This window comes from Sphaerisporangium sp. NPDC004334 (genome assembly GCF_053602655.1).
The window spans coordinates 1-54,800 of sequence record NZ_JBSGDZ010000044.1; the positions used below are offsets into that span (position 1 = coordinate 1).

Annotated in this window: 43 protein-coding genes; 21 read left to right on the forward strand and 22 right to left on the reverse strand. The window is 70.0% G+C overall.

Features of this window, described 5'->3' with window-relative positions:
• Nucleotides 1-934 precede the first annotated feature (934 nt).
• The 3 genes from ACWEN6_RS37530 to ACWEN6_RS37540 all read left to right on the forward strand — a co-directional run bounded on the left by ACWEN6_RS37530 (nt 935) and on the right by ACWEN6_RS37540 (nt 4,351).
• Entirely contained in the window at nt 935-1,069 is a 135-nt protein-coding gene (locus ACWEN6_RS37530) for a hypothetical protein (protein WP_452576735.1), read from the forward strand.
• Between the two features lie 114 nt (nt 1,070-1,183).
• Nucleotides 1,184-2,539 (forward strand): cellulose binding domain-containing protein, encoded by a 1,356-nt coding sequence (locus ACWEN6_RS37535; RefSeq protein WP_452576736.1) that lies wholly within the window; start codon nt 1,184-1,186, stop codon nt 2,537-2,539.
• Between the two features lie 177 nt (nt 2,540-2,716).
• Nucleotides 2,717-4,351, forward strand: a complete 1,635-nt coding sequence (locus ACWEN6_RS37540; RefSeq protein WP_452576737.1) for a cellulose binding domain-containing protein — start codon at nt 2,717-2,719, stop codon at nt 4,349-4,351.
• 219 nt (nt 4,352-4,570) lie between these two features.
• On the opposite strand, the gene ACWEN6_RS37545 is transcribed toward ACWEN6_RS37540, so the two are convergent.
• The 10 genes from ACWEN6_RS37545 to ACWEN6_RS37590 form a co-directional block, all read right to left on the reverse strand.
• Nucleotides 4,571-6,040, reverse strand: a complete 1,470-nt coding sequence (locus tag ACWEN6_RS37545) for an arabinofuranosidase catalytic domain-containing protein (protein ID WP_452576738.1) — start codon at nt 6,038-6,040, stop codon at nt 4,571-4,573.
• A 1,005-nt stretch (nt 6,041-7,045) separates the two neighbouring features.
• Nucleotides 7,046-8,731: an amylo-alpha-1,6-glucosidase gene (locus ACWEN6_RS37550; RefSeq protein ID WP_452576739.1), complete on the reverse strand. Its 1,686-nt coding sequence runs from the start codon at nt 8,729-8,731 to the stop codon at nt 7,046-7,048.
• 25 nt (nt 8,732-8,756) lie between these two features.
• Complete coding sequence (locus tag ACWEN6_RS37555) at nt 8,757-9,563, reverse strand: carbohydrate ABC transporter permease (RefSeq protein ID WP_452576740.1); 807 nt, start codon at nt 9,561-9,563, stop codon at nt 8,757-8,759.
• Nucleotides 9,560-10,522, reverse strand: a complete 963-nt coding sequence (locus ACWEN6_RS37560; protein ID WP_452576741.1) for a carbohydrate ABC transporter permease — start codon at nt 10,520-10,522, stop codon at nt 9,560-9,562. The genes ACWEN6_RS37555 and ACWEN6_RS37560 overlap by 4 nt, the downstream gene beginning before the upstream one ends.
• A gap of 3 nt (nt 10,523-10,525) precedes the next feature.
• Nucleotides 10,526-11,797, reverse strand: a complete 1,272-nt coding sequence (locus tag ACWEN6_RS37565; protein WP_354929634.1) for a sugar ABC transporter substrate-binding protein — start codon at nt 11,795-11,797, stop codon at nt 10,526-10,528.
• 360 nt (nt 11,798-12,157) lie between these two features.
• On the reverse strand, nt 12,158-13,294 hold the full coding sequence (locus ACWEN6_RS37570; RefSeq protein ID WP_452576742.1) for a glycoside hydrolase family 68 protein: 1,137 nt from the start codon (nt 13,292-13,294) through the stop codon (nt 12,158-12,160).
• Between the two features lie 160 nt (nt 13,295-13,454).
• Nucleotides 13,455-14,351, reverse strand: coding sequence for an ROK family protein (locus ACWEN6_RS37575; protein WP_452576743.1), 897 nt, complete (start codon nt 14,349-14,351; stop codon nt 13,455-13,457).
• 5 nt (nt 14,352-14,356) lie between these two features.
• Nucleotides 14,357-15,181: a carbohydrate ABC transporter permease gene (locus tag ACWEN6_RS37580; protein ID WP_452576744.1), complete on the reverse strand. Its 825-nt coding sequence runs from the start codon at nt 15,179-15,181 to the stop codon at nt 14,357-14,359.
• Nucleotides 15,178-16,107, reverse strand: coding sequence for a carbohydrate ABC transporter permease (locus ACWEN6_RS37585; RefSeq protein ID WP_354853267.1), 930 nt, complete (start codon nt 16,105-16,107; stop codon nt 15,178-15,180). Before ACWEN6_RS37585 ends, ACWEN6_RS37580 begins: the two co-directional genes overlap by 4 nt.
• Before the next feature lie 5 nt (nt 16,108-16,112).
• A complete protein-coding gene (locus ACWEN6_RS37590; RefSeq protein WP_452576745.1) occupies nt 16,113-17,474 on the reverse strand; it encodes an ABC transporter substrate-binding protein in 1,362 nt (453 codons plus the stop codon).
• 147 nt (nt 17,475-17,621) lie between these two features.
• Between ACWEN6_RS37590 and ACWEN6_RS37595 the strand changes: the two genes are divergently transcribed.
• Entirely contained in the window at nt 17,622-18,695 is a 1,074-nt protein-coding gene (locus ACWEN6_RS37595; protein ID WP_452576746.1) for a LacI family DNA-binding transcriptional regulator, read from the forward strand.
• A 109-nt stretch (nt 18,696-18,804) separates the two neighbouring features.
• Here the strand turns inward: ACWEN6_RS37595 and ACWEN6_RS37600 are convergent, their stop codons facing one another.
• Nucleotides 18,805-20,790 carry an alpha-L-fucosidase gene (locus ACWEN6_RS37600; RefSeq protein ID WP_452576747.1) on the reverse strand — a complete coding sequence of 662 codons (1,986 nt, stop codon included), beginning with the start codon at nt 20,788-20,790 and terminating at the stop codon, nt 18,805-18,807.
• Nucleotides 20,791-21,198: 408 nt separating this feature from the next.
• The gene (locus tag ACWEN6_RS37605; protein WP_452576748.1) at nt 21,199-21,921 is read right to left on the reverse strand and encodes a FadR/GntR family transcriptional regulator; all 723 of its coding nucleotides are present in this window, start codon (nt 21,919-21,921) and stop codon (nt 21,199-21,201) included.
• A 364-nt stretch (nt 21,922-22,285) separates the two neighbouring features.
• Between ACWEN6_RS37605 and ACWEN6_RS37610 the strand changes: the two genes are divergently transcribed.
• The 3 genes from ACWEN6_RS37610 to ACWEN6_RS37620 are packed head-to-tail and all read left to right on the forward strand — an operon-like array spanning nt 22,286 to nt 25,989.
• Nucleotides 22,286-23,365 carry a sugar ABC transporter substrate-binding protein gene (locus ACWEN6_RS37610; RefSeq protein WP_452576749.1) on the forward strand — a complete coding sequence of 360 codons (1,080 nt, stop codon included), beginning with the start codon at nt 22,286-22,288 and terminating at the stop codon, nt 23,363-23,365.
• A 13-nt stretch (nt 23,366-23,378) separates the two neighbouring features.
• Nucleotides 23,379-24,944, forward strand: a complete 1,566-nt coding sequence (locus tag ACWEN6_RS37615; RefSeq protein ID WP_452576750.1) for a sugar ABC transporter ATP-binding protein — start codon at nt 23,379-23,381, stop codon at nt 24,942-24,944.
• Nucleotides 24,937-25,989 (forward strand): ABC transporter permease, encoded by a 1,053-nt coding sequence (locus ACWEN6_RS37620; RefSeq protein WP_452576751.1) that lies wholly within the window; start codon nt 24,937-24,939, stop codon nt 25,987-25,989. Before ACWEN6_RS37615 ends, ACWEN6_RS37620 begins: the two co-directional genes overlap by 8 nt.
• A 167-nt stretch (nt 25,990-26,156) precedes the next feature.
• Here the strand turns inward: ACWEN6_RS37620 and ACWEN6_RS37625 are convergent, their stop codons facing one another.
• Nucleotides 26,157-27,449, reverse strand: coding sequence for an L-fuconate dehydratase (locus tag ACWEN6_RS37625; protein ID WP_452576752.1), 1,293 nt, complete (start codon nt 27,447-27,449; stop codon nt 26,157-26,159).
• Nucleotides 27,450-27,784: 335 nt separating this feature from the next.
• On the opposite strand from ACWEN6_RS37625, the gene ACWEN6_RS37630 reads away from it, so the two are divergent.
• The gene (locus ACWEN6_RS37630; RefSeq protein WP_452576753.1) at nt 27,785-29,143 is read left to right on the forward strand and encodes a sensor histidine kinase; all 1,359 of its coding nucleotides are present in this window, start codon (nt 27,785-27,787) and stop codon (nt 29,141-29,143) included.
• Between the two features lie 128 nt (nt 29,144-29,271).
• Nucleotides 29,272-30,276 (forward strand): hypothetical protein, encoded by a 1,005-nt coding sequence (locus tag ACWEN6_RS37635; RefSeq protein WP_452576754.1) that lies wholly within the window; start codon nt 29,272-29,274, stop codon nt 30,274-30,276.
• Nucleotides 30,277-30,338: 62 nt separating this feature from the next.
• Here ACWEN6_RS37635 and ACWEN6_RS37640 read toward each other — a convergent pair whose 3' ends face one another.
• Nucleotides 30,339-31,010, reverse strand: a complete 672-nt coding sequence (locus ACWEN6_RS37640) for a response regulator (RefSeq protein ID WP_452576755.1) — start codon at nt 31,008-31,010, stop codon at nt 30,339-30,341.
• 181 nt (nt 31,011-31,191) lie between these two features.
• On the opposite strand from ACWEN6_RS37640, the gene ACWEN6_RS37645 reads away from it, so the two are divergent.
• Nucleotides 31,192-32,127 carry a LysR family transcriptional regulator gene (locus ACWEN6_RS37645; protein ID WP_452576756.1) on the forward strand — a complete coding sequence of 312 codons (936 nt, stop codon included), beginning with the start codon at nt 31,192-31,194 and terminating at the stop codon, nt 32,125-32,127.
• A gap of 27 nt (nt 32,128-32,154) precedes the next feature.
• On the opposite strand, the gene ACWEN6_RS37650 is transcribed toward ACWEN6_RS37645, so the two are convergent.
• Entirely contained in the window at nt 32,155-33,237 is a 1,083-nt protein-coding gene (locus ACWEN6_RS37650; protein ID WP_452576757.1) for a hypothetical protein, read from the reverse strand.
• A gap of 201 nt (nt 33,238-33,438) precedes the next feature.
• On the reverse strand, nt 33,439-33,630 hold the full coding sequence (locus ACWEN6_RS37655; RefSeq protein WP_452576758.1) for a hypothetical protein: 192 nt from the start codon (nt 33,628-33,630) through the stop codon (nt 33,439-33,441).
• 555 nt (nt 33,631-34,185) lie between these two features.
• Between ACWEN6_RS37655 and ACWEN6_RS37660 the strand changes: the two genes are divergently transcribed.
• The 10 genes from ACWEN6_RS37660 (at nt 34,186) to ACWEN6_RS37705 (ending at nt 47,119) form a co-directional block, all read left to right on the forward strand.
• Nucleotides 34,186-34,503, forward strand: a complete 318-nt coding sequence (locus ACWEN6_RS37660) for a hypothetical protein (protein WP_452576759.1) — start codon at nt 34,186-34,188, stop codon at nt 34,501-34,503.
• A 105-nt stretch (nt 34,504-34,608) separates the two neighbouring features.
• A complete protein-coding gene (locus ACWEN6_RS37665; RefSeq protein ID WP_452576760.1) occupies nt 34,609-34,926 on the forward strand; it encodes a hypothetical protein in 318 nt (105 codons plus the stop codon).
• Complete coding sequence (locus ACWEN6_RS37670) at nt 34,920-35,690, forward strand: AAA family ATPase (protein WP_452576761.1); 771 nt, start codon at nt 34,920-34,922, stop codon at nt 35,688-35,690. The genes ACWEN6_RS37665 and ACWEN6_RS37670 overlap by 7 nt, the downstream gene beginning before the upstream one ends.
• On the forward strand, nt 35,680-36,999 hold the full coding sequence (locus ACWEN6_RS37675) for a hypothetical protein (protein WP_452576762.1): 1,320 nt from the start codon (nt 35,680-35,682) through the stop codon (nt 36,997-36,999). Before ACWEN6_RS37670 ends, ACWEN6_RS37675 begins: the two co-directional genes overlap by 11 nt.
• Nucleotides 36,990-37,775, forward strand: coding sequence for a hypothetical protein (locus ACWEN6_RS37680; protein ID WP_452576763.1), 786 nt, complete (start codon nt 36,990-36,992; stop codon nt 37,773-37,775). The genes ACWEN6_RS37675 and ACWEN6_RS37680 overlap by 10 nt, the downstream gene beginning before the upstream one ends.
• Nucleotides 37,776-38,278: 503 nt before the next feature.
• Nucleotides 38,279-40,960, forward strand: a complete 2,682-nt coding sequence (locus ACWEN6_RS37685; protein ID WP_452576764.1) for a hypothetical protein — start codon at nt 38,279-38,281, stop codon at nt 40,958-40,960.
• A gap of 153 nt (nt 40,961-41,113) precedes the next feature.
• Nucleotides 41,114-42,457, forward strand: a complete 1,344-nt coding sequence (pdxR, locus tag ACWEN6_RS37690; RefSeq protein WP_452576765.1) for a MocR-like pyridoxine biosynthesis transcription factor PdxR — start codon at nt 41,114-41,116, stop codon at nt 42,455-42,457.
• Nucleotides 42,458-42,830: 373 nt separating this feature from the next.
• Nucleotides 42,831-43,322: a cupin domain-containing protein gene (locus ACWEN6_RS37695; RefSeq protein WP_452576766.1), complete on the forward strand. Its 492-nt coding sequence runs from the start codon at nt 42,831-42,833 to the stop codon at nt 43,320-43,322.
• Nucleotides 43,323-43,528: 206 nt separating this feature from the next.
• Entirely contained in the window at nt 43,529-45,037 is a 1,509-nt protein-coding gene (locus tag ACWEN6_RS37700) for a S8 family serine peptidase (RefSeq protein WP_452576767.1), read from the forward strand.
• A 699-nt stretch (nt 45,038-45,736) separates the two neighbouring features.
• The gene (locus ACWEN6_RS37705; RefSeq protein WP_452576768.1) at nt 45,737-47,119 is read left to right on the forward strand and encodes a ricin-type beta-trefoil lectin domain protein; all 1,383 of its coding nucleotides are present in this window, start codon (nt 45,737-45,739) and stop codon (nt 47,117-47,119) included.
• Nucleotides 47,120-47,126: 7 nt separating this feature from the next.
• Here the strand turns inward: ACWEN6_RS37705 and ACWEN6_RS37710 are convergent, their stop codons facing one another.
• From ACWEN6_RS37710 to ACWEN6_RS37735, 6 genes are all read right to left on the reverse strand, one after another.
• Complete coding sequence (locus tag ACWEN6_RS37710) at nt 47,127-47,477, reverse strand: hypothetical protein (RefSeq protein ID WP_452576769.1); 351 nt, start codon at nt 47,475-47,477, stop codon at nt 47,127-47,129.
• A 53-nt stretch (nt 47,478-47,530) separates the two neighbouring features.
• Complete coding sequence (locus tag ACWEN6_RS37715) at nt 47,531-48,742, reverse strand: fumarylacetoacetate hydrolase family protein (protein WP_452576770.1); 1,212 nt, start codon at nt 48,740-48,742, stop codon at nt 47,531-47,533.
• Nucleotides 48,739-49,920 (reverse strand): mandelate racemase/muconate lactonizing enzyme family protein, encoded by a 1,182-nt coding sequence (locus ACWEN6_RS37720; protein WP_452576771.1) that lies wholly within the window; start codon nt 49,918-49,920, stop codon nt 48,739-48,741. The genes ACWEN6_RS37715 and ACWEN6_RS37720 overlap by 4 nt, the downstream gene beginning before the upstream one ends.
• A 7-nt stretch (nt 49,921-49,927) precedes the next feature.
• Nucleotides 49,928-50,758 carry a carbohydrate ABC transporter permease gene (locus tag ACWEN6_RS37725; protein ID WP_452576772.1) on the reverse strand — a complete coding sequence of 277 codons (831 nt, stop codon included), beginning with the start codon at nt 50,756-50,758 and terminating at the stop codon, nt 49,928-49,930.
• Entirely contained in the window at nt 50,758-51,702 is a 945-nt protein-coding gene (locus ACWEN6_RS37730) for a carbohydrate ABC transporter permease (protein WP_452576773.1), read from the reverse strand. The genes ACWEN6_RS37725 and ACWEN6_RS37730 overlap by 1 nt, the downstream gene beginning before the upstream one ends.
• 64 nt (nt 51,703-51,766) lie before the next feature.
• The gene (locus ACWEN6_RS37735) at nt 51,767-53,014 is read right to left on the reverse strand and encodes an ABC transporter substrate-binding protein (RefSeq protein ID WP_452576774.1); all 1,248 of its coding nucleotides are present in this window, start codon (nt 53,012-53,014) and stop codon (nt 51,767-51,769) included.
• Between the two features lie 146 nt (nt 53,015-53,160).
• Here ACWEN6_RS37735 and ACWEN6_RS37740 point away from each other — a divergent pair, with 146 nt between their 5' ends.
• Entirely contained in the window at nt 53,161-53,937 is a 777-nt protein-coding gene (locus tag ACWEN6_RS37740; RefSeq protein WP_452576775.1) for an IclR family transcriptional regulator, read from the forward strand.
• Nucleotides 53,938-54,800: the final 863 nt, after the last annotated feature.

Below are 54,800 nucleotides of genomic sequence, written 5' to 3' on the forward strand. Positions count from 1 at the left end.
CGCCGCCGCGGCGCCCAGCGTGCTGGCCGCCGCGCCCGCCGGGGTGCTCGCCGCCAACGCCGAGACCACCCCGAGCACACCGACCACACCGGCCACCGCCAAGCGGCGGGTACCGCCGAGACGTCGCCGCGCTCCCGCGGCGGATGACAACTTCTCGCCCATGCCTGAGCCTCCAGTACTGAAAATGGGTGAAATCAACACGGGAACGTCCCGAAACGAACGCCCGAGCCTGATCGGTCTTCGCGCGAGAACAGTGGCGCCGGCGCCCGGCGATCGATCGCGTCAGCGAGTCACGCCACCATCGGACCGCACCATGAACCGCGACCTCTGCCGCTCACCACCGAACCGGCAGGAGGCCATATCGGGACTCAGTTTGGAAATCTCCACGAAACGTGTCAAGGCCATGCGCCGATCGTTTCGGCCGTTCCGGCGGGCCCGCACCCGGCTTCGCCTGGGAGAACCGCCGATGCCGGACGTCGAAGTTTCCGCCGTCCCGCGTCGAGGCGCCTTCGCCGTCGAAACCTCCTTGTCAGAGGGCAGATCACCGTCGGCGGAGACCTGAAAGTTTCATCTCGCCCACCTCGGCGGGAATCGGCTCCGCGCCTGGTAGACGCGGTCGGGGAACGCCGGGCGATGGGAGGCCGGCGCGCGGTGGAGTCCTCACCTTGACGGGACTCCGCCGCGTCGTATTTGCTCCGCCGCACCACCACCAATCGGAAACAAGGCCGGCGAGCCCTGCATGTTGCCGACAACCAGTACGCGCCTACCGGCGGCCGGTCGACCTGCCGCCATCCCACCTGGCGAAAGGGCCGACGCGACGCGATGTTAGCGCTAACAAGACCACCGGACGGGGAGTGCTGCCGAGAATCGCTCGTTCCCGGCGCCCAGTCGTCGTAACGACGCGACTCGGCTCGGCGCGACGAAAGGACATGTCGTGAAACGACGGCTCAGAGCCGTGCCGGCGGCCGCCACCCTGCCATTGGTGGTCGCGGGCATGCTGCCGGCGGTCCGGCCCGCGGCGGCGGCCTCGTTGACCCGGGTGACCGGCTTCGGCACCAATCCGACGTAAGCCCACCGGGTTCACGCTCAGCGGCGCGACCTGCGGTGCTGGCTAGCGCGCCCCCTGGCCGCCCTGCGATCGAACAAAGCACGGCTCAAGGAGAACGGCGGAAGGAGTTACACGATGTCAAGACATAGATCGTTCTTAGGGGCCGTCGCGGTCGCGGCGCTCCTCGTCCTGGCCACAGGTCGCGCGGCGCTCAGCGACAACCTCGGCTCCAGCACGCCCAGCACGTCGAACGCGGGTGCGAGCGCCCTGGCGGCGACCGCGGGATGCGGCAAGGCCCCGACGCTGACCAGCGGGACAAGGTCGATCACGACCAGCGGCAAGAATCGCAGCTACATCCTGCGGATTCCCGACAACTACGACAGGAACCACCCCTACCGGCTGATCTTCGGCCTGCACTGGCTGGGCGGCACCGCCACCGACGTCGCCACGGGCCAGACCGTGCAGAGGGACGTCTGGTCCTACTACGGCCTGCAGCGCCTGTCGAACAACAGCACCATCTTCGTCGCGCCCCAGGGCTTCAACAACGGCTGGGCCAACTCCGGCGGCGAGGACGTCACCTTCATCGACGACATCGTCCGGCAGATCGAGGGAGACCTCTGCGTCGACACCACACAGCTCTTCGCCACGGGGTGGAGCTATGGCGGCGCCATGTCGTTCTCGCTCGCGTGCAGCCGTCCGACGGTCTTCCGTGCGGTGGCGGTCCTGTCCGGCGCCCAGCTCAGCGGATGCAGCGGAGGCACGCAGCCCGTCGCCTACTACGGCATCCACGGCATCAGGGACAGCGTCCTCAACATCTCCAACGGACGGACGCTGCGCGACAAGTTCGTCAAGAACAACGGCTGCACCGCGCAGAACCCGCCCGAGCCGACGCAGGGCAGCCTGACCCACCGGATCACCGCCTACTCCGGATGCCGGGCCGGATATCCGGTCGTGTGGGCGGCCTTCGACGACGACCACAACCCTGCCCCGCATGACGGTGGCACCGGCACCAGCGGATCCAGTTGGGTGCCGGGAGAGGTGTGGAAGTTCTTCACCCAGTTCGCGGGCACCGACCCGAACCCCACCCCGACCCCCACTCCGACGCCGACGCCGACCGTGACGCCGACCGTGACGCCGACGCCGACCCCCACCCCGACCCCCACGCCGGGCACCGGAGCCTGCCGGGTCACCGACACCCTCAACGCGTGGAACTCCGGTCTGACCTCGGACATCTCCATCACCAACACCGGCACCGCCGCGATCAACGGCTGGTCGCTGGTCTTCACCCTGCCCGGTGGCCAGACCATCACCTCCGGCTGGAACGCCACCTACAGCCCCACCAGCGGCCAGGTGACGGCGAAGAACGTCTCCTACAACGGCGCCATCGCCCCCAACGCCTCGGTCAGCATCGGCTTCCAGGCCACCCACACCGGCAACACCGGTAAACCCACGTCGTTCACCCTCAACGGCGCGGCATGCACCATCGCCTGACCGAGGACGAACCGTCAGGGGTGGAGCCCGGCCGGGCTCCACCCCTGAGTTCTGACGTGGCCCCTCACGGGAGCGGTCGAGTCGATGCCGCCCGCGCCGTTCGCCCCGCGCCGGTGCGCGAGGGTCCCCTTTTCCGTAAGTGCTCTTCGTAGGTCCGCAGGAGGAACAGTGCGCAAAGTGAGAACTAGGCTCGGCTCGGCGGCGCTCGCCACCGGGGTGCTCCTGGGCGGCCTGGTCGCCGTCCAAGGGGAGGCCGGCGCCCTGGAGAACGGCGTGGCGCGCACGCCGCCCATGGGATGGAACAGCTGGAATACCTTCGGGTGCAACATCAGCGAGTCACTGATCAAGCAGATGGCCGACGCGATCGTCAACTCCGGCCTGCGCGACCTCGGTTACCAGTACGTGGTCGTCGACGACTGCTGGTTCAACTCCAACCGCGACTCCTCGGGCAACCTCCAGGGCAATCCGTCGCGGTTCCCCAGCGGGATGAAGGCCCTCGGGGACTACCTGCACGGCAAGGGGCTGAAGTTCGGCATCTACCAGGTCCCGGTGGACAAGACCTGCGCGCAGTACTTCGGCAGCTACCCCGGCGCGACCGGAAGCCAGGGACACGAGGCCCAGGACGCCCGGCAGTTCGCCGCCTGGGGCGTGGACTACCTGAAGTACGACTGGTGCTCGCCCAACGGCACCATCAACGACCAGATCACGACGTTCGCGAAGATGCGTGACGCGCTCGCCGCGACGGGGCGGCCGATCCTCTACAGCATCAACTCCAACAGCATCCACGACAAGACCGGGCCGCGCCGCAACTGGGGCGACATCGCCAACATCTGGCGGACCACCGAGGACATCACCAACAAGTGGGACACCGGTCAGACCAACGGGTACCCCATGGGCATCCAGAACATCGTCAACGTCACCATCCCGCTCGCCTCGTACGCCAAGCCCGGGCAGTTCAACGACCCCGACATGATGGAGGTCGGCCGGGGCGGCATGACCGACACCGAGATGCGCAGCCACTTCGCCCTCTGGGCGATGATGGCCTCGCCGCTCATCGCCGGGAACGACCTGCGCAGCATGGACTCGGCGACCTCGACGATCCTGAAGAACCCCCGCCTCATCGCCATCAACCAGGACACCCTCGGCCTGCAGGCGACCCAGATCAGCAACGACGGCACCCGTCGCGTGCTGGCCAAGAAGCTGAGCAACGGCGACGTCGCGGTCGCCCTGTTCAACCAGGGCGGCAGCACCACCACGATCAGCACCACCGCCTCGGCGATCGGCAAGTCGGGTAGCTCCTTCACCCTGCGAGACGCCTGGACCAACGCCACGACCAGCAGCACCGGGACGATCTCGGCCAGCGTTCCCTCACACGGCACCGTCGTGTACCGGGTCAGCGGCGACATCTCGCCGACGCCCACCCCGACGCCCACTCCCACTCCGACCCCGACCCCGACGCCCAGTCCCACTCCGACGCCCAGCCCGACGCCGACGCCCACTCCCGTGCCGGGCGGTTGCACGGCGACCTACCGGCTGGTCAACGACTGGGGCAGCGGCTTCCAGGGTGAGGTGACCGTCTCCAACGGCGGAACCTCCGCGCTCAACGGCTGGACCGTCGGCATGACGCTGGCCGGCGGGCAGACCGTCTCGAGCGTGTGGAACGGCGTGAACACCGGCACCTCCGGCGCGATCACCGTCAAGAACGCCGCCTACAACGGCACCGTTCCCGGCAACGGGTCGACGACGTTCGGATTCACCGCCAACGGAAGCGGTTCGACGGCGCCGACCGGGCTGAGCTGCACCAGCCCATGACGACCGGGTAGCACCGTCTCATGACCGCACCCTCCCGCCGCCGGCCCTGACGGCGACGGGAGGGCATGTCCGGTCGATGCGACAGGGCCGCCGGTCTACGGTCCCCGGCAGGAAAGGCCGGGTGAGAGTCCTTCCCCCGGCCGGCGGACGGACGAGGCGAGCCGCCCCTGGATGTCGCAGGGGCGGCTCGGCGGTCCGGTGCGGCCCGCGGTCGCTCGCCTACCGGTAGCCGGCGGCGACGATGTTGGCCTGGACGGCGTCCTCGGTGGCGGCGGTCGGATAGCCGGAGGTCATGACGCCTTCGTAGAAGGTGCCCACGGCGCCGTGGCTGTTGTCGCCGCCGATGCCCAGGATGATGGCCCCTTCCTTCTTCATCGGGTTGTAGCCCGAGACGTTCGGCCGCTTGCCGTCGTAGAAGGTGCCAAGGCCGCCGGACTGGGCGTTGCCGCCGCGGATGGCCCAGTGGTTGGGCTCGCCCTTGATGATGGCGGTCAGGTACCGGTGGCTGATGGTCGGGTCGCCGGCGTTGTTCTTCTGGTTGACCCCGGAGAACAGGCCGTTCTCCAGGTCGGCCATGATCCAGGGACCGTTGCCCGCGCCGGTGCCCCAGACCTTGATGTTGCCGAAGTAGATGGCCTCCATCGTGCCGTTGCCGTTGTCGCGGCTGTTGGTCTCGGCGTTGCCGTAGTCGAAGCAGCAACCCCCGTTGTAGTGCGTGCCGTCGAAGATGGCGTACATCCCCTCGGGCTGGTCGCCCTTGGCGATGCCGTTGGTGGCGTTGTTGCGGTAGCCGACACCGGCGTCCACGTAGACGCCGTAGGCCTTGTGGCCGCCCACCGTGGTCGGCGCCTTGGTCGCGGTCGCGAGGTTGTCGTAGCCGCCCGCCGCCGGGCCGGAGAACCCGCCGGGAGGCGCCTGGGTCAGCCGGTTGTTACGCCCTGACTGGTCGTAGATGACGCTGATCAGGCAGGTGGTGTTCGCGCAGAAGGTGTCCTGGGTCGCGGCGTTGGCCACTCCGCCCGGGCTGAGCACGCCGATGTCCCGGGTGGTGTTGTCCGAGGAGCGCTTGACCTGGTACAGCGGGCCGTTGTAGGAGGCGTACAGCGCGCGCGTGGTGCTGTGCGCCGCCACGCAAGGCGTGCCGCCGTCGGCGTAGATGTCACACGGCTGCTTGCCCGACGGTGTGGGCGTGACCGTCGGGGTCGGCGTGGGCGTCGGCGTGACGGTCGGGGTGACGGTGGGAGTGGGCGAGGGGGAAGAGACGCCGCCGGTGCAGGCCGTGCCGTTGAGGGCGAAGCTCGACGGCACCGGGTTGGAGCCGCTCCAGCTTCCGTTGAACCCGAAACTGGTGCTTCCCCCCGTGGGGATGGCGCCGTTGTAGGAGGCGTTGGTCACCGTGACCGACGACCCCGACTGGGTGTAGGACCCGTTCCACAGCTGCGTGATGGACTGCCCGGCGGGGAACGACCAGGTCAGCCTCCAGCCGTTGACCGGGTCGCCGAGGTTGTCGACGATGACGTTGGCGCCGAAGCCGTCCTGCCATTGGGCGCTGACGGTGTAGGTGACCCGGCATCCCGCCGCGGCCGCCGAGGCGAGATGGGTCCCGGCCACGCCGACCATGGCCGTCAGGAGGGCCAGGACGCCGGCGATCAGCGTCCACCTCCCACGATGTGCGGTGCTCTGTCGCATGGGTGCTCTTCCGTTCTCTGTAACCGGTGTTCCGCTGTCACGACCCGGATTGTTAGCGCTAACAACGACGCGCGCGGGTATGTCGACGTGTCAGCGACAACAGATGCAGGATTGCGTCACCGGGGTCGGTGACGTCGGACTTCGTGGCGGACGCCACGGTGGAGCGGCCTCTCTCCGGCGGGCTCCACGGTGACGATTCCGCCGCACACCACCTGACGTCCGAGGAGAGCAGGCCGCTCGGGGAGTCAGTGTGGAAACCGGTACGGAACCTGTCAAGACCATGACCCGGCCGTGCGGAGCCCTCTCGCCGGAGCGCGGCGGCCCGTCACGGAGGCCAGGACCTGGTACGGCGAGCGGTTACGGCGATTACCCGGCGCTCGCGCGACCGCCTTCCACGAGGGCCGCACACCACTGAAACTTTCAGTCGGCGCGGCCGAACGATGTCACCGCGGCCGGGGCGGAATCGCGGAGCCGCATGCGGCGGCCGCACGCGGGCGAGCGAGCTCGGCGACGGCTCGGCGCGTCGTCTTCGCCCCGCCGCGCCACTCTTGCGCCACACCAGTGTCGACCTAGTCGAGCAGGCGTTATCGCGAGCATCGTCGGCGCGGTACGTGCCTCGCGGGGCCCGGCGAGCCCACCGCCGGCGCCGCCGGGCCGTCGCCCGGCCCGGCGGTGGCGTCGCCCGGCGCCCTCGCCGAAAGCAGGCCCGCCGCCGTCCGCAGCGTTGACTTCGGCGTACCGATCGCTCAGGATCGGCCGTAACTTAACCCCCTGAGAGCGGAAACTTAACCCCCGATGGAGTGCCGCCCGTCCGCACGAGGATGACCCGGCCGCGCGCCGACCGGCCGCCGCCGGATCGGCGCCGGGCCAGGCCACGCCGCGGGCGGTCGGCGCCGATCACCACCCAAGCGGAATCGAGCTGAGATGTTATCGCTAACAACCCGTCGTGGCCCTTCGGCGCTCCGACCGTGCGAATAGGGCTCACCACGGCGACGATGCCACGGATCAGGCCCGACGCCGTTCGTGGTCGCCGGCGAGGATGAGGTACGCGCTCGCCGTCCAGGTGTAGGCGCGGTCGCGCAGCCCCTCACCGGTCCGTGCGTCGAAGTTCTCCGCGAAGCCGGATTTCTCGCACAACGTACGGAACCGTGCGCTGATCTCGTCGGCCAGCTCGACGTGGCCGGCCCGCCGCAGGCCGTCCTCGATGAGGACGGTCGAGGGCGCCCAGATGGGTCCGCGCCAGTAGCCGTCGTCCCGGTAGTGCGGCGATGTGGGCAGCTCGGTCGCCGGGCCGAAGGCGGTGAGATGGTCCTCGATGCGGGCGGCGAGCGCGTCCCGCACCGGTTCGGGCAGTTCTTCCCCGAGGACGATCGGCATGAGGTCGAGCAGGCTGGAGCTGGACCAGGTCCGGCCGGAGTGCGCGCCGCGCGCGAGGAACCTCGACCCGTCCCACAGCTCGGTGAGCAGTGCCTCGCGCATCCGGTCCGCGGCGCTGGACCAGCGCTCGGCCGCGTCCGGTTCGCCGAGTCCCGTGGCCAGACGGGCGAGTTCGCGCATCTGGAGCACCAGGAAGGCGGCCAGGTCGGCGCTCTCGATGACGCGTTCGGGGTCGAAGGTGGTGGCGTTGTCCCAGCCGCTGTCGTTGCCGTGCTGGTAGTGCGGCAGTTCCCGGCCGGGGGCGCGCCGGGCGTCCAGCCAGAAGCGGGTCCAGCGTTCCAGCAGCCGGTAGGTCTCGGACGGCTCGAGGTCGCAGGACGGGCGCAGCCGCCGCAGGGCCCAGCCGTGGATGGGCGGTTTGACGAAGTTGTAGAGGATCTCCGAGTGGGTGACGGAGTCGGGCAGCGCACCCGAGGCGTCCTGGTGGTCGAAGGGCAGCCGGAACTGGTCCTCCGCGAGATCGGGCAGCCCGCCCGCCAGGGCGATGGCGTTGAAGCAGTGGTCCCAGCTCCAGACCTTGTCCATCCAGTGCTTGGACATCAGCACCGCGGGGCGGGTGACGAACCCCGCGGGGCGCACGGTGGCCGACCACAGGACGTAGGCGGCCAGCTCGGCGGCGGGCGTCCGGTCGCCGCGCCAGGGTGCGACGGCCGCGGTGAAGGCGTCGAACTCGGCGCGCGCCGTCTTGGCCACCTGCTCGAAGGAGGTGTCACTGGCGAACGGGGCGCGGGCGGTCTCGTACTCCTCCAAGGCGATCTCCCATGGCTCGTCCGCCGGGAGCAGGACGCCGCGTTCGGCCGTGCCGAGCGCCTGGGCGCCGACGGACTCGGCCCGCCCGTCCAGCAGGGTGACGCGGTAGCGGCGCCCGGTCTGGTAGACGGTGAAGACGTAGGAGCCGTCCGCGGGGTCCTGGTAGAAGTACGGGCCGCTGAACGGGGTCAGGACGGGGTCGGCGGCCAGCAGGCGGAGCCCGAGGCCGCGGCCGCGCACCCGGACGGTGTCGGTGGTCTCGTAGGCCAGCTCGATCCGGCCGTCGTCGCCCCTCCAGGTGAGCTGGTGCGGAGCGGCGTCGAGCGCGGTCTCGGCCGTGGGCGCCAGCCGCAGGATCGGGTGCATGCCGGTCTGGTGCGAGACCAGGTGCACGTCCTCGGCGTAGACCTTCTCGGCCACCACCGGTGAGAAGGCGAACCACGATCCGCTGAAGCTGAACGGGATTTCCCGCAGGGAGAACACCGGGCCCGAGGCGGCGGTCATGAAATGAGAATCCCTTCTCCGAAGGTCAGTCTTTGACGGCGCCGGCGGTGACGCCGGCGGCGACGTAACGCTGGGCGATGATGAGCAGCACCGTGGCGGGGATGGAGGCGATCACGGCGGTGGCCATGATGGCGTTCCATTCCTGGTTGTTGTTGCCGATGTAGTGGTAGATGCCGAGGGTGATGGGCTGGTGGTCGCCGCCCTGGTCCAGGGTGCTGGCGAAGATGAAGTCCGACCACGCCCACAGGAAGGTGAACAGCGACACCGTGATGAGGGAGTTGCGGCTGACGGGCAGCACGATGGACCAGAACGTGCGCATCACGCCGGCTCCGTCGACGCGGGCGGCCTGCAGCAGCTCCTCGGGGATGCCCGACATGAACGCGGTCAGGATCAGGGCCGCGAACGGCACCGCGAGGGTGGAGTCGGCCACGATCAGCCCCGAGACGGTGTTGAGCATGCCGGTGTTGAGGAAGATGGCGTAGAAGCCCATCGCCATGATGATGCCCGGGATCATCTGGGCCACCAGCAGCACGAAACTCAGCGCTCCGCCGCCGCGGGGCCGCAGCTTGGCCAGCGAGTAGCCCGCCGGGGCCGCGACGAGCAGGGTCAGGGCGACGGTGCCGAGCCCGACGACCAGGCTGATGCCGAGGTAAGGGAGCTGCTGGTCCAGCACCGCGCGGTACCCGTCCAGCGTGCCGTTGATGGGCAGCCAGTTCGGCGGGCTCTTGCGCATGTCCTGTTCCCTGGTGAAGGACACATTGATCATCCAGTAGACGGGGAACAGCATCACCGCGGTGAGCAGGAGACCGGCAGCGGTCCTCCAGTGCCTCATGTGAGGTCCAGCTTGCGTTGCGCGCGGATGTAGACCAGCCCGAAGACGAGGGCCATCACGATCAGCAGGTTGCCCACGGCCGCCCCGGGGCCGAAGGAGGGCACCAGGTTGCCGAACCCGAGCCGGTAGGACCAGGTGGCGAAGGTGGTGGAGGAGCCGCTGGGCCCGCCCTTGGTCATGATCCAGATGATGTCGAACACCTTCAGCGTGTACACCAGTCCGAGGAGCAGCGTGACCGCCGACACCGGGCGCAGCAGGGGGAAGGTGACCCTCCAGAACCGCTGCCGGCCGTTCGCCCCGTCCAGCGCGGCGGCCTCGTACACGGTGGGGTTGATGGCCTGCAGGCCGGAGTACAGCACCACGAGGTTGAACGGGACGCCGATCCAGATGTTGGCGATGGTCACCGACCACAGGGACCAGTCGGGGGAGGTCAGCCAGTTCACCGGTCCGAGGCCGGCCGTCCTCAGCACGGCGTTGACGACGCCGGAGTCGCTGTTGAGCATCCACGACCAGGTGGAGGCCGACACGATCAGCGGGAGCAGCCACGGGACCAGGAACAGCGCCCGCAAGGTGGCCGACAGGCGGAAGTGCCTGGCGAAGAACACCGCCAGGGCCAGCCCGATCGCGAACTGGAAGGCCAGCGACACCACGGTGAACACCGCCGTGTGCCACAGCGCCGGCCCGAAGGCCGGGTCGCCGACGACCTTGGCGTAGTTGGTCAGGCCGGTGAAGGGGGCATCGCCCTGCACGAAAGAGCGCACGGTGTAGTTGCGCAGGCTCAACTCGACGTTGCGGAACAGCGGGTAGGCGTAGAAGACCGTCAGGTAGACCACGATCGGGGCGAGGAACGCCCACGCCGCCCACTGCCCTGACGCAAGGCGTGCCGCCCGGCGCCCCCTCCTCGCCGCGGGGAGGGGGTCACGGGCGGCACGCGCCGGCTTCTCTATGACTCGGCTCATGTCTTACTGGGTGGCGCTCGCCGCGGCCGTCTGCGCGTCCGCCATCGCCTGCTGGGGGTTCTTCGACCCGCTCAGCGCCGCCTGCACCGCGCCCCACATCGGCTCGGAGATCTTCGGATACTTGGTGCCCAGGTCGTCGCTGGTGCGGCCCTTCGCGGCCTTGACCGCCTCCACCCAGACCTCGAGCTTCGGGTTCTGCTCGACCTGCTTGGCCTGCACCGCTTCGGTGGGGGCGACGTAGGACAGGGTGGTGGTCGTGGTGAGGGAGTTGGCGGTGTCGGTCAGGCACGCCACGAGCTTCTGGGAGGTGGCGTAGCGGGCGGTGTCCTTCTGCACGGGAATGCTCACGAACTCGCCGCCGGTCGGCGCCGGCGCCGTCCCGCCGGCCTTGGCCGGGATCGGGATGATGCCGTAGTCGAAGCCGGCCTTCTCGGCGTTGGCCAGTTGCCAGGTGCCGTTCTCGGCGAAGGCGTAGTCGCCGGTGGCGAACTCCTGCCAGCTGGTGGTCTGGGTGTTGTTGATGACGGAGTTCGGGGCGTACCCCTTCTTCAGCCAGTCGGTCCACAGCGCCGCCGCCGAGACCCCCTCGGGGGAGTCGAGCTTGGTCAGCTGGGCCCCGGACCCCCAGTACCAGGGCAGGAACTGGAAGCTGCCCTCCTCGGTGCCGATGGCGGAGAAGGTGATGCCCTTCTTGCCCGCCGCCTTCACCTTCGCGAGCGCCGCGGTGAGCGAGGCCCAGTCCTTGACCGAGGCGACGTCCACCCCGGCCTTCTTGAGCACCGCCTTGTTGTAGTACAGGGCGAGGGTGTTGGCGCCGATCGGGACGCCGTAGGTCTTGCCGCCGCTCTGCCCGGCGGCCAGCAGGTTCGGCGCGATGGCGGAGGTGTCGAGCTTGTTCTCCTCCGTGGTCGTCAGGACCCCGGCCTCGGCCATCGTGGAGACCACCGGGTTGTCCACGATCAGCACGTCCGGCGCGTTGCCCTGCTGGGCGGCCAGCAGCGCCTTGTTGGTCAGGTCACTGGTGTCGTAGCCGGTGCGCTCGATCTTCACCCCGGCCTGCGTGCCGCACGTCTCGAGCAGCTTCACCCACTCGGAGCTCTTGTCGTACTGGGGGTAGGGATCCCAGATGGTGTAGGTGCCGCCGCCGGCGGCCGGGCTCGCGCTGGCCGCGTCGCCGCCACCGGACGACGACGAGCACGCGACCGTACCGCCGGCGACCAGCAGGACCGTGAGACCCAGGCCGGCCGCGTGGCGGCTCGTTGCTGCTGACCCCATGATTATGACCTCCGCTGACAGGCGTTGAGCGGCTATTTTCGATGGCCGGTCGAACCGGTTCGCCGAACCGGTTCGATGAACATAAGCGCGCTCACAAGAGGAGTCAATGGGAGAGACCCAATGTATGCCGTCCTGTTGCACGGCGCCGCGCCCGTGCCTCGCCGCCGGATGGCCGCCGCGTCACCGGCGGATGTCGCGGGTGTTCCGCCGGCGATCGACCCGAGACGTCTGCCGTACCGGACATCGAATCGATTCGAGCGACGGCCGGACCCGGCCCCCGAGACGCTGCCCCCGAGACGCTGCCCTCGTGGCCGCGTCCCTGGGCGGGCGCGCGGCCACGAGGGCCGTCCATGCGTCCGGTCAGCGGGCGGACGGCACGACGGTGGTCGTCAACCCGTCCACGGTGAGCCTCAGCGCCGGAGCGATGGTGCCGCCGAAAGCGGCCCGTGCCCGCTCGGCTCCCGCGAACCGGAGGTCCATGCCCGGCTCGGACCCATAGTTGGCGAAGCCGACCACCTGGAGGTCGGGCAGCACCAGCCAGGCGTAGGTCTGGTCGGGCCGGGCGGAGGGATTGCCGAGCACGAGCCCGGACCCGTTGAGCGGCTCGTACGGTCCGGTCAGGCTGGGTGCGGCGAAGCCGTACAACCCGGTGGGCGCGCTGCCGGCCGGGTGGAAGCCGTGGCGCTGGGTGGAGAAGAACAGGAAGTAGCGCGACTCGTGCACGATGACGTGCGGTCGTTCGAGCTCGTGGTTGACGCCTTCGGCGACGAGCAGGGGCGGCAGCAGGGACCAGGCGCCGGCCCGCCGCCCGGCCAGGGCGATCGCGCCGGTGAAGCCGTCCTCCCAGGCGGTGGACGCGGCGACGAGCAGGTGGTCGCGCCCGTCGGCCGGGTCGCGGAACCAGCCGGGATCGCGGAAGGCCCTGATGCGGCCCGGCGCCCCGTCGGACTCGTCGGCCGGCAGGTACATCCGGCCGTCGGAGCGCAGCACCTCGCGATGGGCGGCGTCCCGTCCGAGCGCGATCCGGCCGCCGTCGGCGATCAGGGCGGGACGGGTCTCGATGACGCTCTGCGCGAATGTCGGGCGTGCCTCGCCCCGCCGTCCGGCGGCCGTGTAGAACACCGAGACGGTGCCGTCGGGCCGGCGGACCGCCGATCCCGACCATTCGCGGCTGCCGGGCGAGGCGCCGTCGGCGAAGGCGTTCCCGAGGTCCGTCCACTCCTCGCCGTACCTGGCGAGCAGGCGGATGCGCGCCTGGTCGTGGCGCTCCTCCGGATGGCCGAGGGCGGGAGCCGACAGGGCCATCCAAAGCTCACGCCCGCCGATCACGCTCGTCGAGCCGTCCTCCTCCTGGATCGGCCACAGGTCCCACAGATAGTGGCCGGGCAGGATGCGCGGCAGGGACGGCGGATCGATGACGGGCACGGTGACCGCGCCGGTCTGGGCGAGCAGGTCGAGATGCCGGCGGGTCCAGCGCGCCGGCCGGCCGTCGCTCACGCGGCGCCCTGCCGGCGGCGGTGACCACCGATGCGTTCGTGGAGCGCGCCGGGTCCGTCCGCCGTTCGCCGTGCGGCGCGTGACCGTCCTTGGCGGAGCATGGTGAACCTCTTCTCTGAGAGTGATGGATGTGGTCTCGCCTGACCGGCGGACCCGCCGGTCAGGCGAGGCCGCTCATGGCGAGCTCGACGGCGCCGGCGATTCCGGAGTGGTCGCCGAGCGAAGGGCCGGCCACGTACTCCTCCATGGCGGACCGGTCGGTGAGCGCGGGTATCGCCGGATAGCCGGCGGCCAGGTCGAAGGCGCGTGCCCGGATCCGGGGCAGCAGCCCCGGACGCTTCGCGACGCCGCCGCCGATGACGATCCGCTCGGGAGACAGCGCGTAGGTGAGGGTGGTGACGGCGTGGGCGAGGTACTCGGCCTCCAGCTCCCACGCCGCCGGGTCGTCCAGGTCCTCGGCACGCCGCCCCCAGCGCCGGCGCATCGCCTCCCCGGAGGCGAGCCCTTCCAGGCAGTCGCCGTGAAAGGGGCAACTGCCTGAGAACCGGTCTCGGGTGCGGTCGTGCGGGATGCGGATGTGGCCGAATTCCGGGTGCAGGAGACCGTGCGCCGGCCGGCCGTTCAGCACGGCTCCCACGCCGATGCCCGTGCCCACGGTCATGTAGGCGAGCGTCTCCAGCCCTCGCCCGGCGCCGCGCCGCCACTCCCCCAGCGCGGCGGCGTTCACGTCGGTGTCCAGGCCGACGGGAACGCGCAGCGCGGTGCGCAACGGGGAGACGATGTCGGTGTGGGTCCAGCCGGGCTTGGGCGTGACCGTGATGTGGCCGTACGTCGGTGAGCCCGGCCGCAGGTCGACGGGGCCGAAGGTGCCCACGCCGATCGCGGCGAGCGTCCAGTGCTCCTGGAAGAACCGCACGGCGCCGGTGATGGTCTCCTCCGGCGTGGTGGTCGCCAGCACGTGCGTCGCGAGGATCTCCCCGCCGGCGTCGGCGACCGCGCACACCCACTTCGTGCCGCCCGCCTCGATCCCGCCGAAGAGCGGCGGCGGTGCGCTCATCGCCGTCATCCCTTCAGCGAGCCCTGGAGCAGGGCCTTGACGAAGTGCCGCTGGAAGATCAGGAAGATCGCGAGCGTGGGGGCCAGGATCAGCAGCGACCCGGCGCACAGCAGCGGGATGTCGGTGCCCCACTGGCCCTGGAAGGCGCCCAGCGCACCGGACATCGTGCGCTTGGCGGGGTCGTCGACCAGGACGATGGCCAGCAGGAACTGGTTCCAGGTCCACAGGAACAGCAGGATGCCCAGCGAGGAGATCGCCGGCATGGCCAGGGGGAGGTGGATGCGGCGGAACAGCTGCCACACGTTGGCGCCGTCCATCCGCGCGCTCTCGGACAGCTCCCCGGGCATGTTGACGAAGTGGGCGCGCATCCAGAAGACGCTGAACGGCATGAACAGGCCGATGAGCGGCAGGATGATCGCCCACCGGGTGTTGAGGAGCCCCATGTCGCGGATCTGGTAGTACAGCGGCGTGATGATGCCCTCGAACGGCAGGGTCAGGCCGAGCACGAACAGCAGGAAGACCACCCGTCCGCCGATCACGCGCAGGTGGCCGATGGCGAAGCCGGCCATCGTGCCCAGCAGGATCGACAGCGGGACCACGCCCAGCACGATGAGGACGCTCGACTTCAGCAGCTCCAGCATGTTCGCGGCCTGGAAGGCCCGCGGGAAGTTGCCCCACTGCGGGTGCTCCGGCCAGGCCAGCCCGGCCGGGTAGGTGCCCGAGGGGTGCAGGGCGGTGACGAACAGGCTGATGAACGGCAGGAGCGTGACCGCCATCATCAGGACGAGCAGCAACCGGCCGGTCCAGGCCTCCCCCCGTGCGGTGATCATCGGTTGCCGTCCTTCGCGAACCACTGGATGGGAAGGGCGCAGGCCATCACCAGGACCATGAGCACCACGGCGAGGGCCGAGGCCATGCCCACCTCGCGTTCGGAGAAGGCCAGGTAGAAGATCTGCAGGCCGGGCACCATGGTCGTGTTGCCGGGGCCGCCCTGGGTGGAGATGTAGATGATGTCGAAGCTCGCCAGCGCCGCGATCACGGTCACGGTGACGCAGACCGCGATCTCCTGGCGCAGGCTGGGGACGGTGATCGAGATGAACTCCCGCCACGGCCCGGCGCCGTCGAGCCGGGCGGCCTCGTACAGCGCCGGGTCGATCTTGCTCATGCCCGCCAGGAGCAGCAGCGTGCACAGGCCGAGCAGCACCCACGCGCCGATCATGCCCACCGCCGGCAGGGCGGTGCCGAAATCGCCCAGCCAGGCCCGGGTCACCCCGCCCAGGCCGACCAGCGTGAGCAACTGGTTGACCACTCCGGTGGAGGCCAGCAGCCAGCTCCACGCGATGCCGGCGGCCACCAGCGGGATGACCTGCGGCAGGAAGATCACGGTGCGCGCCACCAGGGCGAGCCTGGTCGCGGCGATGCGCCTGATCGTCGCGGCGATCGCCAGCCCCAGCACGACCGGGATGGCGCTGAAGAACACGATCAGCTTGACGGCGTTGACCAGCGACTCGAACAGGTCGGGGTCGGTGAAGACCTTGCCGTAGTTGGCCGGCCCCACCCAGGTGGAGGCGCCGATGCCGTCCCAGTCGTACAGCGAGTACTGGAACGTCACAGCGATCGGGCGCAGGACGAACACCGCGTAGAAGGCGAGCGCCGGGGCGATGAACAGCCAGCCGGCCAAGCCGCGCGAGCCGCGCAGCTTGGCCGTGACCGGCCGCCGGGACGCCGATCGGGCGCCGGCGGGGCGGGGCACCACCTGTCTCAGTTCCCTTCGAGCTGGCCGGTGTAGTCCGCCTGGACGCTCTTCAGCAGCTCCTGCGGCGTCTGCTGCCCGGCCACCAGCTTCTGCAACTGCGGCGTCCAGCTCTTGGCGTAGATGGCGCCGGTGGCGTTGGCGATGAAGTCCATCGCGCCGTTGTCCTTGGCGATGTCGGCGCCGGCGGACAGCGTGCTCGCGGTGACCTTGTCGGCGGGCACCTCGGGCATGTACGCGTCGGCCGGTCCCATCGGGTGCGATCCGCCGACCTCGACGCCGATCTCGCGGGCCCGCTTGTCGGTGGCCACCCAGTTGAGGAAGAAGGCGGCGCAGTCGGCGTTCTTCGCGCGGGCGGCGATGCCGAAGGTCAGGGGGGCCGACATCGCGGCCCGCTTGCCACCCTGCTGCGCGGGCGGCATCAGGGTGAAGCCGACGTTGCCCGGCATCTGCTTGTCGAGGTTGCCCGACTCCCAGTCTCCGTCGAACATGAACAGGCCCTTGCCGCCGATGAAGCGGCTCATCATCGTGGCGTAGTCGACCGCGTTGACGTCCTTCTGGAAGTATCCTGCCTTGACCCATCGCTCCAGGTGCTGGGCGGCCTGCAGGTTCGACGGGGTGTCGATGGTCGCGCCGGGCTTCTGGAAGATCCAGTCGTTGATGGGCCCGGGCGGCCCGTAGGAGGCCATGAGGTTTTGCAGCGGGAACGCCAGGCCGCCGGTGGCGCCGCCGTTGAACTGCAGGATGGGGGTGAGGCCCGCCTTCTTGGCCTTGTCCAGCGCCTGGTCCAGCTCCGCCAGCGTGGTGGGCGGCGCCGACATCCCGATCTGGGCGGCCAGCTTCTTGTTGTAGAACAGACCGGTCAGGCTGAAGTTGAGTCCCAGGGCGTACAGCGAGCCCTCGCCGCGCGGGCGCCCGCCCGGGCCCATGCGCAGCTGCTCGAGCTGCGAGGCCGGCCACTGGTCCCAGCCGAACGCCTTGGCGTAGCCGTCCAGGTTCTTCAGCAGGTTGTCCTTGACCAGCTCCGACACCTGGGGAAGGCGCATCAGGTCGGGTGGGTTGTCCGCCAGCACGCGCGGAGCGTTCTGCGTGATCACCGCGAACTGGTCCTCACGGATGTTCCAGGTGACGTTCGGGTGCTGCTTGGTGAACTCGGTGGTCAGCTCCTTCGGCAGCGGGAATCCGGTCTCGAAGTAGCCGCTGAGCTTGACCGGAGCCGTGCCGCAGGTGGGCGCCGCGGACGTCGACGACGTGCTGGTGGCCTGGGGTGGCGGGTTGTCGCTGCCGGGAGCCGCGCAGGCGGCGGCCAGCGTTCCCATGGCGATCACAAGCGCGGCCCCGGACCTGCCGGGGCGACCTCGACGAGCCATGCGCATCTCCTCTGCTGCCTGGGACCATCGGCACCGGGCTGACGTCCCATCTTCGTTGCTAAATCGGGTTAGCGCCCGTTAGTCTCACCGTGCACGTCGCACGATGTCAACCCTCCGTAACACACTCTTGACGATCGGAGGCTCCGGGTGAGCCCACGCCGGGTCACGCTGGCCGATGTCGCCAAGGCCGCGGGCGTCTCCCGCCCGACCGCCTCTCTGGTGCTGTCCGGCCGCGGCCGTGAGCTGCGCATCTCTCAGGACGTCGAGCAGCGGGTGCTGAAAGCGGCCGACGAGCTGCAGTACCGGCCCAACATCGTCTCCGTGGGCCTGCGCACGGGCACCTCCCGGACGATCGGCTTCGTCTCCGACACCGTCGCCACCTCGCGGCTGGCCGGCGACATGATCAAGGGAGCGCTCGAGGCCGCCCGCGACCGCGGCTTCATGCTGTTCATCGGTGAGACCGAAGGCGACGCCGAGCTCGAACGCCTGCTCCTGCAGGCCATGCACGACCGTCAGGTGGACGGGCTCATCCTGGCCTCGATGTTCACCAGGACCATCAAGGTGCCAAAAGGCATCACGGCCTCACCCGTCGTGCTGCTCAACGCGGTGCCCAAGGGGCCGGCCGTCCTGCCCGCCGTCCTGCCCCACGAGGTCGAGGCCGGTCGTCTCGCCGCCCGCGTCCTGCTGGACGCCGGCCACCGCGACGGCATCTACCTGATCGGCGTCGGTCCGGGCCTGCGCAACGTGCCCTCCGAGAGCGTCGCGGCGCTGGAACGGCTCGTCGGCATCCGCGAGGCCCTCGGCGAGGCGGGGGTGAAGGTGGCGGGCGCGCGCACGTGTTTCGACTGGCAGCCGGAGTACGGCCTCGCCGCGACGCGCGACCTGCTGGAGACGGTCAGGCCGCGCGCGCTGATCTGCTTCAACGACCGCATCGCCATGGGCGCCTACCAGGCGCTCGACGACTTCGGGCTCAAGGTGCCCGCGGACGTCTCCGTCGTCTCCTTCGACGACCACCCCATCGCCTCGTGGATGCGGCCCGGCCTGACCACCGTCGCGCTGCCCCACTACGAGCTGGGCCGCAAGGCCGTCGACGTGCTGTTCACCGAGATGGGCCGCGACCCCGCCGAGCCCGGCGCGGCGGGCGAGGTACACCGTGTGCCGATGCCGGTCCGCTCCCGCGATTCCGTCGCGCCGCCTTCTGGCGCGCACTCCCCCGGCTGAGCGCCGCCCGCCGGCACGCGGGGTGAGGTGGTGAGGAGGGTGCGCATGGCCGCGGGCGGCCGCGTCTCGGCGCGACCGCCGCGGCGGGTGAGAGTGGTGGTGGTACCGCTCAGAGCGCGGTGATGGTCCACTGGTTGTTGGTGCTGGAGTTCGGGGCCCACATCTGCACGGCCGAGCCGGCCGTGGTGAGGCCGGCGCCGTCCAGCGCGGTGCCGGTGCCCCGGTTGATGATCTGGTAGCGGCCGTTGCCGACGTTGTTGAGCCGCCACTGCTGGTTGTTGCCGCCGTTCCAGGCCGACTGCAGGCAGTTGGCGCCGTTGGCGGTGTTGCCCCAGCTGTCGGCGACCATGCCGTTGGTGCGGTTGACGATGCGGTACCAGCCGCTGCCGAGGTCCACGAGCTGCCACTGCAGGTTGTTGCTGCCGTCGTAGTTCCACTGCTTGAGCGCCGAGCCGGAGGCGACGCTGCCGCCGCTGTCCAGGGCGAGGTTGGTGCTCGCGTTGTTGATCCGCACCCAGCCGGTCGGGGTGGGGCCCGAGCCCGGAGTGGGGATGGAGCCGTTGAAGGTCAGCTTGACCACGTAGGCGGGGGCGCTGAACGGGGCGCTGGAGGAGGGCATCGTGATGTGCAGGCCCGAACCGTCCTGGGTGCGCGTCGGCAGGTTGGTGTACTGGCCGGCCGTGGAGCCCAGCAGCTGCACCGACGCCAGGGTGCTCAGGTTGATCCGGTTGGAGCTCAGCGTACCGATGTTCAGCGTGCCGCCCGGCCAGCCCAGCACCGTGGCGTACAGCACGGTGTTGTCCTTGCTGCGGGTGAAGCGGATGTCGGTGTTGGTGCCGGCCCGCGGCGTGGTGAAGGACCCGCCGCCCATCTGCGTCGGCCCCTCGCCGTAGACCGACCAGGCCCGGGTGGCGTAGATGGACTCGCCGAAGCGCTTGAGGTAGTCGCCGATGCCGAGCAGGACCGACCGCTGCCCGGAGGGGATGGTGCCGTCGGCCATCGGCGCGATGTTGAGCAGCATGTTGCCGTTCTTGCTGACCCGGTCGATCAGCGAGTGGAGCATGGCGTTCAGCGAGTAGTAGCCGATACCGACGGTGTAGCACCAGCTGGAGCTGGAGATGCTGTCGTCGGTCAGCCAGTAGGGGGTCTGGATGCCGGCCGGGCCGCCGCGCTCGTAGTCGAACACCTCGCCCCGGTTGTTGAACCCGTCCTTGTAGGTGGCGACGACGTCCTTGTTCCAGGAGACCGCCCGGTTGTAGTAGTACGACAGGAAGTCCAGCCGCCGGGACTCGGGGAGCTGGGTCAGGTTGAAGTCCTGCCAGATGACGTCGGGCTGGTAGCCGTCGATCACCTCGCGCAGCTTGTCGTACCACAGTTGCTGGTGGGTGGACGCGCCGAGCTGGCCGTACAGCTTCTTCAGCGAGTTGGTGGACTGCGTCGGCACCCACTGGTAGAAGCCGGTGAAGTTGTAGGCGTGGTGCAGCGACACGATCAGCTTGAGGCCCTTGGCGCGGATGGCGTCGGCGTGCAGGCGCAGCAGGTCCAGCCGGGGCCCGGTGGCCACGGAGTTCCACTCGTTGACCTGGCTGTTCCACATGGAGTAGCCGTCGTGGTGCTCGGCCACCGGCCCGGCGAACCTGGCCCCGGCGTCGGCGAACAACTGCGCCCACTCGTTGGGGTCGAAGCTGCCGCCCGCGGACTTCAGCTTGGGCGCGAACTGCACGAAGTTCCCGGCCTTGTCCCGGGCGCCGTTGATGAAGTTGTGGTACGGCCACGCGGAGGGATCGCCGTAGACGCTCTTGTGGTGGTTGTTCTCGCTCGACCCGTTGTTGTACATGTTGCGCGGGTACCACTCGTTGGCGAAGGCGGGGACGCTGAACACGCCCCAGTGGTAGTAGATGCCGAACTTGGCGTCCTGGAACCACTCGGGGGCCGGCGGGTGCTGGTCGACCGAGGACCACGACGCGGTGTAGCTCTGCGGGCCGTCGGTCGCGAACGCCGGGCGGAACCCCAGCAGGCCCGAGGCCGCGACACCCCCGGCCCCGGCGAGGAGCGCGCGACGACTGAACTGGTACGAGGACGAAGACGAGGACATGAGCGGGGACCTCTCAGGACCAAGGAGCTCTACTGGGTCACGTGCGTTGTTTCGCCGAGATGACTGGAGTGTCACACCTGAGACATTGGATGTCTTTGTAGACCTACCAGGGACATCTGTCTAGCCCCCACCGATCGCCGGAACCGCCGACCGGAAGGGGCCGCGCGCGGAACGCCGCGGATCACGAGGTCCGGGGGACGGGCGGCGGGTACGGAGCAGGTCTCCGCGATGCCGCTGACGGGTGCGCATACCGCGGCCGCGGGTCTCCCCCGCCATGGCCTTCCGCCCCCAGACAACCCATGTCTGACGACACACCCCGCGCGACCGCCGAGAGCCGAGATGGCTGTAACTTTCAGCGCGCGACGGCGCGTCGATCTTCCGGACGGCCGATCCTCGGACGGCCCGCCCTCAGGATGACCGCCGCAGTGGCGCGAGGGCGGGCTCCGGCAGCGACGGGCCGAGGTTCTTCCGCAACCAGGTCTCAGTGGTGTTCACATGCATGAGCGCGGCCGCCTGGGCGAGGGGCGCGTCGCCGTCGGCGAGCGCGCGGTAGATGGCGGCGTGCTCGGCGATGGTGCGGTCGGCCGCGTTCCCCTCCACCAGGCCCCGCCAGACACGGGCGCGCAACGTCTGGCTGGCGATGCCGGCGAGCAGTGCGCACAGGGACCTGTTGCCCGTCGCCTCGAACACCGCCCGGTGGAAGGCGTCGTCGTGGTGGTTGAGCCTCTCCACGTCATCGTGCGCGGCGATCATGGCATCGAGATGGCGTGCGACCTCCGCGAGCTGGTCCGCGGTGATGCGCAGCGCGGCCACCCCCGTGGCCACCGGCTCGAACAGGCGCCGCACCTCGGTGATCTCCAGCAGGTCGTCGCCCCGCATCATCTCGACGGCGAGGCCGACCCCTTCGAGCAGCAGCTCCGGCTTCAGGCTCGTGACGAAGGTGCCGTCTCCCCTGCGCACCTCCAGCACGCGGGTCGTGACCAGGGAGCGGACGGCCTCTCTGAGCAGATTGCGGGAAAGGCCCAGCTCGGCGGCCAGGTCCTGCTCTGGAGGCAGCCGTGCACCGGGGTGGAGGGTCCCGTCCTTGATGAGTTGCCTGATGCGTTCGATCGCCTGCTCGGTCAACGACATAGACGAATCTTCGTACCTCAGGACGGAGCGGAGCCACCCCACCCCCGTCCGAGAACGCCATCGAGGGGCACAGACATGTGATGAATCGGCTGATTCGGCACGACCCATCGATCATCGGACGCGTCGGGCCGTCCGCCGGGGAAGATGCCATCTCCGGCCCTCGTGGGGTCCCGGCGAATCCGTCCCCTGAGGTCTGGACACCGGCCAGGTTTGGCCATAGAAAGACATCCCATGTTCTTGTCGATGATGAGCGCTTGTGCGGCTCCTCGCCGGAGTCCCGCGTCCCGCGGCGCGGACCCCGCCCGAGCCCGCGGCGCGGCCCGCCACGGCGATCCCCCATCGTGGTGATCCTTGAGGAGAGACGATGAAACACAGAAGGTTCGCGCTGGCCGCGGCCCTCGCCATGTCGGGGTGCCTCGCCGCGGCATGCGGCGGCGGTGGCACCGGCGGCGGTGGCGGTGGCGGTGAGAAGGGCGCGCCGGCGAAACCGCTCATCGGCGTCGACTACCCGCGGTCGGACACCGACTTCTGGAACTCCTACATCAGGTACGTGCCCCGGTTCGGCGGCGAGCTCGGAGCCGATCTGAAGACCACCAACTCCCAGAACGACATCTCCACGCTCACCGCCAACGTCCAGAGTCTGGTGGGCCAAGGTGTGCGCGGCATCGTCATGGCCCCCCAGGACACCGCCGCGGTGGCGCCCACGCTGCAGCAGCTCGAGAGCAAGAAGATCCCCGCCGTTCTCGTGGACACCCGGCCCGACCAGGGGAACGCCTTCATGGTCGTGCGCGCCGACAACCGCGCCTACGGCGAGAAGGCCTGCCGGTTCCTGGGCGAGAAGCTCAAGGGCAACGGCAAGGTGGTCATGCTCCAGGGCGACCTGGCGTCCATCAACGGCCGAGACCGCACCGAGGCCTTCAACGAGTGCATGAAGCAGAACTACCCGCAGATCAAGGTGTTCGGCGAGGCCGCGAACTGGGACGGCGCGGTGGCCGCGCAGAAGCTCTCCACGGTCCTCACCGCCAACCCGGACGTCAAGGGCGTCTACATGCAGTCGAGCTTCGCCCTGGCCGGCACGCTGCAGGTGCTCAAGCAGCGCGGCCTGCTGGTCAAGCCGGAGGACCCCAAGCACGTCTTCGTCGTCTCCAACGACGGCATCCCCCAGGAGCTCAAGGACATCGCCTCCGGCGACATCGACGCGACCGTCTCCCAACCGGCCGACCTGTACGCCAAGTGGGCCCTGTCGTACGCCAAGGCCGCGATCGACGGCAAGACCTTCCAGCCGGGCAAGACCGACCACGACAGCACGATCGTGCAGGTCCGCGCGGGGCTGCTCGAAGACCAGCTGTCCGCGCCCCTGGTCACCGCCGACGGCGGCACCTACGGAGGCGTCCCCAGCGTCAAGCACGACGACAAGTCGCTATGGGGCAACAACCTGAACTGAGAGGGCGAGGGTCATGGGCGACCACGCGGGAGCGACCGCGAAACCCGCGCCCGCACGCGACGGCGAGCCGGCCCCCGCCGACGGGCCGGTCGCCGAGGCGGAGCGCGTCACCAAGAGATACGGCGAGACCGTCGCGCTGGACGGCGCGCACATCACGATCATGCCGGGACGGACGCACGCTCTGGTCGGACGCAACGGCGCGGGCAAGTCGACCCTGGTCTCCATCCTGACCGGGCTGCAGCCGCCGGACGAGGGGGAGATCCGCTTCGCCGGGGCCCCCGCTCCGCGGCTCGCCGACCGGGACGCCTGGCGTGAGCGGGTCGCCTGCGTCTACCAGAAGTCCACCATCATCCCCGAGCTGACCGTGGCCGAGAACCTCTACCTGAACCGGCACAAGCGCAACCGGCTCGGGCTGGTCGACTGGAAGAGCGTGTGGCGCAAGGCGTCGGAGCTGCTGGAGACGTGGTCGGTGGACGTCGACGTCCGGCGGCCGGCGCGGGAGCTCGGGGTGGAGCAGCGGCAGTTCGTGGAGATCGCCCGGGCGCTGTCGTTCGGCGCGCGGTTCATCATCCTGGACGAGCCCACCGCCCAGCTCGACGGCGCGGCGATCTCCCGGCTGTTCGAACGCATGCGCGCCATGCGCGAGCAGGGCGTCACGTTCCTGTTCATCAGCCACCACCTGCAGGAGATCTATGAGATCTGCGACACCGTCACGGTGTTCCGCGACGCCCGGCACATCCTCACCGCGCCGGTGGCCGAGGTTCCGCAGGGTGACCTGGTGGGGGCGATGACCGGCGAGGCGGCGGGCCTGCGGGAGCGGCGGGTCCGTCCGGCCGTGCCCTCGGACGCGCCGGTCGTCCTGGAGGCCAGAGGACTGGGCGACGGCGAGCTCTACCACGACGTGGACCTGCGGGTCCGCGCCGGGGAGATCGTCGGGCTGGCCGGGCTGGGCGGCAGCGGGAAGACCGAGCTCGCCGAGGCCGTCGTGGGGCTGCGAGCGCCCCGGTCGGGGACGGTGGAGGTGGCCGGGAACCGCCCGCGCCCCGGCAGCGTCCCGGCGTCGCTGACCATGGGCGTGGGGTTCGTCCCCCGGGACCGCCATCACCAGGGCCTGGTCCCGCTGATGTCGATCGCCGACAACACCACGCTGACCATCCCCGAGCGGCTCGGTCCTGCGGGCTTCGTCAGCGGCCGGCGCAAGGACCGGCTGGCCCGCGAGATGATCGACAATCTGGCGATCAAGACCCCCGGCCCCGAACTGCCCGTCACAGGGCTGTCCGGGGGGAACCAGCAGAAGGTCGTGATGGCCCGCGCACTGGCGAACGGCCCCCGCCTGCTCGTGCTCATCACTCCGACCGCCGGGGTCGACGTCCGCTCCAAGGAGTTCCTGCTCGGCAAGGTCGAGGAGATCGCCGGGACCGGGACCGGCATCGTGATCGCGTCGGACGAACTCGACGACCTGCGGCTGTGCGACCGGGTGCTGGTGATGTTCCATGGCCGCGCCGTCGCGGAACTGCCCGCCGGCTGGCACGACCACGAGATGGTGGCCGCCATGGAAGGAGTCGACCTCGATGCCTGAGACCACCACCGCGCCGTCCGGCACCGGACGCCCGCCGGACTCCCCGTCCTCGGAGGGCACCGGCCCGGGAAGGCGGCGCGCCGGGCCGCGCCTGGCGCGGCTGCGCGACCTGGCCCTGGTCCCCGCGATCATCGTGATCGCCATCGTCGGGCAGGTCGTCCACCCGATCTTCCTGCAGGCCGACAACCTGATCAACATTCTGCAGACCATGTCGGAGATCTCGCTGCTGGTGCTCGCGCAGACGCTCGTCCTGGTCGCCGGCAGGATGGACCTGTCACTGGAGTCGACGTTCGGGCTGGCGCCCGGCGTGGCCGCCTGGGTGACGGTCGCGGCGGGGACGGGACACGGGCTCGGCCTGCTGTCGGGCGCCTGGGCCATCCCGGTCACCCTCGCGGTCGGGGTGCTGGCGGGGGTGGTGAACGCGCTGTTCATCGTCCGCTTCGGCCTGAACGGGTTCATCGTCACCCTCGGCATGCTGATCGTGCTGCGCGGCCTTCTCACCGGCATCTCGGGCGGGCAGACCTTCTTCAACCTCCCCTCGTCCATGACCTACCTGGGCTCGGCGTTGTGGCTCGGCATCCCCGCGTCCATCTGGGTCTGCCTGCTGCTGTTCGCGGCAGGCGTGGTGCTGCTGGGGTTCACCGGCTTCGGCCGCTCGCTGTACGCGATCGGCGGCAACGTCGACGCGGCCAAGGCCGCGGGAATCCGCACCGACCGGGTGCTGTGGATCACGCTGATCACCGCGAGCGTGCTCGCGGCGCTCGGCGGCCTGATGCTCGCGGGCCGGCTCGCCTCCGTCGCCGCCGGCCAGGGAAACGGGGCGATCTTCACCGTGTTCGCCGCCGCCGTCATCGGCGGGGTCAGCCTCAACGGCGGCAAGGGGACGGTGTTCGGCGCGTTCACCGGCATCCTGCTGCTCTACATGATCCAGAATGTGCTGACCCTCGCGGGCGTCCCGGCCCAGTGGATCGGCGCGCTCAACGGCGCGATCATCCTCACCGCGCTGGGGATCTCGCGGCTCACCGGCGGCAGGACACAGGAGTGAACCAGGGACGGCGGTGGCCGGGCTCGGGCCGATCAGATGGTCCTCCCGGCCCCCGCCGGCTCGGACCTGGGCGCCTGAGGCGGTGACGGCGGAGCCCGTCCGCCGCGCGCCCCGCGTCGATGGTCAGCCGCTCGACCGGGTCGACCGCGGTCTCGGCGACGCCCGCGTCAGCCTCCCCAGCGGCGCCCATCGGGATAGCGGTAGTCGGCGACGGAGCCGGGGTGCATGCGGGCGCTGTAGCCGGGGGCCTCGGGCAGCCGGTAACGGCCGCCCTCGACCCGCACCGGGTCGGTGAAGTGCTCGTGCAGATGGTCGACGTACTCCAGCACCCGCCCTTCGAGACGGCCGCTCACGCAGACGTAGTCGATCACGGAGATGTGCTGGACCAGCTCGCACAGGCCGACGCCGCCGGCGTGCGGGCAGACGGGCACGCCGAACTTGGCGGCCATCAGCAGCACAGGGACGATCTCGTTGACCGAGGCCAGGCGGCAGGAGTCGATCTGGCAGAAGTCGATCGCCCCGGCCTGGAGGAGCTGCTTGAACATGACGCGGTTGTGGCAGTGCTCCCCGGTGGCCACTCCCACGGGAGCGACCGCCTTGCGGATGGCGGCGTGGCCGAGGATGTCGTCGGGGCTGGTCGGCTCCTCGATCCACATCGGCTCGAACGACGCCAGCCGGTTCACCCACTCGATGGCCTGCGGCACGTCCCACACCTGGTTGGCGTCGATGAGCAGCGTGCGGCCGCCGAGCTCCTCCCGGGCGATCGACAGGCGGCGCACGTCGTCCTCGACGTCCGCGCCCACCTTGAGCTTGACGTGGGTCCAGCCCTCGGCGACGGCCTCACGGCACAGGCCGCGCAGCTTGTCGTCGTGGTAACCGAGCCATCCGGGGGAGCTGGTGTAGGCCGGGTACCCCCGCTCGGCGAGCTCGGCGACGCGCTGCTCGCGCGTGGGAGCGAGCGCGGCCAGCATCTCGACGGCCTCGGCGGCCGTGAGCACGTCGGACAGATAGCGCAGGTCGCAGGCCGCGACCAGCTCTTCGGGCGACATGTCCGCGACCAGCCGCCACAGCGGCTTCCCGGCCCGCCGGGCGGCCAGGTCCCACGCGGCGTTCAGCACGGCCGCCGCCGACAGGTGCACCACGCCCTTCTCCGGGCCGAGCCAGCGCAGCTGGCTGTCGCCCATGATCTCCCGGTAGAGGCCGCCGAGGTCGCGGGCCAGCTCGTCCACGTCGCGGCCGGTCAGCCGTGCCCCGATCTGCCGGGCCGCCGCCACGCACAGGTCGTTGCCGCGCCCGATGGTGAACGTCAGACCGTAGCCCGCCAGCTCGGCGTCGTCGGTCACCAGGACGACGTAGGCGGCCGAGTAGTCGCCGTCGGGGTTCATCGCATCGGACCCGTCGAGGGTGGCCGAGGTGGGGAACCGGACGTCGATCACGTTCACCGAGGTGATTGTCGGCATGAACCAGCTCCCATTGATCCGATGAATACGCCCTGGACAGTAGAATCGCATCCGGCTCGGGACAAGTAAATCCACGTTGCGCGACTCCCCCGTCTTCCCGCAAACCCGATGAATCCCCTACCCTCGCCCCGCGACGTCCACCTCGCCGTCACAGAGCGGGACCGTGGGGCAAGCGGTCACCGGATGGGCATGGCGGGCGAGAACGACCTCGCATACCCGGAGCCCAGAACGAGGGGGAAGACGCGACCGGGTGGCGCCCTCGGGCGGGGACGACCTCGCGTCTCCGGGGCCGGGACGAGCGCCCGGCGGCGTCCCGGGAGGCTAACGTGGTCCGCGTGCCCGACCTCGCCGCAGTTCCTCCTCGCACCCCGGCGGACCGGCGGGGAAGCCGGCGGGACACGGCCACGCTGGTGGGTTTCGCGCTGGCCTTCGGCCTGCTCGACGTCGTGATCTGCCTCAGCAGCCGGCCCACCACGGGGTGGGCGGGCCCGCGCGCCGATCTGCTGCTGCAGCTGGCGGTGGACGCCTCGCTGGTGTTCCTCGGCCGGTTCCCGCGCCAGGTCAGCGGGGTGGTGCTGGTGGTCGTCGTGCTCACGCTGCTCTCGGACACCTTCTCCCCCGGCCTGTTCTCCCCCGTCGAGCCGGCCAGCCCACTCGCGTTGCCCCGGGCCACCCCGGTGGTGGTCATCTACCTGGTCAGGCGGCAGCCGCAGCGGGTCGCGCTGCCGCTCGTCGCGCTGTTCGCGCTGGCCGGCAGCCGGCTGTGGGAACCGAGCTGGACCGTCACGCCGGTCGGGCTGCTCAGCACGACGGGCCCGGCCGTGGTCGTGCTCTACCTCGACGCGCGCAGGCAGCTGCTGCGGTCGCTGCGTGACCGCGCCGAGCGGGCCGAGCGCGAGAAGCACCTGCTGGCCGCGCAGGCACGCTCCGAGGAGCGGCGCCGGCTCGCCGCGGAGATGCACGACGTGCTCAGCCACGGCGTGAGCCTCATGGTGCTGCACGCCGGGTCCTTGGGCGTGACCTCCTCCGACCCCGCCGTACGCGAGGCCGCCGAGGACATCAGGGCGGCCGGCGCGATGGCCCTCGACGAGCTGCGCGACCTCATCGGCGTGCTCAACGGCGAAGCGGACGACACCCGCGGCCGCCGGGCGAACGGCGAACCGGACGAGACCCTCGGCCGCCGGGCGGAAGGCGAAGCGGACGAGGCCGGCGCCCACCTGCCGGGCCCGAGCCGCCGCCCCGCCGGCGCGCGGCGGCAGGCACCTCCGGTGCCCGACCCGGCCGCCCCGGCCGAGGAGTCGGCGGCCGCCGGATTCCCGGTCGAGCTGGACGTCGAGGGCGAGCGGTCGCTGATGTCGCCCACGATCGCGCGCACGGTGCACCGCATCGTGCGGGAGGCGCTGACCAACACCCGCAAGCACGCGCCGGGCGCCCGCGTCCGGGTCGGGCTGCGCTATCGGCCGGACGGCGTCACCGTCCGCGTGGTCAACGGCGCCGCCGCGCGTCCGGCCGACGCGGTGCTGGCCGGCAGCGGGTCCGGGCTCGGCCTGTCCGCCCTGGGGCACCGTGTCGACGTGGTCGGCGGCACTCTGCGCGCGGGCCCCACCGGCGACGGCGGCTTCCTGGTCGCCGCGGAGCTGCCGGCGCAGGTCCCGGCCACGGAGGTCCGCGAGAAGCCCGCGTCCACCCGCTGACAGTGACGTCCGGCCACTGCCGGCAACCTTCGTTGTCGCCGGAGACCACCTTCTGCCGTAGCCCCCGCCCGGCGTACCCGGGTTGCATGGAGCACGGAACAAGGACTCACGATGCGGAGTGAACACCCATGAAGAACCGGACTCGGGGCGAGCGCAACCGGCTCGCCGCGCTCACCCTGGTGGTCCTCGGGCCGTTGGTCGCCGAACTTGCCCTGGGCTCCACGCCGGTGCGGATGGCATGGCTGCTGTTGCTGTGGCTGCCGATCTACGGCGCGGGGGTCCTGCTCATCCGCGAGCTGGTACGCCGCTTCCGCGGCGGGTGGCTCAGCGTCATCCTGCTCGGGGTGGCCTATGAGCTGGTCGAGGACGGCATCGCCCTGCAGGCCCTGTCCAGCCCTCACCTGTACGGCGCGGCCGGCTGGGCCCCCCGGGTGTTCGGCCTCAACAGCGCCTATCTGGAGGCCAATCTGCCCTACCACGTGGTGTTCAGCGTGACCGTCCCGATCCTGCTGACCGATCTGCTCTTCCCGCGCCACCGCCACGTGCCCTACCTGGGCCGGACCGGGCTGGCCGTCACCGGCCTGTGCGCCCTGGCCGGGGTGGCTCTGCTGAGGGTCAGCGTGCCCCCGAACCAGGATCCGGGGTACATGGCGCCGCCCGGGGTGCTGCTGGGGTGCCTGGTGGCCGTCGCCGTTCTCGCCGTGATCGCCCTCGGTGTGCTGCCGAGGCGCGCCGCGCGTCCGCGCACCGACGCGCGGGTGCCCTCCGCCCGGGCGCTGGCGGGGGGCGGCTTCCTCGCCACCCTCGCCTTCATGGGCCTGCTGTTCCCCTTCTGGGGGGCCGCGCAGCCGGCCTTCACCCATGGCCTGTGGGTTCTGCTCCCGATGGCGGCCGCCGCCGTCGTCGCGGTGGGCACGGGACTGCTCGTCCACCGCTGGTCGGCCTCGTCGCGATGGGACGATCGGCGGTGCCTGGCCCTGGCGGGCGGCGCGCTGATCGCGCACACGGTCTTCGGGGTCGTGGGCGTGGCCGACACGGCCCTGGACAGGGCGGGCCTGGTCGTCCTCGGCCTGCTCACCGCCTGGCTCCTGCTCGTGCTGGCTCGCCGTCCACCGGCGGCGGCGACGGGCTGAGCCGGGCGGTCGCGCAGGTGCCGGTGGCACCACCACCGGCGTACCCAGGTGAGCGGCGGGTCTCAGCCGGTGAGCCCGGCCTCGTGGGCCAGCAGGCCGGCCTGCGTACGGTTCGCGCAGCCCAGCTTCGTCAGCATGCGGGAGACATAGCTCTTCACCGTCGCCTCGGACAGGTGGAGCCTGGCCGCGATCGCGGCGTTCGACATCCCTTCGCCGAGGCAGACCAGCAGGTCGATCTCGCGTTCGGTGAGCTCGTCCAACCGAATCCTGGCCTGCTGGACGCGCCGGTGCCGGCCGGCCGAGGCGGCGACCACGCGGCGCGTGGCCTCCTTGGACATCACGGTGTGCCCCTCGGCCGCGACGCGGACCAGGCCGATCAGGTCCTCCGGCGGCGTCGTCTTCAGCAGGAACCCCGACGCGCCCGCGCTGAGGGCCTTCATCACATGAGCGTCGGTGTCGAACGTCGTGAGCGCCACCAGCGCCGGAGCGGCCGGCATCGCGGCGATCTTCTCGATCGCGGTCAGCCCGTCCACCTCGGGCATCCGCAGGTCCATCAGCATCACGTCGGGCCGGAAGCGCACGGCGGCCTCGATCGCCTCGGCGCCGTCCTGCGCCACGCCGACGACCTCGATGTCGCCGGCCGAGCTCAGCACGGTCCGCAGGTGCGCCAGCACCATGGGCTCGTCGTCGACGAGGACCACGCGGATCGCGGCGCGGGCGCTGTCGGCGGACACCCCTGCAGTATCGCATCACGACCGGCCGGATGAGGTTCCCCCGAGCACGGCGGTCCCACCACGCCTTTCGCCCACACAACCGATTCGCGATCGCAAGCATGGAGCACGCGGCATATCAGGACTTCACGCGCCCGATGAGCCGCCTGGACACAACCACGGGTTGTGGCCATAGGGTACCCGGATGGACCTCGACACCGTCCGGACCTTCGTCGCCGCCGCGGACGCGGGACGGTTCCAGGAGGCCGCCGCCGAGCTGGCGGTCACCCAGCAGGCCGTGTCCAAGCGCATCGCCGCGCTGGAGCGCGACCTCGGCGTGCGGTTGTTCACCCGCACCGCGCGCGGCGCCGAGCTCACCATCGACGGGCAGGCGTTCCTGCCCCACGCGCGCGAGCTGCTGCGCGTCGCCGAGCGCGCGGTCGGGTCCGTGCGCCCCGGCAGCCGTCCACTGCGCGTCGACGTGATCGCCTCACGCGGCGCGGCGTCGGGCCTGATGCGCGGCTTCCACCGCGCGCACCCCGAGATCGAGCTCGACGTGGTGATGCTGCTCGAGATCGAGACGGCCGTCGCGGCCATCCGGTCCGGTGCGATCGACGCGTCCTTCCGCGCCGTCGCCGTGCCCGGCCGGCCTCTTCCCGAGGACTTCGCGTCGGTCCGGGTGCTGGACGAGCGGCTCCAGCTCCTCACCGGCCCCGCCCACGCGCTGGCGGGCGCTCGGTCGGTGACCGTCGCACAGCTCGCCGGGCACCGCATCTGGATGCCCGGCCTGATCCCCGGAACCGAGTGGACCGCCTACTACGACGACCTGGTCGCCGAGTTCGGCCTCACCATCGAGGCGACCGGCCCCAATTTCGGCTCCGACGCGCTCCTCGACACCATCGCCGACACCCCGGCGCTGGCCACCTTCATGGGCGAGCGGACCCGGCTGGTCTGGCCCGCCGACTACGGCCTGCGCCGCATCCCGGTGACCGGCCCGACGCCCGTCTACCCGCATTCGCTCCTGTGGCACCGCGACAACCCGCACCCCGCGCTGGCCACGCTCCGCGCCCACCTCGCCGCAACGGCGGCCGGCCACGACGCCGCCGGCACCTGGGCGCCGCACTGGGTGATCCCACGCTGAGCGCCGCGTCCGGCCGTCAGGGCGGCGTCAGCGGACGGAGGACACCGCGATGCCCATTCCGTCGCGCATGCCGGTGCCGCCGTCGGTGAAGGTGCGCCGCGGCGGGGTATTGCCGTCGGCCAGCCGGTCGAAGGCCAGGACGCTGCCGGGGCCGCCGAACGCCGCCGTTTTGGCGAGCACGTAGATGGTGCCGTCGACCTGGCTGCCGACGATGCCCGTGATCATCGTCCCGGCCAGACCGGTCGCCGGGCCGGAGATCACGCGCACCGGGGCGGCGTCTCCGCTCGCGGTGCCGGCGTAGACGTTGATGTGGGTCTGCTGGCCCTGGCTGACGGCGACGTAGAGCCGGCCGGTGAAGGGCGAGTAGGCGACGGCGAGCTGGTCACAGGTGCTGGAGCAGGTGCCCAGGCCGGTGTGCGGCCCGGCGATGACCCGCACCGGTGTGGCGCCGCCGGACGGGCCGCCGTTGAAGAACTCCACCGCGTTGCCGTTCCCGCGCGCCACCCCGGCGATGACATGTCCGGACGTGTCGGTGGTCAGGACGCCCGGCCACGGGTGGAACGACTCGTCGATCGGGATCTGGCGTATCGCGGGCACCGTGTAGAGGTTCGCGGGGGTGCCGCTCGCGTTCGGCGCGGCCACCGCGATCACCGTCTCGGCCTGACCGGTCTCCACGTACGCGAACCCCGCGGGGTCGACCGCCACCGCCCGGGAGTCCGGACCGGCGACGCGGAAGATCCGGTTCGGCGTCGTGGCGCCCGGCGGGTAGACGAAGGTGGTCGCGTCCGACAGGAAGCTCTGCGCGTAGGCGTTCCCCCGGGTGTCGAAGGCGATTCCCCACGGCCCCCAGTAGGTGTTGGGGTCGCCCGGGTCGGCCAGTTGCCGCACCGGCGACACCGCGCCCGAACTCCCGGTGGGGTAAGCCGTCACCGGTCCGCGGGTGTTGGCGACGTACAGCAGTTCCGGGCCGGTGGGGAACGGCGTCGGACTGACGGAGGGCACGCCGGAGGCCAGGGCGGACGCCCCGCCGGCCGTGGCCCCGTCCGCGGGGAACCCGCCCAGCCACCCGGTACCCGCCAAGAGCGTGAGCCCCGCCACGACGCCGGCCACACCCAACCGCCCTGATCCACCATGCCGCATGCGCACAAGGTCCCACCGCGCCGACCGCGAGGCAACGGCGCGTGGCACCGAGAGGCCACCCCCGGCCGCGGAGTCACCTGCTTTCGTCCCCACGATCCGTAATCGCCTACGGTAGCGGCTTGATCACCCTTGTCCCGGTCCACTCGCCGCCGGTCGCGGCAGATGAACCTTTCAGGTGCCGCGGCCGAGCAGCCGGCCTGTCCGGTCGGCGACCAGGCGCGGCTGCTCGGCCTGGATGAGGTGTCCTGAGGCGACGTCCTCGTGACAGCCGTCGGGCAGGCTGCCGGCGTAGCGGCGCTGGTGTTCGCGGATGGAGGCGTGCTGACGCTCTCGTCCTCTGGCCGCATGGGCGACCGACAGCACGATCGTCGGGCATTTCGGCAGGGGGGCGGCTGGGCGCGGAACCGCGGGATGGCGGCAGCCACCGCGTGCATCTCCTTGCGGGTCTGGAAGGTCCCGGCGGGGGTGATGTCCTCGGCGAGGATGGTCTGGTAGGTGCCGGCGGGGAACGCGCGCCGGAGGTTGCCGCTGAACAGCCGCGCCAGGGGACGGAAACGACTGAGTGGCTGCATCACCGCCAGCATGCGGTCGACCTTCTCGGTGGTCTGATCCCAGGTGTCGTACACCGGCGAGGTCTCCGGCAGGGTGTCGGCCAGCAGCAGCCCTCGCAGCCGGGGTCCAAGGCGCTCGGCGGCACGGCGGGCGACCAGTCCGCCCATGCTGTGCGCGACGAGCACGAACACTGCCACGAGAGTGTCAGTGGGTTTTGCCGCAAGATGTCAGCGGCCTGGCCACGAGAGTTTCAGTGGATTTGCCATGAGAGTGTCAGTGCGCGAGCCCTACTCGTCGACGGGGATGCGGCCGATGGCGCGCTCTTTGTCGGCTTGGGTGGGCAGGCTGTAGCGGCGGGTGGTCTCGATGCTGTGGCCCAGCAGCTCGGCGACGGTTCGTGAGGCCTACGGCCAGGCGGCCGCCGCCGGGGTGGACACGACGTTGCCGCTGGGCCTGGAGACCTTCGCCCGCCGCTTTCGTGACTGGGTGATCTCCTACAACAGCGAGCACGTCCACAGCGAGCTGGGCCGCACCCCCGCCCAGGCCTGGGCCGAGGACCCCACGCCACTGGTCGACGTCCCGGCCGAACAGCTACGGCATCTGCTGCTGGCCGGTGACCGCGCACCATCGGCCCGCACGGGATCCGTTTTCGCAACCTCACCTGGGTCGATCCGGGCGGGCTGATTCGCGAGCGGCGCGGGCAACGGGTCCTGATCCGCTACATGCCCTACGACGACCGGGAGATCCACGTATACCTGAACGGGGAGTTCCTGGCGACCTGCCAGCCGCGTGACGCGCTCACCCCGCAGCAGGAAGAGGAGTTCTACGCCGCCGCCCGCGCCCAGGAGAAAGCAGGCCGCCGCCCAGCGCAGCGCGGCCCCCAAACGCGGCCGCCGCCGGCTGGCGACGCTGTCGGCCGACCAGGAGGATGCCGAGGCGGTCCGGCGCATCTCCCCGGCCGAAGCCGAGCGCGCCCAGCGAGGGCAACCGCAACCGGACCTGCGGCGCGAGGCCAGCGCCAGCCTGCTGGGGCTGGCGCCGATCGGCCCCATCGAGCTGGTCGACCTGGCCCACCTCGACGTTCGTGAACAGGGACGGCAATGGTAAGAATCCCCCAGGCCGGCCCGCCCGGCGCCCAGATCATCTCCACCGCCCAGCTGCAGCTGGCCCGGCACGTGGTCACCGACGTCACCGCCCACCAGGCGGTCGGAGTGATCCACGGCAACGCCGGGCTGGGTAAGACCTTCGCGGTGCGCACCTGCGGGCAGGCGATGGCCACCCGGACGGGGCGGCTGGAGGCGCCGAGCGTGTGCACGGTGTCCTTCAGCCCCCAGTCCACGCTGCGCCAAATCGCCGATGGGCTGTATCTGGGGCTCACCGGCAGCGAGGGATCCAAGAGCCGTTTCCACATCACCCGGGATCTGATCAGCGAGCTGGCGCGCACCCCGCGCCTGGTCGTGGTGGATGAGGCCCAGCGGCTGACTGGCCACGGGATCGAGTTGCTGCGCCACCTGCACGATGACGAAGACACCCGGTTCGGGTTGCTGTATGTCGGCGGGGACGGCTGCTGGGAGGTGCACTCGCGCGAGCCGATGCTGGCCTCGCGGATCTGGCGCCGCCTGGCGATCACCCCGCTGGAGCGTGAGGTCATCCCCCAGGCGATCCGCGACTACCACCCGATCCATGCCCACGCCGACGATGACCTGCTGCTGCACATCGACGACCGGTTCGCCCACGGCATCTGGCGCAACTGGGCGTCCTTTTCCTCCACCGCCCACCTGCTCGCCCAGCGCGCCGGACGCCACCACATCGACGAGGAGATCGTCACCAACGCGTTCGCGCTGCACTGCGGAGGACCACGTGCCCGCTGAGCAGGCCGGGCCGTTGCGGGTCAGCGTGGTACGCGACCCCGATGACCTGCCCGCCACCACCGAACGGGTCCGGCTGCTCAACGATCCCGACCGCGCCATCTTGGTGATCCGGCCCCTGCCTTACACCACCTCGATGAACGACTTCGCCTTCTGCGTGCTGGACGGGCTCGGCAAGCACCTGCCCGCCGCGCCGCCTCCGGGCCTGTGGAACCAGACTCTCGCCTGGGTCCATGGGTATCGGCTGCGCCACCTCGTGATCGATCGCGCCCACACACTGAAGCCCGACTTCCGGGGCCCCTTGCGAGAGCTGCTGGGCCCGCCCCGGCCGGAGCAGCCCCGGCTATGGCTGATCGACGCGGGCCAGGCCAAGAGGCGCTCCGTCGTGCAGGCGTTCGGGGACCTGGATGGTCTTGAGGCCGTCGTGAAGGTCACCGGCGCCGAAGGGCTGGACCGGGTGCGCCCCGAGGCGGCCCCGTCACCGGCGGCTACCCCGATCCCTGACCGGCTGCCCGCCGACACCTTCATGACCTTCCGGGCCGCCTGCGCCCGCACCCTGGAGCCCCGCATCATGGCCCGGGTCGACGAGCTGTGGATGCGAACCTTCACCGAGGTCCGCGAATGGGTACGGCACTATCGCTGCGATGACGCCTTCTCCCCGGCGGCCTCCGTGCTCGTCGGGCCCTTGAGCTTGAGACTGGCCGCCCGCACCTACACCGCGGCCGGCGATGGCGAGATCTTGGTCCGGCTGCGCGCTACCCAGGCCGGGCTTCTGCGCGAAGGACTGCTGCTGCACCACCAGGCATGGCCGGGCAACAGCGGCCTGGGCAGCCACCTGACTCCCGTCACGATCGGTGCGCTCAACCGGACCTTGTCCACCCAAGACGCCGCCGCGGCCATCGTCTACCTGCTGTTCCCCTTCGGCCCACGCGGCGCCGAGACGTTCTGGCACCCCGATGATCTGAGGCTGGAGCATCTCGCCGCCGACGCGAGCGCTCTGACGATCAGCGACGTGCGCCTGGGCGTTCCCGCCCACGCCCGGCCCGCCCTGCTGGCCCACCTGACCTTCCGACGCAAGCAGGGCGCCCGCCCCTTGGACGCGCTCTTCCCGACGGCCAAACAACGTCCCGACCTGCACCGCCTGGCCGGTAAAGCCCTGGCCCACACCACGGCCGCCGGTGACCTACGCCGCGACCACCCCGCCCGGCCGCATGAGCACGCCACCGTGTGGATGACCCAGCGCCGCCTGAGCTTGCGCAACCTCCTGCCGGCCACCCGCAGCCTGGACCTGAGCACCCCGTCATGGACCTGACCCCACCTGAACCCCTGGGCGCCCGGCTGCTGCGCCGGGCCCGCGACCGCGGCCTGACCACCGGTCAGCTCGCCGACCTGCTTGGCCTGCCCGTCCACCGGATCCGCCAGCTCACCACCCCCGCCGACGTCGAGGACCTGCCCCTGCGCGCCGTCCGGGCGATGGCCGAGGCCCTCGCCCTGGCCTGGCCGTCATGGCTCGACACCGGCGACGCCCCGCAATCACCTCACCACCTGCCCGACGACCTCGGCGCCACCGAACAGGACGGCGCCTGCGCCAGCAGCGACGCCGACCGCATCCACGCCGTCTTAGCCCTCGTCCTGGGCCGCCCGCTGAGCCTGGACCAGATCGCCCATGTCCTGGATGTGCCACCCGAGCGCATCCAGCACGCCCTCGGCCGCCTGGCCGCGCTCAAGCGCGGCTACCGAGGTGTGCGCATCATCGTCGGCGACGACCAGAGCCTGCAGCTGGCCATCCGGCCCCACACCCTCGACGCCGGCACCCGCGAGCGTCTCCTGCATCTGACCTACCAGCAACAAGGCCCCGACCCCGGCATCGCCCTGATCGCTTTTCACGCCGGCCGTCGCGACCACGCCGCCCTGTTCGACCTTCTTCAAGGCGCCCCCAACCTCCTCGCCACCGCGGTCGCCGCCGGATACCTCACCTACGACACCGACGACGACGGCCACCTGGTGGCGATCCAGCTCACCCCCGAGGTCACCTTCAGCCTCGATATCGCCACCAACCTCCACGATTCCCTCCTGCTGGATCCATAGGAGATCGATCGCGACCTCTACAGGGTGCCGTTACTGGCCGAACGTCCGCGTCTGACACCCTCGTGGCAGTTGGCACGTGAACGTACCAGGGGGCGGCGGTGGTGCTGCTCGGAGTCGAATGCGGAAACAAGGCTGCTGCGCAAGGAATGGCCGGATGCGGCCACGCGGTAATGGTGCTTACGGCGGTCTTGTTCGTGCCCGATGGGGCGGAAGTGGCGCAGCGGGCGTGAGACACCCTGCGGTGGCTGAGGTCGGGCTGGTCGGTTCAATTTTTTGGGCCTGGACCTGCGGTTTCGTGCCGGTTGAGGGGTGATGGGGGGCTGTTTGGTTCTGGCCGGGCCGATAGCGGATGAGTATGGGACGGTCCGCAATCAAATGAGAACTTCGTTCGGTTTGTTTCGGTCTGACCTGACTTGTTGTGGTCATTGTGAGTATCGGCGCGGTTGCCTAGCGTCATCGGCGTGGGCCCTCCGGGCCCGGCCGGGAGGCGTGCGATGGGCTTTATGCGCAGCAAGACCACAGGATTCTCCGCGGCCGTCACGACGACGCTGAACGACCCGTGGAATTTGTGGTGCCTGCGCGGCGAGGAGGCCGCGCTGATCGACACGAAGGCTCTGCAGTGGCACAAGCCGCTGGCACAGGCGTTCGACGGGGCGTTCGCCACGCTGCCCGAGCCGTTCGCCAGCTGCAGCGACGGCCTCATACGCGTGAACCAGGGCTCCACGCTCTTCCTGGCCGGCGACCAGTGCCTGGAGCAGGACTGGGACAAAAAAGTCCTCTACCGGGGGCCGATCACCGGCTACCCGGGCCTTGGGGCTCACATCCCGGCCGCGTTCCGCAGCGACCTCGACGTCGCCGTGCAGTTGCCCGCCCTCTACGACACACGCCGCACCCTGCTGATCAAGGGTGATCAGTGCGCGGTCATCATGTGGGGCCAGGGCGTGGGCTATCAGGGCCCGCTGTCGGGGATGGAGGGCGCCGGGTGGAAGAGGCTGCCCGCGGACATGAGCGGCGACTTCGATCACGCCGTCATGTGCTTCCCCGGCGGGGGGTATCGGACCTTGTTCATCAAGGGCGACAAGGTGATGGACCTCGACTGGGGCAAGGGCCCCGTAGCCGTGGGCACCTGGGCGGAGGTCCTGCCCGGACTGGCCGCCCTGCCCGCCGACTTCCGAAAGCCCCGCCTGCCGGCCGCGGGCCGGTTCATCGGCACCACCGACGACGGCGGCTCGAAGATCGACCTGCGGGTCGACCTGGTCGGTGAGTTTCCAATCATTTCCGGCGACATCTTCAACGTCACCGACGGCGTGGAGGACTACGTCAACTCCTTCGTGCTGGAGGGAACCGCACCCCTCGCCTTGCCGGGCACCCTGAAAGGCACCGCGACCCACGCCGAGGAAACCGGGCGGCCGGAGCTGTCGGTGACGGTCGACAAGCTCGCCCCCGGCGCCACCGCCACCGTCACCCGCAGCAGCACCGACGAGGAGACCGAGCCCTTCATCTACACCTGCGCCTACACCTCCCGGTTCCTGCGGACCATCGACTTCGAGGTCGACTACGTGGCGGGCACCGAGCCGGTCACCCCGTACGCCACCACCGACCACCCGCGCCCGCCCGGCCTGGCCAAGCGGATCATGACGGCCCAGGCGGCGTTCGCCGACGCCGGCGTGGAACTACGCACCGCGGGCACCCCCAACGAGGTGTCCCTGGACGGGGCCGGTGAGGACCTGGTGTGGTCGGACGCCGAGCTGCACGCCGCGATGGTCAGCCAGTTCAGTCTCCACCGCGACACTCAGCAGTGGAAGCTGTGGGGCTTCATCGCCAACCGCTACACGAGTCCCACGACCGACGGCATCATGTTCGACTGGCTCGGAGAAAGTTTCCAGCGCCAGGGCCTGGCCATCTTCTACGACACCGCCAAGAAGTTCGGGTACACCGGCAAACGCGAGGGCCTGTTCAGCTGGACCCACGAGATCGGCCACGCCCTCAACCTGGACCACTCCTGGCAGAAGAGGCCGCCGGCGGTCCCCGGCCCGCTGCAGGGCCACGGCGACCTGTCGTTCATGAACTACGCCGACGAGTACTGGGAGGGGCCGGATAGTAAGGAAGAAGAAAAAGAAGCACGCGAAGCCGCCTTCTACGCCGCATTCACCTGGACGTTCACCGCCAGCGAGCTGCGCCACATCCGCCACGGCTTCTACCGGCACGTCGTCATGGGCGGCGACGCCTGGGGAACCAACTCCGCCCACCAAGGCTCCCTCCCCTACGCCACCCCCGCGCCGAGTGAGTCCGGGCTGCGCCTGCAGGTGTCGAGCAAGGACACCTACTCCCACGGCGAACCCGTCACCGCCGAGATCAAACTCTCCCTGGACGGCAGCACGCCGACGGCGCGGGCCACCGACGGCCTCAAACCGGGCGGCGACCGTCTCCTCCTGCTGGTCACCGACCCGGCCGGCAACACCGGCCCCTTCGCCCCCGTCGCCCGCACCTGCGGCGCCCCCCAGCACGTCACCCTGGACGCCGACACCCCCGCCCTGTACGACAGCGCCTACATCGGCTTCGGCGCCGGCGGCCTCACCTTCGACCAGCCCGGCACCTACACGCTGCAGGCCCGCTACCACGCCCCCGACGGCTCCACCGTCACCTCCCCCGACCACACCGTCCAGATCAGCCCGCCGGCCGACGAGAACGACAAGGCCGCCGGCGACCTGCTGATGGGCTCCCAGCAGGGCATGCTCCTGGCCCTGCTCGGCTCGGACGCCCCCCAGCTCGCCGCCGGCAACGCCGCCCTGGACACCCTCATCGCCGAGCACGGCGACCACCCGCTGGCCGTCTACGCGCAGATGGCCAAGGGCACCAACGCCGGACGCCACTTCCTCACCCTCACCGAGGGTGGCGTCGAGGTGCGGCCCGCCGACACCGACACCAGCATCGAACAGCTCGGCGCGGTCGTGGCCACCACCCTCGACCCCACCACCGAGACCGGAGTCGACAACATCACCCTCAACGAGACCATGCGCCGCCTGGCCCGCGCGCACGCCCGCGCCGGCGACCTCAAGGAAGCCGACACCGTCCTGGACCAGCTGGTAGAGACCTTCCGCGACAAGGACGTCCCGGCCCCTGTGCTGGCCACCATCACCGAACAAGCCGAAGCCACCCGCACCGAGCTGCACGAGCAGGCCTGACGATCAGACCTGACAGCCTCCACCAGATCTGACGGCCCCGTACGCAGCGCCTCCGGCCCCTCACACAAGGGCCGGGGGCGCCGCGCGATCACGACAGACTAGAGCCGGACGTCCGCGCGCTGACACTCTCACGGCAAATCCACTGACACTCTCGTGGCAGTTGGCACACTGCGCGACGCGGTGCGAGGCGGCCGGCTCCCGCCGGGCACACCGTTGCCCTCCTCGCGGACTCTCGCCCGTGATCTGGGGGTCGCTCGGGGCACCATCACCCAGGCCTATGACCAACTCGTCGCCGAGGGGTATCTGGCGTCTCGGCCACGGTCGGGCATCCGCGTAGCCGATCAACCGGTGGAACATCCGACGGCCACGGCCATGCCGCCGCTGCACACCGTCCCGCCACCCGCACCAGGGGCGGATCTGCGGCCCGGCCTACCGGACCTGTCGAACTTCCCCCGGCGCGAATGGCTCGCCGCCACACGGCTGATTCTGCGGACCACCCCCAACGTCACCTTCGGCTACGGCGACCCCGTCGGACACGCCGAACTCAGACAGGTGCTGGCGGAGTACCTCGGCCGGGTCCGCGGCGTGGTGACCACTCCAGAGCGCGTCGTGGTGTGCGCCGGTTACACCCACGCCCTCCGGCTCATCTGCCAGGCACTTCTCTGGCAAGGGGCATCCTCCATCGCCTTCGAGGACCCTTCCCTGCCCGACTACCCCGCTCTCGCCGAACAGACCGGCCTCCGGGCCACCCGCATCCCCGTCGACTCCGACGGGCTGGTCGTCGACCAACTGACCGACGAAGCCGCCGTCGCCGTCACCACTGCCCATCAGTACCCCCTCGGAGTCACCCTCAGCCCCGCCCGCCGGACACGGCTGGTGGCATGGGCCAAGAAGGCAGGAGCGTTCGTGCTGGAGGACGACTACGACGGCGAGTTCCGCTACGACCGTCAACCCGTCGGTGCTCTGCAGGGCCTTGCCCCTGACCGCGTCATCTACACCGGGACCGCCAGCAAGACCATCGCCCCTGGCCTGCGCATCGCATGGATCGTCGTGCCCGCCGGCCTCGTCGTACCGCTGCGGGCATCGATGTCCTGGGACGAGGCCTACGTCAGCGTCATCGACCAGCTCGTACTCGCTCGGCTCATCCGCACGGGCGAACTCGACCGGCACCTGCGCCGCTGCCGCACCCGCTACCGGCGCCGAAGAGACCGCCTCGGCGACGCCGTGACCCAGCACCTGCCCCACGGGCATCTGTCCGGAATCGCCGCCGGCCTGCACGCCGTCCTCCGATTCCCCGGCACCAGCGGCTCAGAGCCCCGTCTCCTGTCCCACCTGGAAGCGCACGGGGTCACCGTCGGCGGTGTCACCCCTTTCTACGGCCGACCGGAAGACGCCCCGTTCGGCATCGTCATCGGCTATGCGACCCCACCGGAACACGCTTACAGCCACGCCCTGGGCACACTGATCAACGCGCTCCGGACCAGGAATCCTCGATAGCGCCGACGATTCACGCCGCTTCGCGCGCGGAGTCGAGCGGGGAGCCTTCCGCCTGCGGGCATCTCCTATCACGGTCCGGCCTCATCGAAGCCTTCCCCGCAGCCGCCGGCTCCCCGAATGGCTCCTCCCATACGGTCCCTCAAGCCAGGCGGTCCCGGTCTGGGCCGCCGCCGAAAGGTCCGCGCACTGTCCGTCGAACGTGAGGCCCACCTGTTCGCCCACCGTGCCGAGGAGTTCCTGGCAGAACTCGGCGAACAGCCGGTCGGCCACTGACCACCGCGCCTGACGAGAACCTCCGCACAGACTCGTCACTTTTTCTCCAGTCGACCGCGCTGTAATGGCCGCTACTTGTCCTGAGGAGAAAGGTCAGCTTATGAGCCGGTTCGACAGCGGGTGGGGCGCGGACGGATGGGCCGTGCCACCCGGCGGGGGGAACCTGGTCGAGCTGCGTGGTCCGCACCGGCCGGAGATCCTGGTGCGCGGCGCCGAGGTGGGAGGCGAGTTGGGCGCCTTCGTGTTCCACCATGACGTCATCGAGGAGAATCCGCCGCACGCCCACCACGACTTCATGAAGATCGCCTACGTGCTGGAGGGCGAATACGCGTTCCGCGTCGGCGACGCCGAGTTCGAGGGCGGCCCGGGCACCACCGTGGTCGTGCCCCGCGGCTCGTACCACACGTTCGTGACGCCGACCGGCGGCAAGCTGCTCTTCGTCAGCGCCCCCTCCGGCAACGAGGAGCTCTTCCTGGAGATGGGACGCCTCGGAGCGGACCCGTCGCCAGGGCAACTGCTCGCCCTCGACGAGCGCTTCGGGACCACCCGCCTGCCGGGCGACGAGGGCCGCCCGTGGCGACAGCCGCGCTGATCCCGTCGTCGGACGGAAAGCCGACGAACATCGACATTTCCATTCGCCGGGCCCCTCGCGAACACCGGCATGCGGGCTTTCCCTGGAGACGAACGACGTCGGCGAGCTGAATGCCGCATCGACCGCATCTCATCGTGCGTCACCGTCGCGCATCCGCCCGAGGGCATCCGCGCCTCGGCACCCCCTCATATCAATACGGAGATCTCATGAACCCGCGCCTCAGACGCCGGCTCACGCTTGCCGTGCCGGTCGCGCTGTCGCTCACCGCCTCGTCGGGGCTCCTCCCCACGGACGCTACGGCGGTGACCACGGCGGTCGGTGTCACCGACGCCCCCGCCTTCGTCTACGCCGTCAACACCAGGACCGACGGTCGCACGATCGAATCGGTACGGCGGGCGATCGGGGCCAACGGCGGCACCGTCGTGACGAGCTACGACCGGATCGGAGTGATCATCGCGCACTCGTCGAACCCGGACTTCGGCCGTCGGATGCGCGCGGTGCGGGGGGTCGACTCGGCGGGCGCGACGCACACCGCGCCACTCGGCGAGGCGGGGACGAACGACGAAGGCCCGGCGCAGGTCCTGTCGAAGGCGCAGGCGGCGAAGGCCGCCGGCAGCGTGACGGCGGGTCAGGAGCCCCTGGAGGCCGATCAGTGGGATCTGCGGGCCATCGGCGCCGACAAGGCGGCCGAGGTCGACCCGGGAAGCAGGAACGTGACCGTCGGTGTGATCGACGGGGGTGTCGACGACACCCATCCCGACATCGCCCCGAACTTCTCCTCCGCGCAGAGCGCCAACTGCGTGAGCGGCAAGGCGGACACGACCTACGGCGCCTGGCGCCCCATGGACGCCGCCCACTACCACGGCACCCATGTGGCCGGCGAGATAGCCGCGGCCCGCAACGGCATAGGCGTGGCGGGCGTGGCTCCCGGGGTCAAGGTCGCGGGCATCACCGCGGGCGACGTCAACAAGCTGTACTTCGCGGAAAGCGTGGTCTGCGCCTTCGTGTTCGCGGGGGATCACGGCGTCGAGATCACCAACAACAGCTACTACGTCGACCCGTGGCTGTACAACTGCACGGACGACCCCGACCAGCGGGCCATCGTCGACGCGGTCAACAGGGCCCAGCTCTACGCGCAGCGCAAGGGCACGCTCAATGTGGCCGCGGCCGGCAACGCCGGCGCCGACCTCGACGCGGACGCGATCGTGGACGACAGAAGCCCGAGCGACACGACGCCCGGCCCGCGCACGGTCGACCCGCACAAGTGCCTGGACGTACCGGCCCGCCTGCCGGGAGTGGTCAACGTCAGCGCGGTAGGCGTCAAGGGCGCCAAGGCCTACTACTCCAGCTACGGCCTGGGAGCCGTCGATGTGGCGGCCCCGGGCGGCGACAAGTACCAGATCCCGGACACCCCGGCGAAGGACGGCCGCATCCTGTCCACCTTGCCGAACGGTCAGTACGGCTACCTTCAGGGCACCTCGATGGCGTCCCCGCACGTGGCCGCCGTGGCGGCGCTGCTGAAGTCGGCGCACCCGCACGCCACCCCCGCTCAGCTCCAGGCCCTGCTGAAAGCGCACGCCGACAACCCGGGGTGCCCGAGCGGCCCCTACGACGGCAACGGCGACGGAGTCGCGGACGCGACCTGCTCCGGCGACGAGCACGTCAACGGCTTCTACGGCCACGGCGTCGTCAACGCGCTGCGCGCGGTCAAGTAGGCCCTGCCCTGGGTGATGGTACGCCGGGCCGCCGGCCTGCTCGGACGACCTCTTCGGAGATACCCCCTTACGAGCACCCACGTCCGCTCACCGTCACGCGGGCTGCCGGACGAGGCGGCGAGAGCGGCGAACCTTGACGAACGGTTGGTCCGCGAGTCGCTCGGCCGATCGCGGTCGATGGTCAGGCACGAGCGCCGCCCGCGGTCCGGGGTGCGAGCCCGGCGTTCCTCAACCCACGCGACCGCGGGATTGCCCGATCACGGCCGAAAGTATCGGCATTCTGCAAAAACTTCTGGAAGGGGGCCCAATAGCACTTGACGACGGCATCCCATGATCATTCCGGGAGGCCATCCGCCCTCCACCCGGCACGTGATCGACCTGTTCACCACGAAAGTTTCATCCTGTGCGCCAGGCGCAGGCGCGAACAATCCCTGGTCAGCAGGCATGGAGGAGCACCCCGCGGGACCGGCGCCCCGCACCGGAAGTCAAGCTACTTGACATCCGTGATCAGGTCGTATTTGCTCCCTCGCACCACACCTTCTCAGCACGTGTGCGGCGCACTGATAACCCGCCGCCGAACCTTGGCGCTGATATCCCGGTTCCCGTTTCACAGCACCCGGCATTCCATGCCGCTGATGGAAAGGAACGCAGAAATGTTATCGACATCGGCCCGGTCCGTACGGCCAGAGGGAATCGCAAATGTTGAAGCATAGGTCAATCCTCGGGGCCGTGGCGCTCGCGGCGGCCGTCGTCCTCGCGACAGGGCACGCGGCGATGAGCAGCGGCAGCAGCACAGGAAACTCGGCGTCCGCCGCCGCCGCGCTCGCGGGCACGGCGGGATGCGGAAAGAGCCCGACGCTGACCAGCGGAACGCGGAGCATCACGACCAGCGGCAAGAACCGCCAGTACATTCTGCGTATTCCTTCGAACTACAACAACAACACCCCCTACCGCCTGATCTTCGGCCTCCACTGGCTGAACGGCACCATGAACGCCGTCGACTCGGGCGAAAGCGCCGGGGCCTCCTGGTCCTACTACGGGCAGCGGCAGCTGTCCAACAACACCGCGATCTTCGTCGCGCCGCAGGGCTTCAACAACGGGTGGGCCAACAACGGCGGCGAGGACGTCACCTTCATCGACGACATCATGCGGCAGGTCGAGTCGGACCTGTGCGTCGACACCTCGCTGCGTTTCGCCATGGGGTGGAGCTACGGCGGCGCCATGAGCTTCTCCCTCGCGTGCAGCCGCGCGACGGTCTTCCGCGCGGTCGTGGTGTACTCCGGCGCGCAGCTCAGCGGATGCAGCGGCGGCACCCAGCCCATCGCCTACATGGGACTGCACGGCATCACCGACAACGTGCTCAACATCTCCCAGGGACGGGCGCTGCGCGACAAGTTCGTCGCCAACAACGGCTGCACCGCGCAGAACCCGCCCGAGCCGGGTTCCGGCAGCCGGTCGCACATCATCACCGCCTACTCCGGATGCCGCGCCGGATACCCGGTCGTCTGGGCCGCCTTCGACAACGGCCACACGCCCGCCCCGGTGGACGGGACCTACACCGCGGACGGCGCCCAGACCTGGACCAAGGGCGAGGTGTGGAAGTTCATCTCCCAGTTCACCAGCACCGGCAACCCCAATCCCACTCCCACCCCCACGCCGACCGTCACCCCGACCGTCACCCCGACGCCGACCGTCACCCCGTCCCCCACGACGGACTTCCGTCTGCGTAACGAGGGCGCCGGCCGCTGCGTCGACTCCCCCAACAGCGCCACCGCCAACGGCACCCAGCTCCAGGTCTACGACTGCCACACCAACGCCAACCAGCGCTTCACCTACAACTCCGGCCGGCTGGAGATCCTCGGCAAGTGCCTGGACTCCCCGACCAACGCCGGCTCCGGCACCCGCGTCCAGCTGTGGGACTGCCACACCAACAGCAACCAGCAGTGGACCTTCACCTCCAGCGGCACCATCACCAACGGCGCCAACAACCTCTGCCTCAACGCCGCCGGCACCGGCAACACCTCCGGCGTGACCATCGCCACCTGCAACGGCCAGGCCACCCAAAGATGGACCAGGGCATGACCACCTGCTAGCCGATGACGAACGTCGGGTCCAGGCGACTCCGCCTGGACCCGACGTGACATTTCCGCTTCGCCGGAGACCTTCGAAACCATTCGCGTGCGCCATGAGCGCGGCCGGGTGTTGCATGGGCCAGATGATCGACGAACCGCTGGAACGACTCCGCGCCGCCGCCCGACGCACCCGTGAACCGGCTCTGAACCGGGCGAGCACCGGCCTGGGGCACCAGGACGCCGACGACGACATCGGCACGATCGGCACGGACGGAGCCCTCGGGTTCGACCCGTTCCCCCTGCTGGAAGCCCTCCATCGCCACGGCGTCCGAGCCGTCGTGATCGGGCAGGTCGCCGGCATCATGCATGGGTCCACCGAACCGACCGGCGATCTGGACCGTGCGACGTCATCGGACCGGGATCACAACAGTCCTCGCTTCATGAGGTTCGCCATGAGGTCGCGGACTCCGAAGTCCCAAGGTGCGCAGTCCTCGGCGTGCCGGACGCGGTTGACCAGGGTGCCGAGGGCGGGGGAACTGATCCGCACCACATCACCGGTCTTGTGCGTGAACCCCTCGCCCGGGTGGTCGCGGTCCTGGATGGGCGCGAACATCGTGCCGAGCATCAGGACCGCGCCGTCGGGATACTGATGGTGAGGACCGATCAGTTGCCGCACCAGGGCTTCCGGATCGCGTGACATCCGCGCCATCTCCGAGACCGCCTCGAGGCGGAAGCCGTCCTCGCCTTCGATCTCCAGCCGCACCACGAGGCCGCGTACCTGTTCCAGGTCGAACCGCTCGTCGAAGAGCCGGATCAGGGGGCCGAGCGCGCACGAGGCGTTGTTGTCCTTCGCCATCGGCAGCAGGAGCGCGGATCGGCCCTCGACATCCCGGAGGTTGACGTCGTTGGCGAGCGCCGCCCCCACGATCCGGCCACTCGACTGGACGATGAGCGCCACCTCGGGCTCGGGGTTGTTCCAGGTCGAGGCGGCGAGCACCCCGACGGGCACCGCGGTTCCCATGGCGGACAGGACCTGCCCCTTGGTGAAGATCTCGGCGTCCGGGCCGATCCCGACCTCCAGGTACTGGCTCCAGATGCCCTCGGCGACGAGCAGGGTCTTCAGCCGCGCCGCCTCCTCGGAACCCGGCGTCAGGTCGTGAAGGTCGGCGCCGACGCCGGCGAGCATCCGCCGGCGGATGTCCGCCGCGAGTGCCATGTCGCCGCCGGCCCGCTCCTCGATGACGCGCTCGATCATCGAGACGGGGAAGGTCACCCCGGCGGCCTTGAGCGCCTGGAGGTCGACCGGTGCGAGCAGCCAGGGCCGGGTGCGGTCCCGGTCCGCGGCCCCGGTGTTGGCGAGCACGTCCCTGAAGCCGCCGACATGCCGGCCATCGAGCGCGGAGACCACGGCGGCGGGGTCCGGCAGCTCGCAGATGTCGCGGACCGTCGGGAAGTCCGCGCTGATGTCGATGACCTCTCCGTCGCGGACGACCACGGGTGAGGGCCCTTCGACGAGAGGATCCCAGATCCGGCCGATCAGGACACCGTCCGCGGCATCGTCCGGCAGCGCGTCCGCGGCCGTCCCGAACCAGGCGGCCTCGCCGGCGAGCTCATCGGGCGATGACTGGATCATTTGCCGTCTCCCAGGTTGAAGAAGGACCGCTCGTCCGCGGGCCGGATGTCGAAGACGGCGTCTTGGAACATCCGCAAGGGGTGGGGGGTGAAGGGATGCCGTGCGATCGCCTCGAGATCGAGCTCGATGCCGAGACCGGGCCCGGTCGGGATGAGGATGTCGCCCTCCTGCGTCAGTACGAGTCTCTCATTGGTGATCTCCGGACGCCATGGGACGTCGGTCGCCATGATCTCCAGGTAGCGGAAGTTGGGCAAGGCGGCCCCGAGTTGCAGCGTCGCCGCGGTGCTCAGCGGTCCGCTGGGATTGTGCGGCGCGAAACCGACGTAGCCGGTCGCGGCGAGCGTCGAGATGAAGGCCAGCTCGGCGATGCCGCCGGCGTGTGTCACATCGGGCTGGACGAAGTCGACCGCCTGGCGGGCGAGCGCCGGCGCGAAACCCTGCCGTCCGAACCATCGCTCCCCCGCGGCGATGGGCACCGGCGACGCCCGGCGGACCTCGACGAGGGCGTCGAGGTTGTCCGGGGGGCAGGGTTCCTCGAACCACACCGGTTCGAACTGCGCGATCTGCCGCGCGACCTTGATGGCGTGGTTGACGTCGAAGCGGCCGTGGCCCTCGATGAACAGCTCCACGTCGCGCCCGACCGCGGAGCGGACGGCGTCGATCTGTGCGAGCACGCGGTCCAGTTGCCGGGAGGTGATCGTGAGGTCGTAGTTCTCGAAGGGATCCCACTTGAGACCCTGAAAACCGGCCTCGACGGTCCTCCTCGCGGCGGCCGCGTAGTCCTCGGGCGTGACGGCTCCGGAGAACCAGCCGTTGGCATAGGCGCGCACCCGGTCGCGGGTGGCGCCGCCGAGCAGCCGGGAGACCGGGACGCCGAGCTCTCGTGCCGAGATGTCCCACAGCGCCATCTCCAGCGAGCTCAGCGCGGTCATGATGACCGGGCCGCCTCGCCAGTACCAGTCCCTCGCCAGCTCGTACAGGATGCCGGATATGCGGGTGGGGTCCATCCCGGTCACGGCTTCGGCCACTTCGGCGATGGCGCCTTGGACGGCGCGTTCCTTGCCCTCCAGGGTCGCTTCGCCCAGTCCGGCGATTCCCTCGTCCGTCGAGACGCGGACGATCACCAGGTTGGTGCGGTAGAAGTCGACGACCACGGTGTCGACCGAGGTGATCTTCATGTCCGGCTCAGCCCTTCACCGCGCCGGCGGTCATGCCGGCCACCACATACTTCTGAACGAACAGGTAGAAGACGACGGCGGGCGCCGTGAACATGAAGGCGACCGCCATGACCGTCTGGATCGGGGTGCCGAGTTCGCCGATGAAGTTCGCGATGCCGACCGACGCCGGCTGCATTCCGGGGGTGAAGATGAACGTCACGGCGAACACGTACTCGTTCCAGGCGTGGAAGAACGCGATGACCGCGGTGGCGGCGAGCGACGGAGCGATCAGCGGCACGTTGATGCGGGTGAGCACGGTGAGCGGTCGCGCTCCGTCGACCCGCGCGGACTCCTCCAGTTCGCGAGGCAGGCCGTCGATCGCGCCCTTGAGGATGAGGGCGACGATCGGCAGGACGAAGGCGGCGTTGACCAGGATGAGGCCGCCGAGGGAGTCGAGGAGGTCGAATCGCCGGAAGAGCGCGAACAGCGGCACGACCATGAGGGCCTCGGGAAGCATCTGCGTGAACAGCAGCGCGACGGTCACCAGGACCTTGCCCCGGAACGTGAACCGCGAGAGCGCGTAACCGAGCGGGATGCCGAGGCCGATCGAGAGGACCGTCGTGCCTGCGGCGATCACCAGGCTGTTGCGCAGCCAGGTCGTCGCCTTGCCTTCGGCCAGCGCGTCGATGAAGACCCCGAACTGCGAGAAGTCGGGGACGAGCCGGGCCTTGTCGGCGAAGAGCTCTGAGTTTCCCGACAGTGCGGTGACGAACATCCAGTACAGCGGGAAGACGGCGACCCCGAGCACGACGAGGACAGCGATGATCCGCAGGGTCAGGCCGACGTGGAGCGGTCTCATCAGCGGGCCTCCCTCTCGGCGGCACGGGCGACGAACCGGCTGCCGGCGATGACGATGAGCGAGATGACGACTCCGACCATGCCGATCGCCGCCGCCGAGCCGAGTTGCTTGGAGTCGAAGGCCTGGGAGTAGAGGTCGATGACCAGCGTCTTGGTGGCACCGACCGGTCCCCCCTTCGTCATGAGCCAGATGAGCTCGAATCGCCGCAGCGACCAGATGGTCATGAGGAGGGCGAGCAGGCCGACGGTCGGCTTGATGGCCTGCCAGGTGACGGCGCGGAAGGTCCACCACCTTCCCGCACCGTCCATCGTCGCGGCCTCGGTGAGGTGCGGGGGGACGGACTGCAGCGCGGACAACAGCACCACCGAGGTGAACGGGAACAGTTGCCAGATGGTCGTCGCGAGGACCGCCGGGAGGGCGTATCGCGGGCTGTCGAGGATGGCGCCGCCCGGGACGCCGAGGCCGACCGCGTCCAGGAATCGGTTCACGATCCCGTAGTCCGGGTTGAGCATCCATATCGCGATGAGCGCGACGGCGATACCGGGCGCCGCCCACGGAATGGTCACCAGTGCGCGCGCCAGCCCCCGGCCGCGGAAGCCCTTGTTGAGGAGCAGGGCGACCGCGAGCCCGGTTCCGACGGCGACGACGACGCACACGACGACGTAGACGAGGGTGATGAGCAGGGTACGGCGGAAGTCCGCGTCGCCGAAGACGCGGGCGAAGTTGTCCAGTCCCACCCAGGTGCTGCGTGTGGGGTTCAGCAGCGAGGTTCGCGTGAAGCTCAGAAAGACTTCCTGCGCCAGCGGGACGACCTGGAACACCAGGATGAAGAGGGCTGCGGGGGCCAGGAAGAAGTAGGGCGTCCACCTGCTCCCCAGCGGGCTGCCTCGACGCCGGGCCCCGGATCGAGGCCCTGTGATCTGCTGTTGTTCCAGCACGGTCATCGAGTTCGGTCCTTCGAAAGTAGGACGCCGCCGGCGGGAGAGTCTCGCCGGCGGCGTCGTCCGGTCAGCCGGCCAGTTGGGACGCCTGCTGCTGGGCGCGGTCCAGCGCCGTCTTGAGGTCGACCGTGCCCTGGAGGGCCGCGACGACGTTCTGCACGACGATCTTGCGGATGTCCGGCGTCTTCGCCTCGAACCCCTGGACGATCTGCGGCAGGCTCGAGTCGGTGAGGTCGTCGAAGACGGTCAGGAACGGCGTCTTCTGGAGCTGCTCAGGGCTTCGCTTGGTGACCGTCGCCACACTGCTGGCGCCGAGGATCTCCTGCAGCTTGACCTGGTTGTCCGGCTCGAGCGCCCACTTGATGAAGGTGGCCGCCGCCTCCTTCGCCGGGCTCGCCTCGTTGATGACGATGGGTGCGAGGATCGCGCCCTGCTTGCGGACGGGGAACGGGATGGGTGCGACGTTGAAGTTCAGGTCGGCGTTCTGACCGCGGGTCGCCGTCACATAGCCGCCGTTGTTGAGCTCCATGCCGACCTTGCCCTCGGCGAACATGCGGCGGAACGTCGCCGCGTCCGCGCCACGCGGGATCACTTTGGCGTCGTACAGGTCCTTGAACGCCTGCAGGCCCTTGAGGTTCGCGGGCGAGTTGATGGTCAGCTTCCGGCCGTCCGACCACGCGCCGCCGAAGCCGTAGACGTAGTTGAAGATGTCCTGCCACACACCGGCTTCCTCGGCCTCGGTCTGGCGGAACGCCAGGCCGTAGGTGTCGCCCTTGGTCAGCGACTTCGCCGTGTCGACGAACTGCTCGTAGCTCGTCGGGGGCTTCGGGATCAGGTCGGCGTTGTAGAACATCGCGTAGTTCGACGCCTCGAAGATGATGCCGTGACGCTGCCCGTCGTGCACCATGAACTGGTCCGGCTGCTTGAGCAGGTCGTACTTGCCGACGTCGATCAGGTCGTTGAGCGGTGCGATGAGGCCGGCGTCCGAGGCGGACTCGAACTCCGGCATGTCGAAGCGGATCAGATCGGGCCCTTTTCCGCTGCCCATCTGGGTCAGGATGGTCTGGCCGAAGGTCGGATACGGCACCGCCGCGGCGGAGACCTGCACCTTGCTCTGGCTCTTGTTGAACTCCTGGAGCCACTTCGTGAGCAGCGGCCCGCGGCCCGGATCGCCGAGGGTCGAGGCGGCGAACGTCAGCTTGGCCACGCCGCCCCCGGATCCACCGTCGGAGCCGCAGCCGGTCAAGAGGGCGACGGCCATAGATGTGACGCCGGCCGCCGCGACCATGCCGCGGCGAACGCGATGCAGCCTCATTTGTTACTCCACAGTAATAACTGGATATTTCCCCGAAACCGTGGTCGGAATTGCAACGATCGTAGCGACATGTGCAACGAAGTCAAGTGGCGGTTGCGCATCTCGTGAGCTACATTGCAAACTACGCAACGCAAGGAGGATGGTAAGTGGCGCAATCGATCCAGCGTGCGATCAACCTGATCCGCCTGGCGGCGGAACATCCGCTGACACTGTCGGAGGCCTCGGACGTGCTCGGCGTCCACAAATCCACGGCCCTGCGGATCCTCCAGACGCTGGAGGCCGCCCGGTTCGTGCGCAAGACGGGGGCGGGGACGTACGTGTTCGGCAGCGGGCTCATCGAACTGTCGGAACTCGCGCTCGGCTCGATGGACCTCCGTCAGTTCGCCTCCGCGCACCTGCGCGTGCTTCAGCGGCGGACGGGCCATACCGTGCACCTGGCACAGTTGACCGGCGACGAGATCGTCTACGTCGACAAGGTGGACAGCCCCGCGTTCGACGCGGTGAAGCTGCCGTCACGGGTCGGCCGGGCCGTCTCGATCTACGCGAGCGCCGTGGGCAAGGTGATCCTCGCCCACCTCTCCCAGGCGGAACGCGACCGCCTGCTCTCTCACGTCACCTTCGAGCGGTACACCGGCACGACCTTCGCCGACCGCGAATCCCTCGACGCCGAACTCGCCCGCGTCGCCGAGCGCGGCTGGGCCATCGACGACGGCGAGCACGACGCCTATGTCATGTGCGTCGCCGCACCGATCAGGGATTCGCGTGGACAGGTCATCGCGGCGGTCTCCCTGACCGCCATCGAGGTGATCGCGAACCTGGACCAGCTGAAGGAGAAGCTTCCGCTCCTACTGGAGACCTCGGCACTGATCTCCCAGGAACTCGGGTTCACACCCGAGCCCTCGCCCGCTCCATCGGCGAGCTGAGAGGCGTCCTTCGGGAACACCCCGCCGGTGTCCCTCCTCCGCGCCTGCCGGGCATGCCCTTCACGGCCTCCGGCGCGGATCGCCCGCCGCCTCGCCGTGGTGCCTCCGGAAAGGAGGTGCCACGGCGAAGGCTCGCCGGAAGCGCGTCACCGTCGGGTGTTAGCGCTAACATCCTGTCCTGGCATTCCTCCTCTTCGCCTGGCGTACGTGGCGGTGGTGGTGCAGCGGAGCCAATACGATCAAGTGCGCTTTCGTCAAGAGCCCCGGACTCGCCGCTCGCCGCGCGTTCGCCGGCGACGACCGGTTTCCCGCTGCCCACCGGCATCCGATCGCATGCGTCCGGAGCCCGGCACGATGGAACTTTCATCCGGTGGCGGTGCGGCATGGCCACGGCACTCTTCCTGGTGACGTGGGCACCGATCCGCGTCAGGTCGCCACGGAAGCCTCGCCGCCGTCGAACCGGATCGAACCGATTCGTCGATGGTCTTGACATGTTACAGAGAGGTTTCCACACTGAGTCCGCAAGGCGGCTTCCCCCTGTCGGGGTCGGTGGTGGTGACAGGGCCGCCAATTGGTGACGCGACGTCTGTGACGCCGGTGTGCCACGGTCCGGCGACGATCCGCCGCCCGTGCCCGGCCCGGTCTCGCGTCCCCTCAACCAACTCGGCAGTGGAGGCGCAGACATGGGCGAGAACGGTATTTCCCCAGATCAACCCCAGCGCGCATGGAGACCACGGCGCACAACGAGCGGTACTCGCCGATTGGCGATGGCCGGTGTGGTCGGTGTGCTCGGGGTGGTCTCGGCGTTGGCGGCGAGCACCCCGGCGGGCGCGGCGGCCAGCACGCTGGGCGCCGCGGCGGCG

Coding starts and splice junctions, on each gene's coding strand:
- ACWEN6_RS37535 (WP_452576736.1), top strand. CDS start 1,184: ATGTCAAGACATAGATCGTTCTTAGGGGCCGTCGCGGTCGCGGCGCTC.
- ACWEN6_RS37545 (WP_452576738.1), bottom strand. CDS start 6,040: ATGCGACAGAGCACCGCACATCGTGGGAGGTGGACGCTGATCGCCGGC.
- ACWEN6_RS37550 (WP_452576739.1), bottom strand. CDS start 8,731: ATGACCGCCGCCTCGGGCCCGGTGTTCTCCCTGCGGGAAATCCCGTTC.
- ACWEN6_RS37555 (WP_452576740.1), bottom strand. CDS start 9,563: ATGAGGCACTGGAGGACCGCTGCCGGTCTCCTGCTCACCGCGGTGATG.
- ACWEN6_RS37560 (WP_452576741.1), bottom strand. CDS start 10,522: ATGAGCCGAGTCATAGAGAAGCCGGCGCGTGCCGCCCGTGACCCCCTC.
- ACWEN6_RS37565 (WP_354929634.1), bottom strand. CDS start 11,797: ATGGGGTCAGCAGCAACGAGCCGCCACGCGGCCGGCCTGGGTCTCACG.
- ACWEN6_RS37575 (WP_452576743.1), bottom strand. CDS start 14,351: ATGAGCGCACCGCCGCCGCTCTTCGGCGGGATCGAGGCGGGCGGCACG.
- ACWEN6_RS37580 (WP_452576744.1), bottom strand. CDS start 15,181: ATGATCACCGCACGGGGGGAGGCCTGGACCGGCCGGTTGCTGCTCGTC.
- ACWEN6_RS37590 (WP_452576745.1), bottom strand. CDS start 17,474: ATGGCTCGTCGAGGTCGCCCCGGCAGGTCCGGGGCCGCGCTTGTGATC.
- ACWEN6_RS37600 (WP_452576747.1), bottom strand. CDS start 20,790: ATGTCCTCGTCTTCGTCCTCGTACCAGTTCAGTCGTCGCGCGCTCCTC.
- ACWEN6_RS37605 (WP_452576748.1), bottom strand. CDS start 21,921: ATGTCGTTGACCGAGCAGGCGATCGAACGCATCAGGCAACTCATCAAG.
- ACWEN6_RS37610 (WP_452576749.1), top strand. CDS start 22,286: ATGAAACACAGAAGGTTCGCGCTGGCCGCGGCCCTCGCCATGTCGGGG.
- ACWEN6_RS37615 (WP_452576750.1), top strand. CDS start 23,379: ATGGGCGACCACGCGGGAGCGACCGCGAAACCCGCGCCCGCACGCGAC.
- ACWEN6_RS37620 (WP_452576751.1), top strand. CDS start 24,937: ATGCCTGAGACCACCACCGCGCCGTCCGGCACCGGACGCCCGCCGGAC.
- ACWEN6_RS37625 (WP_452576752.1), bottom strand. CDS start 27,449: ATGCCGACAATCACCTCGGTGAACGTGATCGACGTCCGGTTCCCCACC.
- ACWEN6_RS37635 (WP_452576754.1), top strand. CDS start 29,272: ATGAAGAACCGGACTCGGGGCGAGCGCAACCGGCTCGCCGCGCTCACC.
- ACWEN6_RS37645 (WP_452576756.1), top strand. CDS start 31,192: ATGGACCTCGACACCGTCCGGACCTTCGTCGCCGCCGCGGACGCGGGA.
- ACWEN6_RS37660 (WP_452576759.1), top strand. CDS start 34,186: ATGCTGTGGCCCAGCAGCTCGGCGACGGTTCGTGAGGCCTACGGCCAG.
- ACWEN6_RS37670 (WP_452576761.1), top strand. CDS start 34,920: ATGGTAAGAATCCCCCAGGCCGGCCCGCCCGGCGCCCAGATCATCTCC.
- ACWEN6_RS37680 (WP_452576763.1), top strand. CDS start 36,990: ATGGACCTGACCCCACCTGAACCCCTGGGCGCCCGGCTGCTGCGCCGG.
- ACWEN6_RS37685 (WP_452576764.1), top strand. CDS start 38,279: ATGCGCAGCAAGACCACAGGATTCTCCGCGGCCGTCACGACGACGCTG.
- ACWEN6_RS37695 (WP_452576766.1), top strand. CDS start 42,831: ATGAGCCGGTTCGACAGCGGGTGGGGCGCGGACGGATGGGCCGTGCCA.
- ACWEN6_RS37700 (WP_452576767.1), top strand. CDS start 43,529: ATGAACCCGCGCCTCAGACGCCGGCTCACGCTTGCCGTGCCGGTCGCG.
- ACWEN6_RS37705 (WP_452576768.1), top strand. CDS start 45,737: ATGTTGAAGCATAGGTCAATCCTCGGGGCCGTGGCGCTCGCGGCGGCC.
- ACWEN6_RS37710 (WP_452576769.1), bottom strand. CDS start 47,477: ATGCATGATGCCGGCGACCTGCCCGATCACGACGGCTCGGACGCCGTG.
- ACWEN6_RS37715 (WP_452576770.1), bottom strand. CDS start 48,742: ATGATCCAGTCATCGCCCGATGAGCTCGCCGGCGAGGCCGCCTGGTTC.
- ACWEN6_RS37720 (WP_452576771.1), bottom strand. CDS start 49,920: ATGAAGATCACCTCGGTCGACACCGTGGTCGTCGACTTCTACCGCACC.
- ACWEN6_RS37725 (WP_452576772.1), bottom strand. CDS start 50,758: ATGAGACCGCTCCACGTCGGCCTGACCCTGCGGATCATCGCTGTCCTC.
- ACWEN6_RS37730 (WP_452576773.1), bottom strand. CDS start 51,702: ATGACCGTGCTGGAACAACAGCAGATCACAGGGCCTCGATCCGGGGCC.
- ACWEN6_RS37735 (WP_452576774.1), bottom strand. CDS start 53,014: ATGAGGCTGCATCGCGTTCGCCGCGGCATGGTCGCGGCGGCCGGCGTC.